This window comes from Paenisporosarcina sp. TG-14 (genome assembly GCF_000297555.1).
Taxonomy (GTDB): Bacteria; Bacillota; Bacilli; order Bacillales_A; family Planococcaceae; genus Paenisporosarcina; species Paenisporosarcina antarctica.
In genome coordinates, this window is the sequence record NZ_AMGD01000030.1 from 1 (window position 1) to 57,671 (window position 57,671).

Genomic DNA, 57,671 nt, shown 5'->3' on the forward strand with positions numbered 1-57,671 from the left:
AAAATCTCGTTTATCCGTCGCGTCTCAAAAGGATATGGTGCGAACATTCTTCGTATTTTACCCTTTGAAGACAAGTCGACTATGAATACTCGCAGTGTTGCTGAAAGTGTTACGCCTGTGAGCAATCCAGCGACTCAATTGGCGAAACAAACCTCTCTTTCTATTAATCTTATACAAGATACATATGATACAGAGGACGCGATTAAGAAGGGATTAATTACCAAGTTACCAGAAAGAATCGGACGTATTTTGGGTGCTTTTTTCGACATGAATACGATGTATAAAGTGTATGGCATCATGTTGAGGGCGAAGGCAAAAATAGACCGTTCCATGACGTTTGAGGAGTATGAAGAAGACTATATTAACGCGATTCTATCCGTTGTGAACGCCTATAAACGAGGACGAGTTAAGAATATATATGGAGTGCTTTATGCAGCAACTTTAAGTGCCACAAAGCGTTTATATGTGACAGCTTTATTTAATGATGCCATGGATCGGTAGATTTTCTTTATTGCAATTACATATTTTTGGATACGGTGTTTATTTGCAATTGCAGTAAAATAATTTTTTTTACAGCATACGAATTTTCAAATGTCTCATTCCATAATGGGTATTTTGAACATGCAGTCTATTCCCTTTATTAGCACACTCTAGGAACTGCGAATAATATAACCAATTCCATAAAAAATAACCCCCTTATGTGAGTTTTACACTAGGGGGGAATTGATAGAGAATTTAATTTAGCAATCCTATTTCTTTTAAATTTCCTATCATAATTTCCTCAAAAAAATCAAATCTCACCATGCGCAGTATATCGACGTCTACAGATTGCCCACTCCAGACAATTTGATGGCCTGAGCTAATTTCTAGTCCACGGTAGCTGTCATTTAGAACAAGTTCAATATTGTATATACGCTGGATTCTCTTCATAAAAAACTGTACATATTGTTTAGCATTGCAATTATTCAGCAACATGGCTGATGACCAGTTATATCCACCTGATACACGCTGATTTTTTAACCAATCACCTTGTGATAACATGAATTCCACTCCATCTCTGAATTAGATTCTTCAATTTAATTATGTCTGTTAACATGATTTTTGTCTGAATGTCATTAATCTTTGTAAATAAAAGTTTTCTGCTTCTTCTCGGTGTCCAATGAGATATTCATCTATAGAGATCCGTCGTGCAGACAAAATTCCCTTCGCTTTAACCCCTGGCATATTTTGTGCCTTGTGCATGACTTCCAGCAGCGTATATTCTACCGGCATGGTCAAATGCCGTGCAACACTTACTTCGTTGCGAATACCTACGTGACCGTATTTCAAAATCACTTTCCAGTATGACCATTCCATTGCTCTTCACGCCCCTTACAATCAGTGTTGTGAAACTTCTGGTGGTTTTATACTTTTTGACACTCAACTTCTTTGCTCACTCCCAAGCTTTGAGCACTTCCTAGGATTTCATTTACTAACAAATACTTATAGTAGTTAGATTCTACGTCAAGCTGTCCAAAACCTCTGCACTCGGTAACTATCCTGCAGAAAGATTCACACATTGGGTACCTAAATAACGGTATCACAAGATACGCCTACTTCTTGCGGTTGAAATTTCGAACCTTTTCAGCAAGACTAGGCAAATCTTCATGGTTATTTAGAATATTCGAAGGGTAGCCCCTTTTATGATATAAGTATCAATTGTTCACTTAAAAGAATTTAAGTTGTCGCCTTTCCCCCTCCCTCTTTCTATATATGTTATGAAAGGAGGTGGTAAACATGGCAATCATCGACTTTAAGCAAGCAGTGGTTCGTTTAACGTTTGAGACAGGCTATACGCTAGACGGCAAGGTAATTAAAAAATCGTCGTCGTACAGAAATGTCAATCAAGCTGCGACTGCGGATCAGTTAGGAGAAGTGGTTGGTATTTTGTCGGGATTCTCTTCCCGTCCATTACTCGCTGCTGAAAAGATTGAAACCGGCAACATCCAAAACTAATTTGAAAGGGGGAAATGACCAATGGCAAAGGTACTAGAAATGCTGTTTGATACAGCTCAAGGGAAAAAGTTCACGATTTCAGTGGACGAGCCCCGCGTGGACTTAACAGGTCTTGAAGTAGACAGTGGCATGCAGGCTTTACTTGCAAGCAACGTCTTCAACGCGGACGGTGCGAACCTTGTATCTGCTTACCAAGCGCGTATTGTTGAACGTAACGTAACTGAACTTTAATAAGAAAATGGCTGCCACAATTTACTTGTGTGCAGCCATTTTTGGAAAGGAGGAACGACTCATGAACGACTGGCTGACAATGATCCAAGAAGTAGGCTTCCCGATTTTCGTGTCATTTTATTTAATGCACCGCGTCGAAACGAAACTTCAAATGATACATGAAGCCTTGATTTCGTTGAAGGTAACTTAATAAAAAATAGACCTTTCTATAACGGGAAGGTCTATTTTTTATTACTATTTGAAAAATGATTGAACAAAATTGTGTGTTCCATAGTTATCAAATATTAATCATTTGTTTTTTATTTACCCACTTAATAGGCACCTCATTATTTTTCACCTTTACAATTTCCTTTGAACATTCTAAAGACATAACACTCATAGCTTCAGTAGTTAGTCCTGCTATGTGTGGTGTAACAATAATATTATCTAAACCCCATAAAGAATGATTTTTTAAAGTAGGCTCTTGTTCAAAAACATCAAGGGCAGCACCAGCAATCGTTTTGTTTTTTAATGCAATTGTTCATCAATCAAACCTCCTCTAGCAGCATTAATTAAAAAAGCAGTCGGTTTCATCAAATAATTTTCATAATAACTGAAGAATTAGGTGCTTCAATTTATGAATACAGCTGAAGGGATTCCGGTACACATTCGAAAGTAACCTGCACCATAGCCTAATTACATAAGAGTCGAGCTGGAGTCAATTGCCACAGCTCGACTCTTTTTATACAGGTAATCCAGTGGAGAATGTGCGTCCAACTCCACCTACAGTCGAAACTTACTGCTTAAAAAACCATCTACTATCAGGCCTTTCATATGGAGTTAAATTCAAAATGAAATAGCCAATAATTAGGATTAATATTACAATTGTATACAGTAAGGTATCTATAGGATTATTATGTTCAACAATAATCAGTCTTGTCATGGCGGTAATACTAACGTATATAAAATATCTAATAGGAAAGTGATAATCATCCTTAAAGTATTTAACTATCATTGTAATAAACTCAAAATACAAAAAGAAGATAAGTATACTCTCAAGGAATAATTTGTAGTCAATAGCCTTTCTTTCTATTATCAACTGACTGAACACTAGCAATTCGTTAACAAGTAAAAAGGAAAGAATTGTTGCAAGAAAAACGAGAGAAACATTCAAAAGTATTTGGAGCACCTTTGGAATCACTTGTAATAAAAAAGTGTACTTCTCTTTTACGTTAAACATGAACTCCCTCCTCCCACATCTAAAATTGCCTTATTATTAAATAAGACTATTCTAAAAATATTCACTATACCCAATTTTTATGCATATTAATTAATCTTAATTACTATTCAAACACTGAAAGGGCTTACATCTATACTGTGCATTCAAAAATATACGAGCCAAAAAACCACATTCTTATGCAGAATGTGGTTTTTGATTTATTCGCCATTTGAATGGTGACTTCCATATAGAATTTATCTCATTGCAAAGAACTCATTTGTCTCCCATCCATTTCGAAAGTGGGTATATGCCGATACTCTGGACGACTAAAGAAATAATTACTACTGGAAATGCAAGAGAAATCAAATTATCTACATTGCCGTCATTCATGGCACTCAAACTCAACAATAAAAACACTGACATCGATCCGCGAATGCCTGACCATGAAATGAGGAATGCTTTTTTCCAGTTGACCACTTTTCTCCATCCACTAAAAATTTGCATTGTACTGGACACGACAAGGAAGCGTATAACAATCGTGGCTATGAATATGACCACAGCCAACCCCCAGTGGGCCGACGTTAAATAATCTGTTGCCACGATACCGATTAGTAAAAACAACAATGACAGCAGCGTCGGCTCAACAACATCCCAAAAACCGGACAATGCTTCACTATAATGATCTTCTTTATTCGTATGCGTGAACTCCCATGACAACATGATCCCCGCAGCAACCGTTGCCAAAACACCTGAAAAACCGAGGTTTTCAGCCAGCTGAAAGGAGCCATAGGCGATGATGATACTGAGCATGACTTGGTAATCCCGATGATGTGTGTAGTGAACAGCTTTACTTAATAACCAGCCCACGACTATTCCAAGCCCTGCCCCTCCAATTGACACATAGCTAAACTCACCTAGAAATGACCAAATATTGAAGGATTGATGATTTATGTACATGCCGGAGATTACACTAAACAGAACAATGCTCGTTCCATCATTAATCATTGATTCGCCATCCACGATATCAGCAATCGTTTTATCTGGTGCAGCCTTTTTCAGTATCGCAATAACAGATACAGGATCAGTTGGTGTCAGGATAGAAGCAACCAACAAGGCTCCGATAAAGGATATCGAGAAAAACAATCCGCCTACATAATAAACGACCACGCCCATTAACCCAGCAGTGAGAATAATTCCAATAGTGCTGAGTGCCCCGATAATTCCTGCATTTTTTCGCAATGCCTTTGTGGAAAAGCGGTAAGCAGATGTAAACAATAAACCTGGAAGAAATATATTGTAAATGATATCTCCTGTTACCTGGACATCTGAAAAATAAGGAATAAACGATAACGCGATTCCAATTAATAGAAGTACGACGGGAACCGGGAAATTTTCTTGCTTTTTATCAATCGTAAAAATGATATAACCTATTGATAATAAAATAACAATGAGTGCTGTAGACAACATAATCTCCTCCGCATTGAAATAATTACACCTTTTCTCTATTACAGCAAAGGGCATTCATTCCTATTCTTCCTCTTACATTCAAATCTCTAGTTGAATTTCTAGCTTAGCGTAAAATTACCCTACCATCTATAATTGAAAACGATACCCCCTAACGTTTCATTGCCAGAGTGATTCTAATAACTTATTATATGATTAAAGCGTATAAGTAATATAGTTTTTAACAAAACCCTTTTTCATATTCCAAGTAACTTCCATCTATGAAAATATACTTTTACTATTAATGTTATGATAGGAAAAAACAGGAGCTAAAAAATATGAATCCATTATATTACGGACTACTAGTTTTCATTACCACTTTTCTGATGGGCTCTTCTTTTACGGTAGGTAAGATTGGCTTAACCTATGTTTCTCCCCTTTTACTCGTGGGTATCCGATTTACAATTGCAGGTATTTTGATGGCCCTATTAGTTCGGAAGAAACCTCTTCCACGACTACCACTTGATTGGGGAAGAATGTTTGTAGTGGGTCTCTTTCAGACAGCTGGCGTAATGGGCTGTATATTTTTGAGTTTAAGAACCATTACCGCAGGGGAATCTTCCATCTTAACATTTAGTAATCCTTTAATGGTTGTTATTTTAGGAACGATATTCCTTGGAATTAGATTCAACCTCATCCAATGGATCGGCGTAGTTACTGGTTTTATTGGTGTATTTATTACACTTGGATTTCATTTACAACTAAATATAGGAACCTTACTGGGACTTGGAGCCGCAGTTTCATGGTCAATTGCCACCATCTTAATAAAAAAGTGGGGAATTCGCTTCAATATATGGGTGTTAACCGCATATCAGATGCTTTTTGGCGGTATTATTCTATTAGTGATGGGTGTAACATTAGAGACACCCAAATTGATTATTAACATTACATCTGTTTCTATCATTTTATGGCTTGGGATTATGGCTTCCATTGTACAATTTGCCATATGGTTTTATTTATTACATAAAAGCGATCCAGGTAAGACGAGCGCATTCCTCTTTTTGGCTCCGGTATTCGGGGTTTTAACAGGATGGATATTTTTAAATGAAGTGGTAGATTGGTACGTTTATTTAGGCGGTTTACTCATTTTCATAGGCATATTCCTTGTAAACTGGACCTTTTCAAAGAAGAACAAATTACTATAAGAAGAAATTTTCTTTCAAATTAATTTCTCTGAAGGTAAACCTGTAACACCATAACCTAAAGAAAAAAGTGAAGCGATGACCATGGCGGCCGCTTCACTTTTTTAATGCAGGAATTCATGCAACTATTATGACAAACTAGAAACTACTTAATAATGCCATGTTCCCTTGCTACTAAAATAGACTGAATCCTTTTATTTACACCTAACTTTCCGACTTAAAACAAAATAAAGAACCTAACCACCTATTAAAAATAGTGTGATTAGGTTCAGCCTTTTTAAGCATTGACTTGTTTTTACAAAGGTATCCTTAACTAAGAGTTTATCTGGTTTCTTGAGGCACTTTTTCTTTCTCCTGTTGTTGTTTCACCTCTTCATTTTTCTCTGCATATACAGGGTTCGTATGTTCAGGGTTCTGTCCCATTTTTTCTGGACTTTTTTCATTTGATAACGATTTATATAGAGCTATACTCATTAAAATCAAAATGAATGTAAACGGCAGTGCAGAGACTAAGGAGGCTGTCTGCAAACCTTTTAAACCACTGCTGACGATTAGAACCGCTGTTATTGAAGCTATTAATACGCCCCAAATTACCTTTACTGAAGTTGAAGGATTCAAGTTGCCATCTGAAGACATCATTCCGAGTACGAATACTGCGGAGTCGGCGGATGTAACAAGAAAGATAACAATAAGTACAATCATAATGACCGATAATAAAATGTACAGTGGAAATTCCTGTAAGAGTACGAATATGGCCGTTGTCACATCTTGAGAGACAGCCTGAGAAATGGCTGTTCCTGTGTACAAGTCCAAGTATAATCCTGTACCTCCGAAAATTGCCATCCAAGCAAAACCAATGACCGGCGGAACAATCATGACTCCTAAGACAAATTCACGAATTGTTCTTCCTCTTGAAACACGAGCAACAAATGATCCAACAAATGGTGACCATGCGATCACCCATGCCCAATAAAATACGGTCCAATCATTCACCCATGTTTCTCCAGAATAAGGAGTTAAGAAAAAGCTCATTTCAACAAAGTGTTGAAGATAGTCCCCCAGTCCAACAACAAAACTTTCCATTATAAAGATAGTTGGTCCTCTGAAAAGGAAGAAAATCATCAACACTGCTACTAGCGACATATTTAGAAGACTCAATAGTTTAATACCTTTATTAATTCCAGTCGTCGATGAAATAAGATAAAGCACTAAGATAATTCCAACTATACCGATTTGTAGCCATGCATTATTTGGAACTTGAAATACGTAGTTCATACCACCGCTTATTTGTAAGACACCCATACCAATTGAAGTAGCAACACCAGTTACTGTTGCTATAATAGCAAGAATGCTTATAAATAATTTTATACGACTTCTACCTTTTTTCGGAAGCACCTCAGAAATCGTTTCGCTGATAAGCCCTTTTCTTTTATGACGGAATTGAAAGTATGCTAGAGCTAATCCAACAATCGCAAAAACAGACCACTGGTGAATTCCCCAGTTAAAAAATGAATAACGCATCGCTAAACGTGCAGCTTCGGCAGTTTGAGGTTCTACACCTGCAAGTGGAGGTGTGACAAAATGAGTCAATGGTTCCGCTACACCCCAAAATACGATTCCAACACCAAAACCTGCACTAAACAACATACTGATCCATGTGAAAAGTGAAAACTCTGCTTTTTCATCATCTTTGCCAAGTTTGATATTTCCATATTTACTGAACGCAAGGAATAGGCAGAAAAAAACAAAACCTGCAACACTAAGCAAGTAAAACCATCCAAAGCTTTTGCTAGTAAATGAGAAAACAGCTGAAGCATATTTCGCTAGCGTGTCAGGTGAAAATGCACCCCAAAGAGTGAATAGGGTAATAACAATAGCTGATACTTTAAACACTATATTATTATAAGATACGTGGTTTGGGTTTTTCTTCAACATATTGAGATATCCCCTTCATCGCTTCTATTTTTACTTTATAAAAGAATTCTAGAACTTAGTGACCTACTATATAATGAATTTTGTTAACATAATGATTGACAAACATTTTTTCAATAATCAGATAGTTTAAAACAAACAACTTTCGGCTCTGTCATTTCCTGAACTGAGAATTTAATTCCCTCGCGTCCTAATCCCGATTTTTTCACTCCGCCAAATGGCATGGAATCTATTCGGTAGTCGCTGCTGTCATTAATCATAATTCCACCAACATCCATCTTAGCAATGGCTCTATGTGCTTTATCGATACTTTTCGTAAAAATCCCCGCCTGTAAGCCATAATTCACTTCATTCGAAAGTCTGATCGCTTCATCAAGATCAGGAACAGAATACAGAAGTACTACTGGACCAAAGATTTCATCTGTAGCGATTGTACAGTTTTTAGGTACATTCGTTAAAACAGTTGGCAAATAAAATGCACCGTTTCGTTTTCCACCGGTAAGTAATAATGCACCTTTATCAATAGCTTCATTTACTAATTTTTCAACACGAATTGCTTCTTTTTCAGTTATAAGTGGTCCCATATCAGTTATCTCTAATTGTTTATCACCAACACAATATTGGTTCGTACGTTCGATAAATTTAGTTTGGAATGAATAAAGAATACTTTCTTGGATATAAATTCGTTGCACACTCAGGCAATTTTGTCCTGCTGCATAGAATGCACCTGAAACAGTTGATTCAACAGCATCATCAATATCACCATCTTCCAGTATGATAACTGGAGAATTCGAACCGAGCTCCATACTAATCTTTTTCAAACCCGCTTTTCTTGTAATTTCCTCACCAACTTCTACTCCTCCTGTAAAGCTAATCATACGTACCGCAGGATGTGTAACCAAAACATCACCAATTTCATTTCCGTAACCAGTAATTACTGATAACACTTTTGGAGGTAAACCTGCATAAGCAAATGCTTCTGCAAGCAACAATGCGCTTAATGGCGTTACTGTTGCCGGCTTAACGATAATGGCATTTCCAGATGCGATCGCTGGTCCTACTTTGTGGGCAACAAGGTTAAGTGGATCATTAAACGGTGTAATGGCACCAATAATTCCAATTGGAAAGCGATAATAATATCCTACTCGATTCTCACTCCCTGGCATTTGATCAAAAGGAATTGTCTCACCGTGAATTCTTCTTGCTTCTTCAGCACTTATGCGCAATGTCTGAACACATCTGAGCACTTCTTTCGATGCTTCACGAATTGTTTTACTACTTTCTGTCGCAATAGTTCGAGCGTACTTTTCTGAATTTTGCTCTATATAATCTGCGGCAGCATTGATTACTTTCATGCGTTCATGCACCGCCATAGAAGCAGCAATTTCAGCTCCGTCTTTCGCTTCCTCAATACAATTCACCATATCCTTCGCTGATGCTGCAGGAACTGTATCGATGATGCTGTTATCTTGAGGATCACGAACCTCAATGATTCGATCACCATTCACCCATTTGCCTGCAAGGAACATCTTTTGCCCTGTAAGTTGAGTTGTCATACTATTACCGCCTTTCCTCATTAAATTTTCACTAATTGTTTTTGACGATCAATAGTAATTAAATCTATTAAGAGGGAGAAGCCCGTTTCGACTTTCCCGGCACCCGCGCCGCTCAATGTCACTGCGCCTAAAAGATCACATTTATAGGTAATAGCGTTAGTAGCTCCGCTGATCGAGGCAAGCGAATCTGTGATATCTACTTTTTCTGGTGCAATTGATGCAATTACTTTGTTATCTTCTTTGCGTGCTTTAGCTAATAGTTTCCACCGTTTTCCTTCTGCTTTTGCTGTTTCAATATCTCTTAACGTAATTCCTGTGATTCCTTTGCACGATACTTCTTCCACTGTCAGAGGTGCTCTCATTACATAGTTTGATAAGATAACAATTTTGTATCTTGCATCATAGCCTTCTACATCACTGGTAGGGTCTGCTTCTGCATATCCGAGCTCCTGTGCCTCTTTTAAAGCTTCCTCGTAAGTTATACCTGCCATTTCCATTTGGGTTAAAATGTAGTTTGTCGTACCATTTAAAATACCGCGTATTTCAGTAATATCATTTCCAGCCAGTGTAGCGATTGGCATACGCAATGCTGGAGTTCCGCTCATTACAGTTCCCTCAAATCCCCAGTAAACGCCATGTTTGTTGGCAATTTCAGAAAGCTCTTTGTAAGCAAGAGCAACAGGACCTTTGTTCGTCATGACAACATTTTTCCCATTCTCAAACGCAGCTTTACAATGATTAATCGCTGGTTGACCTGTTTTTACGTCTGTGTACGAAACCTCAATAATCGTATCCGCATTTGTCTCACGAATTGTTTTTAAACTATCCCATCCCGTCACTAGCCCCTGAGTTGGTGGATAGTTTTCTAGGCTACCAGTTTCTCTTAACACTCGGAGAGCCGTATCAATATCAAGACCGTTTGGATGATAAATCGAGCCTTTTAATAAATCGGATATTGCCACAATATTAGCTTCAAAACCCTCATCTTGTTTTAGCGCTTCTTTTTTATCACGAATAATTTCTGCCAAACCTTGCCCCACTACACCAAATCCAATAAATGCTAATTTATGAGCCATGTGATTGCACCTCTACCTTCTGATTAATTGGTGACCTAAGCTCACCTTTTAAAAATTTTATTGCTGTTTGCGCTAGTATTGCTGTCCCTATTGGCAAGCAGGATTCGTCAATATCAAAGATTGGCGTGTGCAAATCCCGCTGAACTCCGTCTTGCGGTGAACAGCCTAGAAAAAACATGGAACCTGGAATCTGTTCCGTTACATAGGCGAAATCTTCTCCTCCCATTCCAAAAGGACCCTTAGTTATTTGAATATTAGGGTATATCTCAAGCATCGTTTCAGTAATCCATTCGTTGACTAGGGGACTATTATATAAGGCTGGTTCACCTCTTTGTACATTCAAGAAATAGCCTCCGCCTAAGTGTTCAGTAATTGAAAACGCTTTCTTTAACTCTAATTCCAATAAATTACGTATTTCAGCTGAATAGCTTCTAATCGTACCTTCTATTAAAACCTCTGTCGGGATTATATTACTGGCTGTTCCTGCATGGATTTGACCTATACTTATAACTGCAGCATCTAAAGCAGAAACTCTACGAGCAACAATTCCGTGTAACGCTTGCAGAACAGGTCCTAGCATCCAGGTAGGGTCTGTTCCCAGTTCTGGATAAGCCCCGTGGCCACCTGTACCGTATATTTTAGCTTCAAATACATCAACACTTGCCATGCTGTATCCATCGCTAATTTGTGCTTCACCTACAGGTAGCCAAGGACACATATGAAGAGCGATTGCAGCCTCTACATTATCGTAAGCGCCCGCTTTCACCATATAAGGAGATCCAGAAAGTCCATTTTCGTCCGTACATTCTTCAGCAGGTTGAAATATAAACTTAACCGTCCCTGTTACTTCCCCCTTTTTAAAGAGATCTGAAAGTATGGTAGCCACACCCAGTAAAATAGCTGTATGTGCATCATGGCCGCATGCATGCATAACACCATCATTTTTTGAGCAATAACTATTTGTATTTTCTTCTTGAATTGGTATAGCATCTATGTCAGCGCGAATCGCAAAAGTCGGACCATCACCTGAAGTTAATATGCCAATAACACTTGTTTCAACTCCTCTTCCAGTGTCTACTTTCATTCCGTCTATCTTTCTTAACGTTTCAGCAACAAATTTAGAGGTCCTGAACTCTTGAAAACTGAGTTCAGGAAATTGATGAAACGTGCGACGCCATTCAATTAGTTTAGTAAACAAGCAGTTTACTTGATCAACTATTGGATGAGTATTTGACATTTACCATTCGCCTCTGCTCCCTGTTAGAAAATTTTATTATTATTAAACTTTCAAAGCACTTTCAACGTGATTAAACGCTTGTTCAAAGTCTGCAAGGATATCTTCAATATCTTCAATTCCACAAGATACGCGAATTAATCCTTCTGGGATTCCCATTGCTGCGCGTTCTTCAGGAGTACATTCAACATGGCTTGTCGTACGAGCAGGACCTACTGTTGTTTCAACTGAACCTAGGTTTGCTGCACGGTGTGCGTATTGCAATTTAGGAAGAAGATCTCTTACTGTATCAACTCCGCCTTTTACTGCAAAGCTAAGCATGCCACCGAAATCTTTCATTTGTTTTTTTGCGATGTCGTGGTTTGGATGCGTTTCAAGCCCCGGGTAGAAAACATCTTCGACAATTTCTTTTGTTTGCAAGTATTTCGCAAGTTCCATTGCATTCTTACATTGTTCACGGACACGAATGTGAAGAGTTTTCATTCCTCGTAAAGTCAAGTAAGCTGCCATTGGATCCATTGTTGCTCCATTGATTTCACGGTAGTGGTAAACTTGCTCAACGAGTTGATGAGAACCCACTAACACTCCGCCAAGTGCATCCGCATGTCCACAAAGGAATTTTGTTGCACTATGGATAACCAAGTCAACGCCAAGTGCAAGCGGGTTTTGGTTGATCGGAGTTCCGAAAGTGTTATCAATGATGACAATAGCCCCCGCTGCATGACCAGCTTTTGCCATACGTTCGATATCCGTAATTTTAACTGTTGGATTTGTCGGTGTTTCCAAGTAGAGAATTTTACACCCTTTAGCAACTTCCGCTTCGATTGCTTCATGATTTCCTGTTTCAGCTAAAGCTACATCGATATTTAGACGCGGAAGGAACTCAGTAAAGATTTTGTTTGTGCCGCCGTACGTGTCTTTAACAGAAACAATGCGATCACCTGGCAATAAGAATGTAGCCAGAGTATTGCTGATTGCTGCCATCCCCGTAGAGAAACTTGTTGCCGCTTCTGCACCTTCTAGAACTTTCACTTTATCTTCAAATGCTTGGACAGTCGGGTTTGTGTTGCGTCCATAAATATGTCCCTTTTTCTTGCCAATTGCCACGTCATACCACTCATCCATATCGTCGTATGTGTAAGCTACGCTCAATACGACTGGTACTTGTGTGGCACCATGTACTAAATATTCTTTTTCTCCAGCCCATACTGCTTTTGTACCTATTTGAATGTCTTTGTGTGTCATATGACCACTCCTCTTGAGTTTTTTAGTGCTACCATTTCATTTCCAATCTTTAATCCTATATTCCGTTTGACCATTTCAGTGTAAGCAAATAACGCAATCGCTGTATCCTGAACACCCGTTCCGGTTAAATCACAAACTGTAATTTGTTCATCATTGTCACGACCGTCCAACTCTTTTGAAGTTAATTGACCGAGTTCGATAATGATCGATTCGTCTGTGAGGGCACCACTTTCTAATGCATGATGCAATTCTCCAAGTTTGGAACATTGTGCTTTTGTATCACACACAAGCTTATCCGTCCTTGCCAGCACATCAACTTCAAGCTCTTGCTTATGTTCAGCATCAGAACCCATTGCAGTAATATGAAGGCCAGGATGCAACCATTCAGCTTTGATAACTGGCTCTTTTGCCGGCGTTGTCGTGACGACTAAGTCACTGCAGCGAACGACCTGTTCAGCGTTTTCCGCCACTTGGACGTCTATTCCTAACTCAACCGCCATTTCTTCTGCGTACTTTTTAGCACGATCTGTTGAACGTGCATAAACAATTAGCTTTTTAAAATCCCGTACTAGAGCTATTGCTCTCACCTGGAACCTTGCTTGACTTCCCGCTCCGATTACGCCTACAGTTTCAATGTTTTCCCGAGAAAGGTATTTTGCAGCAACCGCTCCCGCTGCAGCAGTTCTAATCTCAGTTAAATAACCATTATCCAAAAGAAGCGCCTGTGGAATCCCCGTTTGTGTACTAATCAACATCATTAGCCCATTCCCACTTGGAAGACCCAGCTTATAATTATTAAAAAATCCAGAAGAAACCTTTATGGCAAACATTTCTTCACCTTTTATATATGCTGTTTTCACGTCTACTTCACCATTTTGATCGTGAATATCAACACGCATAATCGGTGGCATTTCCACTTCATTGTTTGCTAATTTTGTAAATCCATATTCAATAACGTCAATTGCTTCAAGATTTAATTCCACATATTGTTTAAGTTCCTGCTCCGTAAATATAAGCATAATCCTACTAATCTCCTTTTATGGAGTCTAGTTTTTCATTAACACTCCATCTTTAATAAACAACTCTCTTGGGAAATTTGCGAAAGTTTCACATCCAGTTTCTGTTACTCTAAAGGATTCACTCGCTTCAAATCCGTAGTGATCAAACCAAATACCAGGAATTAGATGGAATGTCATATTCGGCTGAAGAATTGTTTTGTCTCCTTTACGGATACTTGCTGTATGTTCGCCCCAGTCAGGAGGATAATTCAGCCCCATTGAATAACCAAGACGGGATTCTTTTATAATGCCACTTCTCTCTATTGATTTTCTCCAAGTTTCTTCAATTTCTTCACATGTGATACCTGGCTTAATCATGTCAAGACAACTGCTTAACCCTTCGACAACAACATCTGAAAGCGCTTTAATTTTATCGGAAGGCTGTCCGATATTAACTGTTCTTGCAAGTGGTGAGTGGTAGCGTTTATAACAGCCTGCTAATTCTAAAATAACTGTATCACCTTGTTTATAGCGTTCATCTGTCCATGTTAAATGAGGCGTTGAGGTTTTCTCGCCAGACGGGAGCATTGGCATAATTGCCGGATAATCGCCGCCGAACTCTGCTGTTCCAGTGACTTGCGTGTGTAATATTTTCGCTGCAACATCACATTCACGAACACCTACATTAATCAAATTAATTCCATCCATCATAGCTTTTTCTACGATTAACGCAGCACGCTTTATATACTCGATTTCTTGATTAGATTTCACAATACGAACCCAGTTTACTAAAAGAGATGCATCCTTAAACGTAGCATTTGGTAACCCTTTTTTTAGCTGTTCGTAACATTTTGCAGTGAAATAATAATTTTCCATTTCAACACCGACTGAACGGGTATCTAAACCAATTTGTTTTAAAATATCAGCTACAAAGTCCATAGGGTGCTTTGTATTAGATTGGACATAATCTTCTGGATAAGGAATGATGTTTTCATGGTATAGCCATGTTGTTAATTTTGCTCCGTTTGCATCCAGCGTTCTTCCAATCCATATAGGTTGATCTTCGTCATTAATTATCACTAACATTTGATGTACATAGAAGGACCAACCATCATAACCAGATAAATAGTTCATATTAGCTGGATCTGTAATAAGTAATACTTCAACCCCTTGTAATGCCATTCTTTCTTTCGTTTTACGAACTCTCTCTTTATACTCTATTGTTCCAAATGACATGGGTACCATCCTTCCTAATATATCAATGCTTATTAAATTTTCGGAATAATTAGTCCGTGAGTTTATTATAGTATAAGAGCTCGGAATCTATCATCCGTAATATTGTATGAATATTCAATAAGTTTATAGTCAAATTAGCTATTAGTTTTGCGATGCTTTTTAATTCATGAAGAGTTTTTCAATTCCTCTAGAATCAGCGAGCCGTCAGAATTATATTCTATATTTAGTAAAGTCCTTAATATTGTGTAAAGTCGTATACAATGAATTCGGAATGAAACTGTATAGAATATTTTTCAAGACCACATTTTATAAGTATCAATATATTTCATTGAAAACCTAATAACATCATCGTAGCTGCTGAAAAAGCATTTTTAGAACGTTGCCTTCCATAATATCCAATAATTACAACTGATCCATCGCTCAACATTAAATCCATATCTTTTTGACGATGCGAGAAGCGTTATAGTGTTGCAAAACCCTTCTTTTCAGGAGAAAACACTAAAATAAAGTAAAAAACGATTTGAAAACCTTAGTCGTTCAGAATGTGAAAAATGTTTTTACTTTTTAGACATTAAAATAAGACCGATATACAAATCCTCTAACTTAATGGATTTTATACCGGTCCTATTATTTTAATTATATCTTGCTTATGTTATTTTTTCAGAGACACCCATTTTCCAAGTTTTAATACTCAATTCCAATAAAAATAAATCATCAGGATCAATAAGCGATAGGCCTGTCAATGACTCAATTTTCCTAAGTCGATATAACAAGGACTGTCTGTGTAAATTTAATGACCTTGCCGTTTGACTAACATTTCCATGATACTGATTATATGCACTAAATGTACTAATTAAATCCATATTACTCTGGCCGTCATATTGAACGAGTGGTTCTAATGTCGACATAATGACTTCTTTCATCTCATTATTTTGAGCAAGATTTAAGAGCACACGGTCAACCCGCGTGTTTTCATACATCATACGATGACCTATTCCTTTTTTACGTCTTCCAATATTTAATGCAACGTTTGCATTTTGATAGCTTTCCGCAAATCCCTCAAAATCTTCGCAATAGCACCCTACACCCCAAGATATAATAACTTCAGGGAGTAAATTTCCTAAACGACGTTCTACTAAATCTAGGAAGTTCGTTGCGCCTTCATTTTCTGTTTTGGAAGGAACTTCAAGAAAAATAAGAAGCTGTTCTCCTTGATACGTCATCATTACTTCTCGTTTAATGGATTGTGATGCATAAAAAATCTCTTCTTCAATATAATGAATCATGCTTTCAAGCCAATGGACAAATGAATCATAATCTTTTTTTCTTTTCTCAAATAGCAACTGTAGGTTTTCAGGAAACCCTACAATAGAAATATATTTGCGTTTTAAATTATATCCGAGCAATTTCGCCCTTGAATTTGCCTGATCATAGGAAGCGAACTCTCCTTTTGCTAACTCTTGAACAAAATCACTTCGTAAACTTATTTTCGTCGCCTCAATGGCATTTTTCCTTGAAAGCCATAGAGCTACTGTTGTCGCTGCATGCTCCAATACATTCACGTGATACTGTGTTAAATAGGAGTCCACTGATGTATTAGGAGGTAACATCACAAAAATATAGCCTTGTGCGTCCCCTAAAACTTGCAGCACAGGTAGTTGAAGTATACACTTACCATCTATTTCAACCATTTGGAACTTCTGTATCATTGGATCATGACTTACCAAGGTTGTCTCCTTTCTTAAAGGAAGGATTCCCTGCAGAACATAGGTCTCCCACTTTTTAATAAAGGCTTGAGTCTGACCATTTTTTTCTTGAATAGATCCTAGTCGGTCAGTAATAACAATCGTACAATTAATGTGCCTTTGAATAAATTTCGAGATATGATTAAGATCTTTATCTTGTAGAATTAATTTTAACAACTCTTGCTGTACTTCCTCTGATTTTTCCCGTTCTTTGTACTGAATATCGTTAATATCTTTCATAACCTCTTCAACGATACTGGAAAATCGGATTTCCCATGGAATTTCAATAATCTTGAAATCATGCTTCTCAGCCAATTCAATGACCTCTCTAGGAATATCAAATATATGTCTTCCCATCGCGATCATAAGCGCTGTCGCTTCAGAGTCTATAATATCTTGTACAAACGTTACAAATATTTCAACGTCGTTGTTGCATCCAATAGCAGTTGTTAATACTACTTCATTTTTACGGACGAAATTTTCAACAGGCATCTCAATTACTGAAATCCATTGAATATTTCGCTCATTTTCAACATTTTTACCTGTTATAATTCTTGCGTTTTTAAGATTTTCGTAATGTAGAATATCCTCTAATGTTAATATCATGATTCCCCACTCCTACCACTTAAAGATTAACACGGTAAAAATCCTTATTAAAAACTTTATCGAGGTAGCGTTTAACTACTACCAATCAATAGTTATATTATTACAATGACTAGGAGTTGATCAAATGTAAAGTGTTTATTTTCTCACTATCAAAAAGAGCAGCACCAGAAATACCTGGCTCTGTCATTTCATATGGGTTTAAAATAAGATCAAGTTCTTCTTCTGTTAACACGTCGTAAAGCAAGCATAATTCACGAACAGATTTTCCATTTATGATTGCTTCTCTTGCAATCCTTGCTGCCACTTCATAGCCGATATGAGGATTAACTGCTGTAATAATTCCCACGCTTTTTTCCACATAACTCTTTAAATGTTCTTCATTTGCTTCTATACCCACAAGGCAGTATTCTGTAAAAACACTGAATGCATTATTCATGATGCTAATAGACTGTAACAAATTAAACACAAGTACAGGTTCCATCACATTTAACTCAAGCTGACCAGCTTCAGAGGCCAAACAAATTGTATGATCGTTACCTATTACTTGAAATGCAACCTGATTAATCATCTCGGGCATGACTGGGTTTACTTTTCCTGGCATAATCGACGAACCAGGCTGCCTAGCTGGCAAAAAGATCTCACCAAGTCCTGCTCTTGGACCTGATGCCATTAAACGAATATCATTTGCTATTTTGGACATGTTCATCATGCATACCTTTAGTGCAGCTGAAACTTCAGTATATGCATCCGTATTTTGTGTCGCATCCACTAAATGTTCCGCTCCCGTTAGTGGCAGACCACTAATATCAGACAAGTGATTGATTACCTTTTTGATATAATGTGGATCGGCATTTAGTCCGGTTCCAACAGCTGTTGCTCCCATATTCACTTCATATAAATGTTGACGTGATTGCTTAATACGCTTAATATCACGTCCTACTACACGGCTATATGCTTCAAATTCTTGCCCAAGACGAATAGGGACCGCATCTTGAAGATGTGTTCTCCCCATCTTTATCACATGATCGAATTGTTGTGCCTTTTTCTTAAACACTGCAAGCATCTGCTGCATTGTATAAAGTAGTTTTTCTAGTAGGTTAAGAGTTGCAATATGAATTGCAGTTGGAAAAACATCGTTAGTTGATTGTGACATATTTACATGATTGTTTGGACTCAGTAGCTTATAGTCCCCTTTCTCTTTACCAAGTAATTCAAGAGCACGATTAGCGATAACCTCATTCACATTCATATTCATTGAAGTACCAGCACCACCTTGGATGGGATCTACGATAAAATACTCGTGCAATTTTCCTCCAATGATTTCGTCTGCTGCTTTTACAATTGGATGACATAATCCTCCATTTAAAAGTTTCACATCCATATTCGCTAATGCTGCTGCTTTTTTCACGATCACTAAAGCTCTAATTAGTTCCTCATGAATCCGATAGCCTGTGATCGGGAAATTTTCAACAGCACGTATTGTTTAGATGCCATAATATGCTTGCATTGGCACTTCCTTCGACCCTAAAAAATCACTCTCAATTCTCACATTAAACATACCAACACCATTTGACATAATCTCACCCTTTCTTTTCCAGAGTATACTTTTGAATTAGCTTTAGCAGAGTAGAAATGTCAACGTTGTTTCCACTTATAATAACAGCGACATCCCCCTCTTGATGAGGAATATTATTACCTAAAACTGCCGCAATTCCTGTTGCTGCTGCACCTTCCATAACAATTCTATGTTTGTCGATCATATAGGCCATACTATAAGCAATCTCTTCTTCAGGAATAAGCACGACATCATCCATATATTGTTGCACCATTTTAAACGTGTATTGATTATCAAGACCAATTCCACCTAATAAACTATCTGCTAATGTCTCGCTTTCTTCAAGCTCTACTGGTTTACCAACGTTCAAACTTTCATACATGACCGCTGATTGTTCCATTGAAACACCAGTTACTCTAATAGCACGATCATTAGATTTTAATGCCAAGCTAATTCCGGAGAGTAGACCACCTCCTGAAAGAGGAACAATCACGTCTGTTAGATTAGGAAGATCCTCTAATAATTCCAAGCCAATTGTTCCTTGTCCTGCAATAACATGAGGATCATCAAATGGCTGAATAACCGTTAATCCCTTCTCTCTTTCCAACTTATAACAATACTCTCCTGCGGCATCTTGGCTATCACCAACTACCACAATTTGAGCTCCCAGCCTTTTTAATGAATCTACTTTTGCTTTTGGTACTCGATTTGAAATGCATACAACAGCATCAATTCCAAGTTTTTTCGCTACAAAAGCTACAGCCATACCATGGTTTCCAGTTGAATACGTTACAACCCCACGCCTTTTTTCTTCTTCACTCAGGCTAAGGATTTTATTGGCTGCTCCTCTTATTTTGAATGCTCCAACTTCATGAACATTTTCAAGCTTTAAATAAACAGGACGACCTATTTTTTCCGATAGAATATTAGACTGAATTAATGGTGTTTTATTTACAATAGCAGAAATTCGTTTTCTCGCTTCCCAAACATCACCAATTTCCATGTCTTTTCCTTCTTTTGATTGTTTTGTATTAGTCATATTATCCTCCCAACATTGATGGTTATTTTTTTGTAATTATTAGGTTTATACTAATCTCTTCTATAAGTTATATCTATTGTCAATCCTGACTACAAACAGTGTGAATTTTCATACAATTTAGAAATGTAGATCCCTTTAGACTAAATGCGGGAATGTATTAGTCTGCTATTTGTATTCATAAATGTAAAATCAAATCGAATTATTGTCTATTGATTGATATACATGAGTATCATTTATCAGAATTTGAGTGCAATAAAAAAGAGAATTCCAGGTCGTTTTCGGACAAAACTTTAACATAAATAACAAAAGAAACGAGTGGTAGCCAAAGGCTATCTCTCGTTTCTTTTTATGTTGGTGTTCCATTGTCGGGTGTGCGTCCATCTCTCCCCCGAAACCCATACGTATCAATTTTAAATTAATGAAAGATAGAATCTTCCATTAAAATGATTAGCATCACAAGGTTTTGAGAACTGATGGTTTTCTTATGAATCTCGAAATAACTTAAATGTGCCAATTGCTTTGGCTAAAGTTTTCCCTTGTTCATCGTATATCTCGCCTTCTGCAGTAACAATTCGGTACCCTTGTTGAACTATTTTAGCTGTGGCGAATATAGTTCCTTCTGTTGAAGGGGCAAGATAATTTATATTTAAATTAATAGTTGCACATTTAGCTTTTGTTGTAATTTGGGTCTTCATTCCCAAAACTTGATCCAACATAGCTCCATGAACACCGCCATGCAAAGTTTCATTTACATTTAGTAAATGATCATTTATTTCTAGCTTTATTAAAACCTTATCTTCTTGAAAATCAATAATTTCAAAACCCATATATGAAAAGAATGGACTTTTCTCAAAGCTAACACGTATATTTTGTAAGACTTTTTCCAAATGATTCACCCCTTACCTAATATCATCTCATGATTTTTAATTTTTTTGTACCAATTGTTCTTTATCATTAACAATTCTACTCGCCTTGAACCAATTAATATGGCTAAATACAGAGTACTGGCGACAATTTGATTATACAAATAAAGAAGAAATCAAGAAGACGCCGATTAATGTGACAAAACCACATTAGTCGGCGTCTTTTATTCGGTTTTGTAATTCAATACCACTTGAAACTTGAAAACCCAAGTCATACTACTTTTTTATAACTGTTGATACCATTTCTCTGCAGCTTCTACTTCACTCATTATTAATTGATGGCCTTGGTTTTCCCAATGGATGTTGACTGTTGCATGAGCAGCTTCTAGCAATTGTTTAAGATCCACTGACTCTTGTTGCGGACAAATGGGATCGTTTTTCCCAGCTGTAATAAATACGTGTTTTCCTGATAAATCAGGAAGCACTATTCCTCGTCTAGGCACCATTGGATGATGTAAAATGGCTCCTCTAATCGCATTGTCAAAATGGAATAGCAGGCTTGCTGCAATATTTGCGCCATTTGAATAGCCAATAGCAAGAATGTTTTCGCGATCAAATTCATACTTTGCGGCCGCTTCATCTAAAAAAGCATTTAATTCATTTGTGCGGAAAATTAAATCCTCCTCATCAAAAATACCTTCTGCTAATCTTCTAAAAAATCTAGGCATCCCATTTTCTAAAACATTGCCTCTAACACTTAATACGGAAGCCTCTTTATCGACAATATTAGCTAAAGGTAATAAATCTTGCTCATTTCCGCCCGTTCCGTGTAATAACAATAAAACAGGTTTTGTTGAATCTGCACCTTGTTTAAAAACATGTTCCATTTATTATTTCTCTCCTTTCAACCGTCTACTGCGGTCTATCAATCGAAAAAATGTCGCCAATCGTCGCATAATCTGTGCCAGCTAAGCGACTGACTGCATTTAAAGCTCTTGGATCAATTCGGCCATCTTTGTAAATCTCTTTATCAATATGAAATTGAAGAATTTCCCCTATGAATAAATCACAGCTCGGCTCGGCTTTCCCTCCTAAAGGGATCGCTTGTACGAGCTTACATTCCATACGGATCTTAGACTCTTTAATTCCGGGTACCGATACATGTGTACTTTGAATAGCTGTTAGCTTTGCCAATTCAATTTCACTTTCATCAGCCGGTAAGCTCGCTGATGTTTCGTTAATCTTTGCGACATTTTCATCATCTACTATATGCACAACAAATTCATGATTATTATTTATATTGTTAGCAGTATCTTTCATTCGTCCTTTAGGTCGCTGTACCGTTATTGAAATCATTGGAGGATTTGATGAAACAATATTAAAGTAACTAAACGGTGCACCATTCAAGACCCCATCGTCTGATTGCGTCGTGACGAATGCGATTGGTCTTGGAATGATAGAACCTATCATTAATTTATAATTATCCCGCTCACTATTTTGCTTTGGATCAATTGAAATCAATTTCATCAGTTCCTTCCTCTATCAGTCAAGTAGCGAATACACGGTTCTTTTAAGTTTAAGCTAGCAACATGAACTAACTACTAGGTTCAATTTCGAATAAAATTTACGGACGAAGCGTTTTTAATGCAGTTGTCCAAGGAATTACTTGGTCTAACATTTGGTTTACTGAATCTATTTGCACATCTGCTGGTTTAAATACTGAACCGTTTTCGAAGTCAGTGAATAATGATAAGGCTGGATGAACGCGCACATGTGCTACGCTTAATTCACTTAAAATACCTCTTAAATGTTCTGTTGCACGAGCTCCGCCTACTGAACCATATGATACAATACCCGCTGCTTTATTATTCCACTCAACGCGTAAGTAATCCAAAGCATTTTTTAAAGCTCCAGTGATCGAGTGGTTATATTCTTGGACGATAAATACAAATCCATCACAGCCATTAATTTGCGCTGACCAATCTGCCGCACCTGATGCATCTCCACCCACTTCACCTAATAGTGGTAATTTGAAATCCGCGATGTCGATAATTTGATAATCAGCGTCTCCGCGTTTGTCTGCTAGTTCTTTCACCCATGCACCTACTTGTGGACTAACTCTTCCTTCACGTGTACTGCCTAAAACAATCCCTATTTTCAACATATCATTTCCTCCTTTTTCTAGTGTTTTATTGTCTAATCCAAAAACTTTTTTTAATAAACTCATTTTAATCCCTCATTATTCATATTTTTTTGTTAGTTCTTTTGTGCTTCTTACCGTATCAATTGGTCGAACAAGCTTTTCAATTTGCACACGCTTCGGCTCTAAAAATGGTGGTAAAGATAGCTTTTCACCCATTGTTTCATATGGTTCATCACCCATAAACCCTGGACCATCCGTTGCAAATTCAAATAATATTTGTGGTGTCACGCGTGTATAAAGTGATTCAAAGAAGTGACGATTCACATAACCAGATGTTTGGAAACCAAAAGTCTCAAGTCTATTTGTCCACTCATCTAATACCGCTCTGTCTTCTACTCTGAAAGCAACATGGTGAACTGTGCCGAAGCCTTGTTGACCATTTGACATTGCTTCATTATGCTCAACGATAATCTGCGCTCCGTTTCCGCCCTCTCCCGCTTCAAATAAGTGATAAGATCCTTCTGCAGCAACTTCTTTAAACAACATGACTTTTTCTAACATTTGTTTAAAGTAATTCACATCAGCAATACGTATGAAAATCGGTCCTAAACCCGTAATGGCAAATTCTAATGGAATCGGTCCTTTTTGCCAAGGTGTACCAGAAGCGACACCTTTATTGAACTCATCAGAAATCATTTGATATTGTTGATCGTCAAAATCCACGAATGACAATGTCTTTTTACCAAACTGTTCTTCAATACCCGTATGTTTAACTTCTAATCGGTCAAAACGTTTTACCCAATAGGCAAGTGCTGTATCAGTTGGCACTCGAAATGATGTTTTTGAAATCTCATTTGTACCATGCGTCCCCTTTGGTGTGTTTGGGAAATCAAAGAACGTCATATCCGTTCCAGCGTTTCCTTTGTCATCTGCAAAGAATAAATGATACGTTTTAATATCATCTTGGTTGACTGTTTTCTTCACTAAACGCATACCCAATACATATGTGAAAAATTCGTAGTTCTTTTCTGCACTGCTTGTAATAGCTGTTACATGGTGAATTCCTTTTAAATGATTCATTAATTTTCCTCCTATAATTTATCCTCAATATCAATATCTCGAATTAAAGATATTACCTAAAAAAATTTATACCGTTTCTGCATGATGTCCAACTCGTTTAAGTAATTCAATCATGTCATTAATATCTTTATCTGCTAACTGTTCAAAGATTTCATTAATTTTCGTTTCATGCTGAGGGAAAATTCGATCCATAAATTCCTTCCCATCACTCGTTATAGCAGCAAATGTCACACGACGATCATCTGGACATGCTTTACGAATAGCAAAATTCTTGTGCTCAAGCTTATCTACTACATACGTAATGCTACCACTTGAAATAAGAATCTTCTTCCCAATACTTTGTATCGGTTGGTCTCCTTTATGGTACAGCAATTCTAATACAGCGAATTCGGTTTGATTTAATCCATATGTGGCTGCATCTTTTTTAATCACTTCTTGAATTGCTTGAGAGGCACGAAGTATAACTGTAACTGCTTTTAATTTATTAGTAGTTGATACCATTCGTTTCCCTTCTTCCAATTTATCTCGAATTCATTTATCTTTAATTCAAGATAAATTTAACATGTATTTTATCACTTGTCAAATGGTTTGGATTTATGTTGAAACTGCGATTATGATTTCCGGGTCAATTCATACCAATTCGTTTTGGATACAACCTAGAAGTCACAAAGAAAACCTTCACCCTAGTAAAGGTGATTTCCGTTTCAGGCGGACGCTTTCCGCGGGGCGAGCGTCGAGCCTCCTCGTCGCTTGCGCTTCCTGCGGGGTCTCGTCTGTCTCGCTTTTCCCGCCGGAGTCGCCGCCTTCCACTTCAATCATTCACCTGTTAATATATAATCAAGTGATAACAATATAGTTTTAATAATAAAGTTAAAAAAGCGTTTCAAATGAAAGCATCCACCCTAGAGAACGGTTTTTTAATGTACAATCCACTAATAAACAAAGATAGATCAATGAGCAAAATTCACTTCCACTGAGAGAAAAATTGCGGTTTTTAAAAAGGGGAAACTTTACATTAATCGAATTTACGAGAGTCACATCAAATAAATCCAATTTTAGAATGTTAATTTCCATATACTAAAAACACCAGGAACACCGGGTTCTTGGTACATTTTTTATCTACTTTCTTAAGTCACAAAAAACCCTTCACACTAATGTGAAAGGTTTTACTTACTTCTATTTTCAATATATTTCTGTTGAAAGTCCTTAATTGAGATGGGTTTCTCAAAATAATAGCCTTGAAAGAAGTTGCAGCCATGTTCCATTAAGAAAGTAATTTCATGGTCATTTTCCACACCTTCTGCAACTAAATCACATTGTAAGCTATTTGATAAATGTATGATGGATTTTAACACCGCTTCTGACTGTGGATCATTGCCAATACGCTGAATAAAATAGCGATCAATTTTTATTTTATCAATTGGAAAATTAGTTAAAGAAGAAAACATAGAAAAACCTGTGCCAAAATCATCAAGCGCTATACGAATTCCTTTTTCTCGACATTTATTTATGTGTTTTAACATTAAGGCAGAAGTGACTAAACGTGTGTCTTCTGTTATTTCCAGTTCTACTAAGTTATATGGAATTTGGTATTTTGCTAAGAGCTTATATAAGTCATCAAAAAATAACTCTTTTGATAATATTGACGAAGTCACATTAATGGATACTCGTTTATCGAAACCAAAATTATTAATCCAATTTGACACGGTTGAAAAAACTTCCTCCATTAAATAGCGTGTTAATTTCAGCATAGTCCCGCTTTCCTCAACAATTTCAATAAAGTAAAGTGGAGATAACATCCCAAGTTTAGAATGATTCCAGCGACTCAACACTTCAAAACTATACATTTCATTGGTTATTCCACTTATTTGAGGTTGTAAAACAAAATAAATGCCTTCTTTTGAGAGATCACCTTGCAAAGATTGTTCTATCGTCAATCTTTTCGATAATTCTTCTGTCATATTTACTTCGTAAAAACAAAAATCCCGTTCACTCGATTGTTTTGAATAATACATCGCCGTTTCTGTAGCGCTGAGCATTTGATTACAATTAAGCCCATCAAGAGGGAATTGGCTAATGCCTATACTGACTGCCACGGTAAATTCATGGTTCATATTAATTTCAATAGGGTTCTTCAGATGATTGACAATATCTTCAACAATCTGTTCAATTATATCCCGATCTGTTTCTTTGACTACAATAAGAAAATCATCACCACCAAGATGAGAAAGTTCCCCATATGGTAGTAAAAGTGTGTTTAGGCGTTCCGCTAAATGAATTAACAGCTCATCGCCCATTTGATGTCCATATAAATCATTAATATTTTTAAACCCATTGATATCTAAATACATGGTTGAAAAACCAGTTTCACTCTCAATTAGCTCTTCTATCTTTTCGGAAATCGCTTTTCGATTCGGTAATAACGTTAGACGGTCCGTATTTTCATATGCCTCTTTTTGCATTTCCGATTCTTTCTTCAAGTTAATATTTTTGAAGTAGATGGATACACCACCATCAACCCTCGGGTAGGAATGTATTTCAAACCAACTAGTTAGTGTATCGAAATAAGCTTCAAAAGATATGTATACTTTTTCCTTCATGGTCTTTGTATAGTGCATATGAAACTCAGAATTAACAGCTTCAGGATAAATTTCAAATATATTTTTCCCAATTACTTCCTCAGCGTTAATATTTAATACACGTTGCGCTATACCATTCAGATGAGTAATCTGCCAGTTCTCGTTTAATGACATAAAGGCATCTGTCATACTTTCCAACACATCCGCAACAACTTCATCCGACTGAACTTCTTTTGTTACATTTCGATGACGAATAAATGCGCCCTGATGTCCATTTAGTAATAAACATTTTTCAACATTCATGCGAAAAAACCGTTCATTGTAGGGTCCATGACAAGAATAAATAGTCGAAAACTCATGTCTCTTACTGTTTAAAACATCTTTAATTCCATTACGTTCTAGGATGAACTGATCATCCAGGAATTCTAAATAATTCACACCAACTGAGGTAGTATTTAAGTCCCCATCGTTTTCTAACGAAAACTGTTTCCATGCTTGGTTCGTATATTGTATGTAGCCCTTAAGGTCAATTATGGCAATATGATCTTCTAATGCATCTAACATGGATTGTATGACTTGTGGAAACTCATTCATTATACTCTCTCCTATAACTCAATAATAAAATATGATTCCCGTTTCTTTATACTACTATGAGGAGAATTGAAAATGCAAAAATCTTTTGGTATATATACCTACTCCCTCATTATAATCTCCCCATAACAAAATTTGTTTACTTTATGCAAAATATTACATAAAAAAATTAATCCATTTGTCCAATTTATGTTTAATTGGTTTCTTAAGTCTTACTGAAGGACAAATCAAACGGATCTTTTTGATGCGTTATAGTGTGGAAGACTTTGTTATTCAATTGAAAAGTGATGTAACTAGGCTCTGCTCATCTTGCATGTTAACTGCTATAGGAAAAAGAGAAGTGCAAGGAGACTTTTGTCACCTCGCACTTCTCTTTCCTTATAACGAATAAATTTCTATTAGTTCATGAATCGTTCCTACTACACTTCCCAAAACCTGGCCTTTAAGAGCATCTGGTACAGATTCATTGGTTGGATTTCTATAAATGAAATGATCTACGTCCGCGTTATAAGTAAACCCAAAACTCATTACTGTTTGTTTTAAAGAATCTGGAAACTGATTTGAACCCGTAATTTCTTTGAAATACGCTGTAGTTGCTAAATATAGCTCTACATCATCAAGGTTTGAAGAAACAATGAACAGATCAGTGTCACCTTGTAAAATCCATTGTCCTTTAGAATAAATAGAAATTCTTACATGTTCTAATCCAGAAATCCCATCTAAATTCACACCGAATATTTGATTGATTACTACTCTAGTATCCTCTCCAGTAAGAGAATAATTATGAGCTTCAATTGCACGATCCATGACTTCATTTTTTGTCATAGCCATTATTTGAGTATCCATTTCAGTAGAATCAGGATCAACGTTTAATGAAATACGAAGGCTCTGCATGACAGAAATAGGGTAAATAGACAGTTTGCTGCCGTAATTTTTTTCTGAGATGTAATTCAAATCAGCGCAAAAAACTTTTTTTACAACTTCACGTACTTCTTTGCCCTTTACCTTATGACCAAATGAGTCTAGGTAACTATCCATTACCTCTACTTTTGTCATAGTATCAATCAACTGATCTAATTGAGTTGAGTTACTTTCCACAAAAAGGCTTAATCTAACAGCTTCCATAACTGCTGTTGAATATTTGGTCGTTTGTTGAATTCCTGTTGAATCCTCAGCACGCATGAACAAATTCCTCCCACTACTTATATCTTCCTAATAGATGTACAAGATTACTATTTAGACTTTGGTAACCATACTTCAACGCAAGTTCCTTCATCTATTTCACTTGTGATATGTATAGACCCTTTATGTGCTTCTATAATGCTTAAGGTGACAGTCATTCCTAAGCCAATTCCATTATCTTTTAAGCTATAAAAAGGTTCACCAATATGTTTTAGCTGGGACTCTTCAATTCCGCACCCATTATCCTCAAATTTAACAGCTACATAGTCCTCGTTTTTATCATATAGTGTAATAGTAATTTCACCCTTTGTAGAAATTGCATCCAGAGCGTTTTTTATGATATTGATAAACACTTGCTTTAGTTTACTATCATTACAATACGTATTAAATTGATCTAGTTCAATCACGTTTATTTGAGTGCTTTGTCGCGACGCTTCTAACGATAACAATTGAACGACTTCTCTCACGATTGTATTCATGTTTTGGTCAGAAAAAATAACATCTGTTGGTTTTGCAATTAGTAGTAGTTCGTTCACAATGCTATTAATGCGATCAATTTCATCAACTAATACGTCAACATGATCATCCAGTTTAATTGTTTTCTCTTGGCTCATTTGCATAAAGCCTTTAATCGTTGTCAGCGGATTTCGAATTTCGTGTGCAACACCTGCAGCAAGTACGCCTAAAACAGCCATTTTTTCAGACTCTCTTAACAAACTCTCTGATTCTTTTAACGCGGTAATATCTCTCCCGATTACTACCAAACCTTTTCTAGAACCATCATCATTAAAAATAGGAACTTTATATGAATCGAAAGTTTTGAATGAGCCATCTCTTGTAGGGACTAATTCTTCACAGCGAGTTGCCTTTCCTGCCTTCCACGCATCTTCGTCTGTCTGTATACAGTAAATTAAAGCATCGTGATAAAAATCTGTATATTGCGCCAGATCTCTGTCCGTTTTACCTTTGCAATCGATGCCTTCTAGTTCAAATAACTGAGCACCAAATTTATTAATTTGGAGCCACTTTCCTTCTCCATCTTTAAATGAAACACAATCGGGCATTGTATCAATTAATAAAGTTAGCTTTTCTTTTTCTTCTTCTATTAGTTTTGAATCTCTTAAATTTCTTATAAAAATAAAGAAAAGAATAGCTGTAAAGAAAATGAATAACAAACCTTTGAATGTTTCCAAGAAGTGGATTTGTTCATCAGAATAGTTAGACATGCTTAATAAGTAATCTGTAACCATAATCCAAATTATACCAATAATTATATATATAAACGGTATCATTTGAATATATTTAGTGTGAATTTTCACTGTTTTACCCCTTAAAATAATTCTAAATTTAATTGAATTCACAATCAATTATATTGTCACATATAATCTACAATTCAGCAATATACTAAAGTTTTAATATACAGGAAAATAGTACCGCTGTTTATTGAGAAAAGAAAAGGTAATTCAGACCATAACCTGTATTCTACATAACGAAAAGAATTTAATGCCTATGAAAAAAAAGTTACAGCTCATTCAATTTGTAAGATTGACCCAGTTGAATTACACTTAAGGAGAGTTTTCTGAATACATGAAAATATTTAATGAGATTGCTAGACGGTACTATATTCTAAGGAGGTTTTATATTGAAAAGTAAACACCCTGTTCAATTGAACGAAAGAATCCACTTAATTGATGGATTTGATTTAGGCTGGGCCGAACGGACTGGCACATATGTAATCAACGAAGAACAACTGACCATTGTTGAATCTGGTCCGAGTCCTTCTGTTCAACATGTCAAAAAAGGCTTGGAAGCGTTAGGATTTTCGCTGGATGAAGTGAAATACATCATTGTCACACATGTTCACCTTGATCACGCAGGAGGCGCAGGATTACTTCTTCAAGATTGTCCGAATGCCAAAGTTGTCGTACATACGAAAGGTGCAAGGCATTTGGCTGACCCTACGAGATTAATAGCTGGCGCACAAATGGTCTACGGCGATAAATTTTTTGATTTATTCGATCCAATTGTTCCAATACCGCAAGAGCGGCTGCTTGTTAAAGATGAAGGTGATGTGTTAGAAATTAGTCCGACATGTACCTTGCAGTTTTTAGATACGCCGGGTCATGCGAAACATCACTTCAGTATTTATGATCCCGTCAGCAACGGCATATTTACTGGAGATACGGTAGGTATCCTTTATGATCAGCTAGTTCGTGATGGTGTGAATTTGTTTCTTCCATCTACTTCACCGAACCAATTTGATCCACAGGCGATGCAACATGCAATTGACCATATGCTCGGTATGAACCTGACTGCTATTTATTATGGGCATTACGGAATGACTAAAAATCCTAACGACGCTCTACAACAAGTAGCTGAATGGTTGAAAGTATTCCTGATAGAGGCACAGGCGGTTGTTGGCGAAGGAAAAGGCGCAGATGAACTTGCGAACAGGCTAATAAGCTTGATAACAAACCATCTTAGAGAATTGGGTATAAAAGACAACCATGATGTGTATAAAATTATTGAATTGGATATGCAGGTCAGCGCTTTAGGCATGATTGATTATTTATCGAAATAAGAGTTTCTTCTATATAATACGACCGCTAAATAACTTAAGTAATTCTTGAATGAATCGATCAAGTTCCGTATCTTTTTTGGACGTAACATAATTTATAGGACAAAAAGAAACGAGCGATGGCCAAGGCCATTGCTCGTTTCTTTTTCTGCAGACAATCCTGTGACTGGTTTTCGTCTTTCTCTCCCCTGCCATCCTTGTTCACAAGTTATATTCTTGCATATCGACTATAAACATCATTTAAAGTTTCGCAGCCTATTTGTTTAGCTTTATCTACATACATACTCCAAAGTTTTGCGGTCATTTTGGCATCACCTAGTGCGTGATGACGATCGATAATAGGGATGCCGTTATGTGTGCAGAGATCTTCTAATGTGACAAAATTCATTTTGGGCTCGACTACTTTAAAGAGGAAAGACGTATCTACAATGCGGTGCTTGAATGGCGTTCGAAACAATTTAGAACTGGCATGTTGCATGAAATTTCTTTCATGGGTAGCGTGATGTGCGACAAGTGTGCAGTCTTGGATAAACTTGATAAATTTAATAAAAACATCAGCTAATTGCTGTGCTTCTTTTACTTGCTCATTTGTGATACCAGTTAATTGTACAATTTCCAGTGGAATCTCTTGGTCATAGTGGACTAGAGAATAAAAAGTTTTCTCTTCTAGGATTGTTGTTCCACACATTTTTGTTGCACCAATAGAAAGTATGCTATCCCCTTTTTCTGGAGAAAAGCCTGTTGTTTCTATATCGAACACTACGACATTTAGCTCTTGTAATGAAATGCTCAGTTTATCCTCCTGATTCATTTCTTTTTGGAGATTTCGTAAAAATGCCATTTGTTGTGAGTTTTGAATATCGCCAATACTGGCGTTCGTTCGTTTTCCTTGAAGACCTCGTAATATTTGCATAAATGGTTCAAATGCCATCACTTACACCCTTTTCACGCAAATACACCTCAGCATATTTACGTCCAGATTTTGAATTATGCAAGCACGATTAACACCTTTCAAAAGCTGCGACACGCGAAGGATACTCCTTTATTTATTTGAGGATAAAGTTAAAGCGATCACTTCATCATGTAACCTTTTGCCATCTTTTAAAATTCGTTTAATTTCTTTTCGTTCATTTTTCGATAATTTTTCTATATTTAAATAATGTGTATCTGGATATGTTTCACCTCGAACTAATGACAAGCGATATTTTAATAAGTCCGAGAAATTTTTTTCACAATTTAGCAGTACTTTTTCATAACCATTTAGCTGAATTAATTGGCTCATTCGGACCAATGTTGAGGTTTCATAAATACCCTCTTTAATAGAAAGTAACCGAATGGCATTTACATATGGCAAAAAGGCGGCATATTTCAAGTCCACACATCCTTGATAAATACCATAGCGTTCCACTAATATTTGCCCAATTGGTCCAATAACATTTTTAACATGCATGACATTTGCAATACAACGATCCAGAAGGGATGGATGTACTAATTGATAGTCATAAATAAAGGATTTTAATTGATGGATATAGCCGATATTCCCATATAGAGCTCTTGCATCATAAAAAATGTGAAGGTGCCTGATGGATTCCCAGCTTTCATTTTCCATCCACTCTTGAAGCTGTGTTTGCCAATCATGCAATGACTTACACCATATTGGATTTGAGCTCATGATTTTTCCTTTACAATATGGGTAGCCAGTAATATGAAGTCCGTACGAAACTTCTTCACCTAACTCTTTAAAATAAGCATCATTTACTTCATTTGATATTTCATAAACGATGCCATGATCTTGGTCACTGATAAAACCTTGTTCAAATCGTCCGCCGCTCCCTGTAATAAACCATGTAAAATAGCAGGGAGGATTGTCTTTTTTCATTTTACTTTTGGCGACTGCCATTACTTTGTGCATTGCTTGATCATGAAAATGATTGAGAGAAACGGTGTCATCTAGGAAGGCGGTTATATGTTGATCCTTCCATTCTCTAATAGATTCATACGTTTCCAAGATTACACTTCCTTTTAAGCAAAAAGCCTCCTTATGAAGAGGCTTTTGACTATTTATTGAGTTTTAATTTTTTTTAGTTAGATTTTTGAATCTTCTACAATCATTTGTTCAGGATAGCCATAGCTTCCGTGTTCGCTCATATCTAACCCCATGATTTCTTCTTCTTCAGTAACACGAATGCCGCCCATTACTTTTTTCATAATGAACAAGATAGCATAGGATACAACGAAAGCAAATAAACCACAAGCGACAACACCCATTAGTTGTACGCCTAATTGATCGAATCCACCGCCATAAAATAATCCAGGTTTCCCAACTGACGCCAGTTCTGGTGTAGTAAAGAATCCTGTTGATAAAGTTCCCCAAACCCCTGCAGCCCCGTGTACGGATAAAGCGTAGATTGGATCATCTATTTTTTTCTTTTCAAAGAATCTAGCACTATAGAATACTAGTATTCCTGCGATGAAACCAATGACAACAGATGCCCAAACATCTACGAATGCACAAGATGCTGTAATGGCAACTAAACCTGCTAATGCACCATTTAAAACAGTCGGAATATCTGGTTTCCCTAATGCAACCCAAGAGATTAATGTTGCAGCTACAACACCTGCAGCTGCAGCAAGAGCTGTATTTAAAGCCACAAATCCGAAGAATGCAGCATCTACTGACACTGTACTACCTGCGTTAAATCCGAACCAACCAACCCAAAGGATTAAAACACCCAACGCTGTATACACTTGGTTATGACCAGCAAGATTATTCGATGAACCATCTTTATTAAATCTCCCAATTCTCGGTTTAAGCAACATGGTTGCAGCAAGTGCTGCCATTGCGCCAGTTAAATGAACTACAGTGGATCCAGCAAAGTCTTGTTTGCCATGTTCAGCTAACCAACCACCGCCCCATATCCAGTGAGCAATAACGGGGTAAACGATAATCCCGAATAGAATAGTGAAGATCACATATGCAGAAAATTTTGCGCGCTCTGCAAATCCACCAAGAGCGATTGTTACTGCAATCCCTGCGAATGCTAATTGGAAAACAAAAAATACAGATGTATCGACAGCCGCATCCAATGCTAACTTTCCAGAGTAGAAAAAGTCTGACATACCTACGAAGAAATTCGCATCACTACCAAAGATAAATCCGTAACCAACTGCCCAGAACACTAACGATGCTAAACCAAATGTGAAAATGGTTTTCCCAGCAACGTGTCCTGCATTTTTCATTCGTGTTGAACCAGCTTCAAGTAAGATAAATCCACCAATCATAAAAATAACTAGAATTGCAGCAACCATTGTCCATAAACTATTCATTAAAAACATGACATCTTCCATAAATAATTCCTCCCTTTTGTATCATGTTATGTTTTCTGTTTATTCTATGTGACGAAACATAACATGTTGTATATTATATTATTTTACCGGATGATTTATGTAAGTCAATTGAATTATCAGAATTTATTTTATTTTACAAAAGTAAAGGCGGCAATTCGTTTAGTTGATTGTACTAGTGAGGCGTTGAGCGAGTTGAGGTTTGAAATTATTTTTGCATCGAAATTAATTTGAACATTTTTTTCACAAGAGGAGAACTTTTTTAGATTGTATAGTTGATGAGAGGATTACTTTGCAAATTAAAGTAACACTTAGCCTATCCTAGGTCGCCTACTACATTGTCTCAATATTGAATATTTTTAAGGTTATATGAACTAAAGAGTCCTAAACTAAATAAATCAGATTTCTGGGACGAAGAAGACCGCATACCTGGTGCACCATAACCTAAAGAAAAAAATAATGAGAGGTGGCAATGGCCACCTCTCATTATTTTTATGCTGGTAACTCCAGTTACTCATCGCAGAGGAAACCTTGCACTTGCAGATTCATAAGAATTTGATACAAAAGATGATGCGCCTCGTTTACGAACAATAGCGGCCGAAGATACAATTTCGGCCGCTACAACATTATTAAAATTTAATTTTTATTTTTTGTGATTCGATGATTTTCTCTTCGTCTTTATCAAACACATCACTTGTTGTTATTTCAATCCATTCAAGATCATTTGAAGACTCTACAATAAACCCTATATTCCCTTTTTTTGTTTCATTGCCTTCTATTTCTCCGTTTAAATCTTCAAGATAAATATCACTTTCCCAATTAAATTTTTCGCCTGTGCTGGTTTCAATAAGAGCTATTGGTGCGAAATTCACTTTTTCTGGGTACTTATTCTCAATCTCTACAAATACTTTTACAAAATTAAAATCCTCTTCTTGTGTTAACACATGGAAATAATCAATCAAACTGTAGTCTGGTCTTAGATGGATTATTTTCATGTCTTTGACTGTGAGTTTTATTGGACCATCTTCATACGTCTTATTCACTTGATTAATGGCCTTTAACGTAGCTTCACCTTTTTCATCTGACACGGTTTGATCAACTTCTAGTAGTGTTCGATCGTCTGGGACCTGTGGATTTGAATTGTAGTCATTCAAATAATCAATATTTGCTGGTTTTTCTTTTACAGAGGCTACGGTATTATTGGAACAACCTGATATGACTAGAGTTAATAAAACCAATAGGGCAATATGTTTTTTCAAAAGTAACCCTCCTACTATGCATTCATTTTAAAAAAGAAGGACTGACTTTTTATGTAACAGTCAGATCCTTCTATCTATATTAATCATGTGGCAAGAAAAAGTTTATTTATCATCAATTTGTGTTTTATTTTTTCCTTTTTTCAAGATATCAAAAATAATTTTTGCGTTGTCTGTATTGTCAATTTGTCCTGCAAAACGCTCTGCACCAGGTCCGAAGGCATATACAGGAACGTCCTCGCCAGTATGACCACTAGTAGTCCAGCCTGTGTTTGATCGGCTATCAAATATTTTTTCTATCGCATTATCAATATCTACTGCTTTCTTAGTAGATACATCCTTCACAGATTGAATCTCCTCAGTAGTCAAATCAAGATCAATATATTTTTTCAGTGTTTCTTCTACACTTTCACCATTTACGATTTCTTTTGCCATGAAATCAGGTGTACGTTTGGCTGCTTTAATGGGCTCACCAAACCAGTTATAAATGCCATCTGAACCGATTGAATAACCACCTGTGGAGTGATCAGCAGTTGCGACAACTAATGTATGCTTGTCCTTTTTCGCAAATTCAATTGCTGCTTTAAATGCTTTATCAAAGTCTTCCATTTCACTCATCGCAGAAACGATGTCATTGTCATGCCCAGCCCAGTCAATTTGGCTTCCTTCAACCATTAAGAAGAAACCATCCTTGTCTTGATTTAAACGATCAATAGCCGAAGTGGTCATGTCACCTAAAGAAGGTGTTTCCTCTGAACGGTCAATCATTTTTGGCATTCCACGGTCAGAAAATAGGCCCAGAACTTGTTTATTTGTATCATTTAATAATTCATCCTTACTTGTTATATGGCTATAGCCATCCTTTTTGAATTCTTCAATAAGGTTACGATCTTTTCGATCAAATAAATCAGTCCCTCCACCAAGAAGGACATCTACTTTATGTTCACCATTAACTAGTTCATCATAATAATCATCCGCAATGGCATTCATGTTTTGTCGACTTTCATCATGTGCTCCAAATGATGCTGGAGTTGCATGAGTAATTTCAGATGTGGCAACAAGTCCAGTTGCTTTTCCTTGTTCTTTCGCGGCTTCCAATACCGTTTTCACTTCTGAACCATCATTATCCACAGCAATTGCACTATTGTATGTTTTAATTCCAGCAGACATTGCGGTTGCAGCTGAAGCAGAGTCTGTTATGTTCTGAAGTGGGTCTTCTGGATACGTCATTTGCAGACCTACAAGATATTTATCAAGCTCCGTGCGATCTGCGAATTTCGTTTCAGGCGTGTCTTGTAGGTAACGATATGCAGTTGTATATGAAACTCCCATTCCATCACCAATCAAGAAGATGACGTTTTTAATTTCTGGCGTATTCACCTTTTTTTCTTTTGCTTCAGCCATAGAGATAGATCCTCCTAAACTAGCAAATGCAACAGTCGACATCACAGCTAAAGGGATAAGTTTCTTTTTGAATTTCTTATTGAACATTCAACATTCCTCCTAATCCTTGATAGGACAAATATATACTAGTAGTGTTAATGCTCCATGAAGGTGAAGTAATGTTTTTGTAAACCCAGTTATTTCTAAATAAATTTTATTTGGATAAAACTTTTATTCTACTTTTAGTCCTGAGTACCTCGGCTAAAATAGGAACATACGGACATTTTTATTGTTCAAATATATTAAAAACGTGTCCTTTACAACGTATGCCTAAAGAAAAAAACGTACAGTGGCTGAGCCAATGCACGTTTTTTTACGATGAATAGCGGCCGAAAATACAATTTCGGCCGCCATTCGTATTATAATCTATTTTACATAACAAGTTGATGGTGCAATACTCTTTAATTCCCCATCATACCTTTAAAATTGTGGCTGTTAGCTGAACCTGCAGTTCCATGCATTCCTTTATAGAGTTCTAGCAATTCCTTATTGCTTAATTCACTTAATTCGGGGTGCATTTCCTTCATAAAACGCTTCATTTGACCAAAATTCACATTTCCATTTTCCATGAATTCTTGCATCTCCTCGAAGTTTTCAGAGTTCATCATGTCATGCATTTGTTCCATATCTATCCCCTGGTTTTGCATTAAGTTCCCTGAATTTTCGTTTGCAGATGCTGATGTCATATACATACCAGTACCACCTGCTGTGATAAGAGCTGCTGCTAGTATTCCAGTAACGATTGTTTTTCTCATTTTGATTTTTCTCTCCTTTTTATAAAATATTTTTTTTAATGTCTTCAAACTCTTCCGACGATATTTCACCTTTGGCAAGCCTGATTTTAGCAATTTCCATAGCGTCTGGACCCAGGACTTGCTGAGAACTATTTGACCCATTGGCATTTTTGTTTTTCGCGAAGTAGTAAACTACAAAACCGATGATTAACAATAATACGATCCACATTAAGACTCCGCCTCCCATTCCATAACCCATACCATAGCCCATTTTCTTTCTCCCCTTTCGTTTGACTCGTTGTTGTTCCTATAACTTAACTATAAAGGTTAACTATGAAGAAAGTATGGAGACCATATTGATTATTAAGAAAAACCGGGGAAAGTGTACGCCCGGTCCTTTAAGAAGGGTAACCATAGAAACCCGTTTATTTACCCTACAGTGGACGCTTTTCGCAGGCTTGGCTTCAGTCTCCTCGTCACTGCAAAAACATGTGCTCATGCACCTGCGTTTCAATCAACTAATATAGATGGCAACTACGATTATAGGTTGGTTCTATCTCTAGCTTAACTTAGAATCATTCGTGTCTTAGCAATAAGCTATTGATAGATTTTCTTGTTGGTTACTTACTCACCAACACTTAATTGATTGAAGCGGAAGGCGGCGACTCCTACGGGATTAGCGGGACAGGTGAGACCCCGCAGTGGAGCGCTAGCGACCGAGGAGGCTCTCCGCCCGCCCCGTGGAAAGCGTCCGCCTGTTTCTGCATCGCTACGCTAGCTTCGAAACATGAAAGGGCGTTGAAACGGAAATCAACACTATTAATAAATCATTTTTTTGTCTAAAACACCTTAAACACTGGATTTATGGAACTAAAATTATATACTATCTTATCTTTTTAAAAAAGTGTAGATGGCCGCTGTTACAATGCCATCTACACTTTCCACATGCTATTTTATTTGTTTCTTTTTTTCATATACATCATCCAGACCAACAGTATGATACCCAACAAAATTAACAAAAGCCAAAACATTTGGCCAAACCAGAAAGACATGTGATGGAACATCATTTTATGGTCCATCATCATTCCCATCGAACTTGGAGGAAACCAAATCATCCTAACTACAAATAATAGAAATGAAATTCCGATTATTACTAATAACATTAATATCGTCATCCATACGGTTTTTTTCATATGCTCACCTTATTCCACTTTATATCCAATACCCCACACTGTTTTGACGAGTGATTTCTCAATTTTAGCTTCTTGTAATTTTTCCCGTAGATTTTTAATATGCGAGTCAACCGTCCGCTCTTCTCCCATAAATTCTATTCCCCAAATGAGTTCCACAAGCTGTTCTCTTGAAAGTACTTTACCGCGGTGCACTATGAATGTTTGAAGAAGATCAAATTCAGTTTGGGTTAGGTCTAATACTTCTCCTTGATAGATGGCAACACGTGAGGTTAGGTTCAAGATAATGCCTTTGTATTTTAACACTTCATCATTTTTTCTATCATGGTGCTGAGTTCTACGTAATAAAGCTTGCACCCTTGCCATTAGCTCAGCTTCCTCAAAAGGCTTAACTAAGTAATCATCGGCACCTGTTGATAAGCCCTGTACCTTATCCTGAATCGAGCCTTTAGCCGTTAGCATCATAATGGGTATATCAGAGATTTTCCTTACTTGCTGTAATGTCTGCCACCCATCCATCAACGGCATCATGACGTCAAGAATCATTAAATCATAGTCATTTTTCAACATTTTATCATAAGCTTCTCTTCCATCCTCCGCTTCTTCTAGAAGATAGTTTTCTTGTTGCAAATATAGTCGTAACAGTTGTCTCATTTCAAATTCATCGTCAACAATCAATATTCTTTTCATTTTCTCACCCTACTTATATAAATTATCTATCTTATAATTTAAGGAAAATAGTAAATGTCGATCCTTCTTTCTCCTTACTGCTACCAATTATATTGCCATGATGTGATTCAATAATTTGTTTGACCACATATAAGCCGAGTCCAGTCCCTCCTGTTTTTCGTGTCCTAGATTGGTCCACACGGTAGAATCGTTCCCAAATTTTAGGTAACTCTTCAGAAGGGATTCCGATACCAGAGTCTATAATTTCAATGATCACAAAATCACTTTTTAAATAAGAGCGAACTGTAATCTGACCTTTAATGGTATATTTAATCGCATTTTCAATAAGATTATAAAAAACTTGCTCCATTCTTTCCAAGTCCACAGAAATCTCAGGTAAATCAGCCTGGTAGTCAGTTTTAATATCTAACCCCTTTTTTCTTGCTGCAGGCATCAGGTTTGAAACCACTTTTTCAATAAGTTCATTAATCATGGTTACTTCTTTATTTAATTCAAATTTTCCTACCTCAATCTTGCTCATTTCAAAAAGATCATTCACTAGAAAAGTAAGCCGACTAGCTTCTTTATTAATTATGTTCAAGTAATTCTCTTGATCCTCTTTATTGGAAACTTTACCCTTTGCAAGAATATCGCTATACCCCTTAATGTACGTTAATGGCGTACGGAGTTCATGAGAAACTTCTGCTAAGAATTCATTTCTACTGTTTTCAAAATACTGCAATTGTTCCCCAAGTAACTGTATCGAATTACCAAGTTGTGCGATTTCATCATTTCCTTTAACTGAAATTACTTGCTTGTATTTTCCTAATGCTATTTTATTTGTTGCCTCTTTCATGATAACAAGAGGTTTCGTCAATCTTTGTGAAATAAGCCCAATAAGCCCAAAAGCCAGTAACAAGATACCTAAACCTGAGACAATGAATAAAACATTCATGACATAAATAATTTCTCTTAAGATTTTAGATGGGTAGTACATATACACATAGCCAGCGTTATTTTTCATTGGGGATATCGTAATAATGTATTTGTGTTGTCTCCAATCGCTTTCTAAAACACGGGCAGTTTGTTTACTTCCTTTGTCCACCAAATGATTGTCCATATCTTGGTCAGGAGTTTCCGATGATGCGAGCACTTTCTGTTCAACATCTGTTATTAGTACACTCGTCGAAGCACCTTTTTCCATCTCGATTACATGTCCAATGGTTTCCTTGTTGGGGCTTTCGGCTACGATTCTAGCGTGATTATTCCCTCTAACTTGCAAATCCTGCGTAATGTAGTCAACAAATAAATTCGTAAATACACCGTACAATATGGAAGCCAGAATCAAAAACAACCCGATAAAGATTGTGCTAAACAATAGACCGATTTTTAACGTGATGCCTAAATAATTTTTCATTCATATGCTCCTTAAAGGTGAACGAGATAAGCCTTTTTTCGCTTTATCAATTGAGAATGATTTCCTACACTTTTATCATAATCTAAAAGTGTTGAGAAAGTATGAAGAAATTAGTAATAAGCTAATTTTTTACGATCGTTAGGTGCAAATAAATAGTAAGTCTGAAACTTAATTGATCAGGTTCCGGAATGCCTCGGATGCAACATGAAGCAACATAAGCTAAAGAACAAAATAAACGAACGGTGGGCAATCCCATCGCTCGTTTATTTTGTTTCGAATAATGCTACAGTTGGTGTGTCCATAACTCCCCTGGCAACCTGCGTAAACATATGGATTAATTTTTCGGTAATGAAAGAATAGTTCCTCTTTTACGATGAATAGTTCTACATATTAGAGGGGTTGTCCTGAATTAAGATCATTCTCTCGAACAGTCACTTCCACTAACAAACGTGAATACCGCCTCATTACAAAGCAATACTTTTTAGGGGTTCTATTTCTTCATTACGTTCTCCAATGCTGTCTTCAATACTCTTCAACCTTTTCCACATTTATGGTTAACGTATGTTGTTTACTTACGTAAATATGAATAATCCCTGCCAATGTAGCTACTGCGGCTAATTTAATTCCCCAAGTCATTATTTTACCTGCCAATATAGCAATACTTTCACCCGGAACTCCTCCAATAACTATTGTTACGGCAAACATCAAAGCAACAACTATACCTAATACCAATGTTAATAGCGCTAACCAAGTATAGACTTTCTCCAATAAGTTATTAAACATTGAAATACCCCTCCTTATTTTAGTCCGAATATAGGTAATAACCCTGCGAGCAATACCATGCTTAAGGCAATGTGGATTACAATCCACAAAACTGCCAGCTTGGAAGTTTCCCTAAATGATGAACCTGCAATACCCATAGCTACAAATAAGCCTAAAGCAAGAGGAGGAGTCATACCTTCTAGAGCTCCTGTCATTGCCGGAAGCATTGCAGCCAGTAAAACCGGGTTTCCTCCATGAGCTCCAAATACTGCTATCATGGCTCCTCCCAAAATAGCTACTTGAGCTGAACCTGGTAAAATCATACCGAGAACCATAAAAAACAGCGGTAAAATAAATATCAAAGCCGTAACACTAAAACCTAAAGATACAAACCATTCTTTCACAACCGATTCCATTCCTAAACCAATAAAAATTTGGGATGTGGCATAAGCCATATAGATTGTTACACCAATCGGTACAACTTTTATTAAAGAAGAACGAAACATAGTAAAAATATTATTGAAGTTTATACGACTTGCTGGAAGTGCTTTTCGCCCAATAGCAATGGCGTAAGCCCCTGCTAATCCTGGAGTGAACATTAAAACAGATGAAGAATATGCACGTGCACCATCTTCTCCGATTCGCCCTATGATGAAGTCTTTAAATTGGGAATCGATCAATAACGGAATAAAGATTAATGCTGGCAATAATAATGCAGGCCATCCCTTTTTAAAGCTCTTCTTAAACGTTGGTAAATCTTCTTTCAGAACTGGTTTCACTTTATAAATACGACATAATACCCATAAAGTAAGCAAACGTTGAGCGAAAAACCAAAAACCAATTCCGTATGCAACAACCATCCAACTGCTTAATGAAATACTGTCAGGGTACACTTCCTGTAGAATTCCAAATGATAAAATAACAATTCCAGAAGGAGGGATGATATTGCCCAACATACTCGCAGACATTTCAGTACTAGCTGCCAAAGCAGGAGAAAAATTCGAACGCTTCATCATGGGAATTGTAAATACACCAGTAGTTGCTACGTTACCAGGACCCGTTCCTGATAAAGATGCCATAAACGTACTTCCTAATAAGGCTACATATCCCGCACCGCCCTTAAATCTCCCCACCACAGATAACATTAACTGAATAATGCTGTTTACAACTTTAGTACTATCAAATATTATCGCTACAACCATAAAAGCAAAGATGGCATAAAATAAAGAACTAGTTGATGGAAATAAAAGTGAACCCCAAAACAATTCATATGACCCTGAAATTACAATAATAAAAACAAATGACAATGTCATAACTTCATACATTGGCCTCCGGAATACCACGAACAAAACAGCAACAAATACAAGTAAAGCTACTAAATACCATATCGGAACAGGCACGCCAAACATGTAAACTCCACCCCCGTTTTTGTTATAACCATTTATTCGGTGGTTATAACGTGTGATGAAATTATAACAAACTATTTAGAATTATCAAACATATTTTTATAAATGAGTGATTTTTCAAATGTAGTTTCTTGTAATTTTTCCCTAAACTTTTAATGTGTGAATCCAACGTTAGATGTTATGAGAACCATTATATAGAAAAAATCCGGTATTTTTATAGTCCAAAAAACCGATAATTTCTTATCGGTTTAGGGTGTTTTATGTTAAATCATTGAATCTTTGTTAATGGGTCCTTGGATCTTCTTTTTCTTTTTTCGTTTTTTCATTGATTTTACCCAGAAACCGCCTTTGAATGTCTTTGGTTCATACGCAATAATGAAAGCATTAGGTTCATACTCCTGTATTAATTCATACAAACCCTCTTCTTGATTACGCTTTGTTAATATCTCCAGTTTATAGCGGGCTTCATCTCTACCTTGACCAACAAATGTAGTAACCCCATATCCTTCGCTTCGAAGTTGTTCTATAAGTGTTTCATTTTTATTGGTAAGAATTACTTGTAGTGTAGTGTAACCTATCGCAAGTTCATGCTCGATTTTTGTACCAATTAATATCCCTACACCAAAACCTAGAGCATACACAAACATTGTCATAAAGCTCTGATCTCCACTGAACACTATTGACAAACCAAACACATAAATCAATGCTTCTGCAAAACCTAAAAGTGAAGCAGCTGCGGACCTTCCCTTTACCAGCATGATTGTTCTCAGTGTAAAAGTTGGAACATAAATCAATTGTAATACTAATATAAATAAAATATCTTTCATCTTTATCCTCCTATTACCTCAATAACTAAAAAGAAAGTGTATCACTATTCAAACCCTTCCGCACTTAATTCCTTATTAAAACCTATTATGTTTTTCACTTCACCTTTAATGAAAGTCTTTCCGTGCATTTTGTAAGTAATCACTGTCAGTTCAAATTCTAATGATAAGAAAAAAGTGTCCGGCATCTTTTAAAAACAAGAGGCCGAAGGTTTAGTTTAGTGCGAAAGGATCCAAACATGAAGCAACATACGCTAAAGAACAAAATAAACGAGCGGTAGGCAATCCCACCGCTCGTTTATTTTGTTTCGGGCATTCCTTCCGCTGGTGTGCTATCCGATTTATTTGATGCTTCCATTTTCGACCCAGAACCGCTAATAGTGTCCGCTTCTATGTAATAATGATCCGGATGTGGATGACTGAGAAAGTCATGATGGGAAATAGCCCAGCCGTATGCGCCTACATAGCTAAAAAGCAGGATATCTCCTGCTCTTAGACTAGGTACGTTGATATTTCTAGCCAATATGTCATTTGGTGTACATAACTCTCCTGCAACAGTTACGACCGCTTCATTTATTTCGGGACGGATAAAAGGGTATGACCATTTTTCTATTGGTATGATTGTAAAAGGGTGACTCTGCTTCCAGGCTGCCGGAAGTCTGAGCTGATGGCTTCCTCCCCGTACTATACAAAAGTATTCGCCATGATTTTGTTTGATATCTAATACCTCCACTGCATAGTGTCCGCACGAAGAGGTGATGTAGCGACCGCATTCAAACAGCACTTTCCAATTGGTTTCTTTGTGCTTTGCTAGTACTTTGTTTAAACGATCCATAAAGTCCATCCAGTTGAACTGATTTTCAATATCCTGATAATTGATACCGATGCCTCCTCCTACGTTTAAGTAGGAAATATCTAAAGCAAAGTTCTCCTCCCACGTTTTTGATAGTTCAAAACAACGGCCCACAAATTCAGCATGGGCTTTGGAATCAAGATTGTTGGACATAGCATGAAAATGAAAACCTCGCAGGGTAATATTCAACAGACTTTTAGCCAATAAAATCGCATTCCGTATGTTAAATTCATCAATCCCAAATTGTGTCGGAACGCCTGCCATCTTCAATCGAGCATTTGGTACTGAACTGCGTAAATTAACGCGCAGCAAAATATCCACAGTGGTCCCTTTTTGACTGGCGATGTAATTAACCAGCTGTAACTCATGTAAACTCTCGACATTTATGAGCGTCACTGTGTGATCAATAGCTCCTTCAATTTCATCCTGCGTTTTCCCAGGGCCACCGAAGAGAATAGGAATGTCTTTGTCTACAGCTCGAACTTTTTCTATTTCCCCTAGTGAAGCCACTTCAAATCCATGAACGATGGGAGCTAAGGTCCTTAGAAGTGTCTCATCTGAGTTAGCTTTTATCGCATAAAATAAACGACTTACTGAAGGAAGTGATGTGGTCAGCTTATGAACATGGTTGCGAAGCTTTGGTAAGTCATATAAATAAGCACAAAACGGTTTCTTTTGTTCCATTCTGAGGGATTTCACGGTATTTTCCATCATAAAAAATGAACACTCTCCTATAAATTCCATATTTGACGTCTTATCGTTAATATAATTGATGTAATCGCAATACAGCCTCCCCCCATCACAATACCCGCCCAAGAAGTCCCAGCCCATGTGGCAATAGCACCTAAAAGGATGGCCCCTAACGGAATAAACCCTCTATCCATTAACGCGATACTCAAAACCCTGCCACGAAGTTGGTCGGGAACATGCATTTGAAGTGTAATACGGCTCATCGTTCTGTACGTTTGGCTTGTTAAACCGACAAGAAACATAGCGAGTCCTGCTTGTAAGAAGCTTTGAGCAACGATAAAGAACAGCAAAGATAAACCAAATCCCATAATGGAACAAATCAACCACTTGCCTGCCCCCTTAATTTCTTTGCCAAGAGACAGCCAGGTTCCCCCTACCAAAGCACCAATTGATGAAATAGATAGAAGCAGTCCAAACCCTTCTGGTCCAAGATTGAGTAGGTCCCGGGCAAATAACGGCATCATTGTTGTGTAAGGAAAACCAAAGATCATGGGTACTATAGCCAACATGAGCAATGATTGAACGGAAGGCTGATTCTTCACATAATCTGCAGCCTCTCTGAACGTTGTTTTTTCTCTATTCTTTTTAGTAAATTGGGGGACAGCATGAGAACGAATCACGACTAAAGATATGAGTACACCTAACGTCCCCCATGCATTGATATAAAATATATTGGCAATATCCGTGACGGCAAGCAACATTCCTGCAAGCGCCGGTCCAATAATACGAGAAAGATTGATGACGAGCGTATTAATAGCAATTGCACTAGACATAGCGTTTGGCGTCACAAGGTTTGGCACTAAAGCATTGCGGATGGGTGAATCCATAGCTGCAAGCATCGACCGTAGCGTGACAATCAAGATAAAAGCCCAAAACAATACTGGACCTGAATCCAAAAGATATCCTAAGCAGAACGTCAAGAACATCATTCCTATTTGAATGAAGATTAATAGCTTTCGTCGATCATAACGATCTGCCAATACCCCAGCTGGTACGCTAAGTAAAAAAGTTGGAAGTAGGCGGCAAGCATTAACTACCCCTAACATCAGCGGAGAATTTGTTAATTGAAGCACCGCCCAATTCAATGCGACTAAATCCATCCAATCTCCTACCCGTGTCACCAAGCTGCCCGACATGAATATCTGAAAAACTCTTGAATTCAGGGCAAAACGTGACATCTGAGATTGAATATCTACGTTTGACATGTAAAGTTATACTTCCTTCCGATGACATTCAAAAAGAGGGTTAGGTACGCTTGTATACGAATAATCCTTTGCTTCCGGTTTTAACCGCATTTTTGTCAGTGCTTTATAATCTACTTTTTCTTGATAAAAAGCGGCTCTGTCTAAACGGGCATTTTCAGCATATGTTGTGGTCTCAAGCTGATTAAAAACCGTTTCACAAATCATATGAATTTCCTTCCACAACTCTTCTTCTTTCAGTCCGAATTGTTGGCAAACCTGCAATAACAACTCTCCACAGTGATTTTGCAATACCGTATAAAAAACTTTGTTATGCATTTCTTTTAAACAATTTGTAGCTGTTGCTGAATTCGGATAAAATTCGATTTGTAATCCTGCTTGTTCGAGCCTGTTTAAATAGATTCTGCTACCTCCCCAGTCTCTGAACAACATTCGAACAGGGCGACCATTTTTGAACACCATCACACTGTTTTGTAAATGACCTTCCAGACCAATTCCGTACTTTACCATTAGTGTCAGAAAGCCTGGCAGTGCAATAGATGCATATTCGGAAACGAATTGAAACGCAGCCTTGCAGATGGAAGGTTCCTTACGTTCTTCTGCATACTTCTCAATTAACTCAACAAGAATTGTTTTTTCGGTGATTGGTGATTGACCAAAAAGTGAGCTACCAACGATAGCTACTTCGTCCAAGTTAACGAATGTTTCTACATTCTCCCGTAAAACTGCAGATAAATTCCTGTTCTTTAATTTTTGATTATCTGAAAGATCTCCTATTTTGTTCAGTTTAAAATTAAAACCTGCGCATTCACATACTGGAACAAATGTTTTAGTCAACTCTTGTTCCCTCTCCATTACTAAACGAATAAGTCGTGTGATTACCGTAGCATTATTTGTCGTATTAGCGGATATAGAGCGGACAGTAGAGGTCATCTGACTGTTGATTGCTACTTTTATCGAGTGTTTAGTCCCTGCCTTCAGAGGCACTAAAGTTCTAAAAGAAGAGGTTGCACCACTTGGAATCTTTAGACCCTGTATAGGTATGACTATTCGTTGTTGAATTTCAGTTTCATAAATATCAGGTATCGCATGTTCCATTTGCCAAGGATGCACTGGGACAAACACATAATCATCTACTTGAAGTTGGCATTTCGAAAATTGTTTTTCGATTGTTCTTGGTAACTCTGGGTACTCGTTAAAAAGAAAAGCATTTGCATTCTTTTCATTCTCCTCTTCCTGTTTCCACTCTGCGTAATCTTTTCGAATCCCTACAAACTGTAAATCTGCTACTCCATCAAATTCAGGAGAATAACGAAACACATCTTCTGGGTCCATGCCTACTTTCGTCTTCGCGCCTGGGTGGAGGTTATGTCCTTCAATACTTAGTTGTTCAAAAAATAGACTCGAATCAAATCCAGGGTCTTGTTTCTTTCTGAACAAAACCCAATCAATCGTATTGGTGATTTCATGTTCACTTGCCTTTTGCTGAAGTTCTTTTTTCTTCAGTTCCCAGTAGGCATAGGAAAGTGACAGATTCGCACTACCATTCGTTAATTCTTCCTCCAGTTTCACCCATGAACTTTGCCCTTTTTCCTGGTAAATCTGTTCTTTCTCACTCATCAAATGAAGCAGTTCCACCACGTTATCAATTGGGTTAATTCCGACTTCAGAAACTTGTAAAATCTGTCCATCTACTTCTGCCCGGTTAAACGCATAGGTTTGACCGACCGGAATCATGAGGAAATTCTTCTCGGAAAGAGGATATAGTTTGTAAGTGTCACCATTATTCAAGCCATATGTATGGAGTTCCTTCATTACTTTTTTCCAATAATCATTAATGACTGGAACATTTATTGCATAAGTTGTGTCCATCACGAACAAATCATATGAGTCTGACGTCAGCCCCATAATATCTTCACGTACCATCGAGCCTGCCAGACGGTTTAATATTCCTTGGCGCCCTTTTTCAACGGACAATTCATAAGCAGGTGCTATGTCCGGGAAATTGTCCTTCAAGAAATGTAGAATGGTAAATTCATCACTGAATAAATGCTCCTCACTGAAATTCTTTTCTGCTGTCAGGATTCTATTTTTTTCAGGAAGTTCTATTGAAATTGTAGTCATGATTGAATCTCTCCATTCCATTTCATCAAGGGGTTCGGAACTTTGCTAAATGTGTAAGCTGTGATGTCCCCCTGCAGGCGCATAGTCGTCAATGCTTTTAAATGTATTGTTGGCTGAAAAAGTTCGTTCTCATCTGCCTCAGCTTGTTGTGCAATAGAAGAATCCTTCTTAAGCTCTTCAAATACAGCTTTACAAACAATCGCCACCTGCTCCCATAGCCTGTCCTCATCTATTTCTAAAGATCTAACCAGACATGTAATCAATTCGGCAAAATGGTTTTGAATAACGGAATACGAAATAATATTTCTTAACTGATCTACTTGATCCGTGACGATTGAAGAGCCAGGATAAAACTTCGCATCATATCCATGGTTCTCTAATCTTTCCGGCAAAATTCTGATACCACCGAAGTCCCTTAAAAGAATACGTACTAGCTCGCCATTTCGAAAAACACTCACACTATTTTGCATATGTCCTTCTAAACTAATTCCATATCGAACCATTAACGTCAGAAATCCTGGTAGTGATGCCTCAGCATATTTTCGGATAAATAAAGACGCTGCCTCTTTGTGATCAGACAATTGATAGTGCGTAGCCAATTCCTCAACCAGTTCAACGGCAATAAGCTTGCCGCTTATGGGTGACTCCGCAAGAAGCGCTGCAGCCGCCATCGGTATTTCATTTTCTTCTTTAATATGGTTCTCAGGATTCTCCCGTAAAAGGGACCCTAAATTCGCTTTAAATGTCCAACTTTCTTCTTCTGACAGCGATTGTGCAAGTGGGTTGTAATAAGCACCTGACCGTTCCTGTAATACAATAAAACGACCTTCAAAATCATTCTCTTTTTCTAATATGCTGGCCATTATTTTAGAAAGAATAGGTCCGTTCTCTACCGAATTGGGAGAAACGGTACGAACAGCACTGGTAGTTTGAATATTGACCGCTGTTTTAATATGGTGCCTTCCCTGTCCGCGATCTTGGATGGGGGCTAGCGAACGAAAAGAAACCAACGACTGAGTAGGAATATGAAAACTTAAAATAGGAACGATTCTCTTCATCTCGATTTCTACTTTGTACAAAGTGGGTAATGTATGTTCAAACTGCCAAGGGTGAACGGGAATTATTTCAAACTGATCAACTTTCAATCCCAAGCTATGTAAAGTTTTATCCACAACGGACTGTAATCCTTCATATTCTTGATATAAAAGGCTTGTAACGGATTGTTCATCGATTGACGTGGTGCGGCAATACTTTTTCGAAACAGCTACAAATGCAACTTTCGGATTACCGCCCCACTCTGGTGAGTACTTGATGACATCTGCAGTACTAACACCGAATTTTGTTTTGGTTCCTGGATGGAGTGGATGGCCTTCTACAACCCATTGTTCATAAAAAGCAAGGGGACTGAACCTTTTATCTACTTTTTTCTGATGCATAACCCACTCAAGTGAAGTCTGAATATGTAATAAATGAGCAGTAGCAGTTAAGTTTTTTTTTCTTCGATCGGCACCTGTTAAGGCTAATGTGAAGTTAGCTGCCCCATTTAGAATCTCCAGTTTAAAGCGAAGATACTGTTCTGCTGTTGCTTCTTTTAATAACCCTTCATTCTTTAACAACTCCAGAAGCTCCGCAGGATGTGCGAGAATCTTAGAAAACTGTTCACCTTGAACAAATAGATCACCATCTACATCGAATCGTCCCAGTGAATGGCGCTTTTTGATGTCAGTGTGAAGTACGTTTCCACTAGGTAGTTTTATTGAAATACTGTTTTTCATTCCTGTCAGCCATAAAATCCGCTTGTCATCAATTATCTGTTCTCTGATAAGTGCTTGAAAAAGCCGTTGAGAGATTCCTCTTCTTCCTGCTAGAATATTTTTTATATATGATTCCTCCAGATCAGATTCTTCCCGCTTAAGGTAATCTAACGTTTCGGATTCTTCTTCACTCAACAACTGTGTCCGTTTTGTATTTTCAATATGGATCATAGTCACTTCAACTCTCACTTTCAGCTATCCAGGAATTTTTATTAATCAGTACGAGATCACATTGATAATGATAATCGTTATCAATTACACTGGTAATGTTAAATGATTACAATACTCTTCGTCAACATGCAAAAGTACCATGATCTAAGACTGCAGAAGTGTAATTTATCCCATTTCGTTGACGCTCCTACATACTATGGGCAAGCCCCGACATAGCTAATAACAAGCATAAAAATCCCCCAGCAAACAGAGTTTGTTGGGGGATTTTTTCTAGAAATTATCGTTTTCAATCGTCCACTTTTCATAAAACTTCAACTTGTATCCAATAATTTAAAAAAATAAATTACTTTTACTACACTCCTCACTCTTTTAGGGAGGGACATTGTCTTTTTCTTATGTAAATATCTCTGGACATTATGATTCTTAATTTTTCTCAATCCGTTTTGTATGCAATCTCCCTTCACCTCATAGTCCATTACTCTTTTTTAATTCATTCAATTCACTTTTAACTACATCCATTTTTTGTTTGGCTTCTGTGACTTTACCTACATCTTTACTGTCATCAATTGTTTTTTGAAGATTAACTTTTTTTTCTTCTAAAGTGGCCATCTCTACTTGTTTTTTCTCGGCTGTTACTATACGATTCATCAATCCATCATTCTTTGATGCTTTTTCACTGACAAATGTCTTAGCTGCCTTAATGTCTCCTACTTGAAGAAAAGCTGTTACGATATGTGTTTTCCTATCTTCTGTTAGCTCAATACCCTCTCGATTCGCAAGGACTTGATCCCACTCTCTTTCCAAGACTCCGTTAGCAAAACCAATGTGTGGATTTGACACTTTCAAAATTTCTTGTAATTGATCTAATTCATCCCGTAGATTTTTCTTAGTCATGTATTCCGTTAATCGACTGACGGCAAGCTCATCTTTTTCGAGATATTTTTCATAGGATCCATGTTTTATCCAAAGTTGATGCAACAACTCTGTCTCGTCTTTATTTATATGGTCATAATCTTTTGCTTCGAGCACCTTCATAACACTTTCGGTATCCCCTAACAGTCCTTCCAGATATACTTGCTCTACATCTTTTTCTTCTTGATGTGCAGCTGGTTTTCCTTCAGGCGATTCTGCATTCTTGTTAGCACCCGTTAACAGGATATTCAGTAAAAGCGCCACTACTAAAATGGCAGCTGCTCCTATTAAGAAACGAATATTGTCTTCTTTTTTACTTTTCGCTTTCTTTGTTGGCTGAGAAGATGGTAAATCAGTTCGTATTTCAGGTTTTTTCTCGGAATTATGTTGGAGAAACCGAACTGGAACAAGTTTAGATATCGAAAAGCGCTTTTTGTTGGCTAGTTCTTGCCCTAGCTCTTCTTGTTCTATTTGTTTTCGCTCTTGTATTTCATCGAACAACGATTGGACGAAAGATGCCATTTGATCAAGCGAGTCTAACCGTAAATAAATCATTTCCGCAAAATTAATTACCTCTTCATTTTGTTCGAAAAAGTCACTACGTTTAGGTCGACCATACACTTGTTGTAAGTTCGTTAGCGAGATAACGATCAAATCTTTCACTGCACTGAGTGGAGATTTCTCGTTTTCAATAGCAAAAGCTTGGTGTTCCATAACGAGCGCTTTCACCGATGCTTCTTCTCCATCAATGACTAGATTTTCCGTCTCCCACAAAACCTCACCTTGTTTTTCTTTCGCCAGTTGAATCAATGACAGGTAGTAGGGTAATTTGTCTTCTAAATACATCGTTTTTAAGGCATTAAATGATTTGAGACCGGTCACATCATATGTATAACAGACTTGTCCAGATTGAAAACTGATGTCTCTTGCGGGTAGATACAGGGTAGATTCTTGCAGTGTGTACATTTTATCTTTATACCATTTCTGTACTTGATTCATCTCTTGTGTATTGAACGTCGATAGTGGTTGTAAATAGGAAATGGTATTCATTTCAATCTCAAATGTCCCCACCTTATTTGCAATCGTTCGAATGACCATCTTCTTATCATCCTTTCATCATATCTGTATCTGCAGGTTCCTTTTGAACCCCCTAGCATGAGCACTAAATAAAGTGGACGATATTATTAATTTCTTCAATTGACTACACTCACTTTATTATTTCACATACTTTGCTACGTATTTGACTGTCGAGCCTATTGCCTTCGCAGATCCTGTAGATGCACCAAATTGATTCAATAACGCAGGGATGGATAGTCCAATGATGAAAAATATCATCCCAATTAAAAAGTTCCCGTTTTGCATATTAACTAACGTTTTCACGCCCAAAACAAAGCACAACAATTGCAGCGTTAATGTTAAGACGTTACTAATGACGATTTTAAGCCATAAACTAAAGAAATTATATTGATCATTTACAATGGTTGGAATCGCCAATACTCCGGTAATATACAGAACGACAAACAGGACGGTTCGGTACAGGATGGATAAAAAGAAAACGAATAGAATGACTGACACAACCAACATCAAGATAATCCCATAACCGACGGAATTAACCGCCAGCACCTGCATCATCTTGTAGTGTGTAACCGGACTCGTTAACAGCATCTCGGTCAGAAGATGCGTCATTTCTAATATCCATTCAAACAATTCTCCATAAATGCCTAACAAAATGGAACCTGTGACTACGGCGATTAATTTTTCATACAGCGTATTCATCCCTTCATCCCCATTGGAGGAATAGAGGATGACTATTTTCACGGTCTGCCAAAGTAGAAAGATGGCCGTCATCGTCCATGCAAGTGATTTAAAGTTCAACATATATCCTTCATAGATTGGATTTCCTGTAATGATTGAAGAATCAATTTGAAATTTCCCAAAGCTATCAATTGCTCCAAATACAAAACCACTGACCGTCGTAAATAAGAAACCATTTGTTTGGCACATCACTTCATACCACTTACAGTCAAATTGATTCGTTTCATAATCGTATTTATCTAAAAACATTCCATTTTCCATGTAAGATTCGGCACGATTTACTTGCTCTGCAGTTACTTCTGCTGTGTTTTTATAATCTTCTAATGTATCATCCATAAATTCGCCTTCTGCAGCTTCTACACCATTCACCATAAACATAGATAGCAACAACACCCCAAAAACGAACATGACGTGTTTCTTCATGTGCTAACACCTCCATTCATAAGGGTCATGAACAGAATTAATAAAGGGATACATACGAAGAACCCTACTCTCAAGACCACGCCTTTTTTGATTTCGAGTATTTCATGCGCACTTAGTGCCTTATCATACTGCAATTCATACTGGCGACTCGCTTGCTCCAGTTGTTTTTTGGCGAGTCGATTGATGAGGTTCTCAAAGAGATCATTCACTCTTCGTTGCATCCTCATTACTTTTTGTAAGATGGTCATCTCTGTTCACATCCCTTTTTGAGTCTCCTGTCTATAAAGCTATCTCCGCAATCACCTGTTCCCCTGAAACGAGAGGTTCCAAGTCGTGATCATCTACCTTCAGTTCCCCACCTTCATGTATCCATGTAACCGTGGACATCAAGATTAAGAGAGGTTGATCCCCAGGTTTGACTAACTCTTCATCAATCCCGGTTAAGGTTGCTTTGTATAGCACATATACCTTGTAGGTGTCTTCTTGCTTTCGAACCGAAATGTTATAAATCTCTAGGTCCTTCATTTTACTGACATTCGTGTCTTGATTCGTTTCATTGTCTGACATAATTTGTTCCGCCTCTTTGCGGTAACGTTTTGTAAAATAGTCAATCGAGCCGCCTTGTAAGGTGTCAGTAATAAAACTTTCTGTTTTGGTGAATATTTCTTTTTCTTCGGTGTCAGATGATTTTATTTTTTCGACATCATGCGATAAATCTGTGTTTTTTTGTTTCAAGTCTTGATTGGCTGCACCTACATTAAAAAGAACGAGGGATAGCCCCACCAAGAGGACAATCAGTAACACGTTCACGAGTTTCAAGCGACTTTGCATAATCGCCCCTCCCTTTATTCAGGATCTTCTGACGTTAAATACGACATCGGATTGAGTCGGGTTCCGAACATCTCGTCCGTTTGGATTTCAAAATGAAGATGATCACCTGTCGAGTTTCCCGTTGTGCCACATTGCCCGATGACTTCTAACTGATCAATCTCTTGCCCCACCTCTACGCTAATGCGGCTTAAATGCGCATACGTCGTAAAGAGATTATTTGCATGCGCAATGACGACGATGTTGCCATATGTATTCGTTGGGTAACTACTTGGAAATTCCGCATACACAACTTTCCCATCCTTGGCTGCGTATATCGGGTCAGGATTACTACAGGCAAAATCTACACCTTGATGGTTATCAATCTCCCCTGTTATGGGATGAATGCGTACTCCATAATTGGAATTTACTTGAACATTCGGAATGGGTTGCGCAAATTCTCCTGACTCGACCGTGCAATTCATCGTTAATCCGCCGAGTGCACTGACTATCGCTGTAATCGTGGGTACCCAGTGGGCGTTCAAGTTGGTTGGGTCATTTTCTGCCCCAAGTGGAGCGTAGACCGAACCCAATTTGTTAATGCTAACCTTTCCATCTGTGATGATCCGGTTGTGTAGCGTTTTTCCCATTGAAGCAAGTCCTTCTTCTAATGTAGAAAACTGCATGAGTCCATCTGACCCCATCAATCCACCCGGGTTATTTTTGGTAACGACGGCTTTTGAGGTGCCACTAGCCGTTTCGTGCAGTGCAATCGCCGCCATGAGAACGGGGTCTATGCCTTGTTCACCCGCAATCTTTATGAAGAGGTTTCCTTTGCCTGAAAAGACACCAGCCGTGCTGATTTTGTCCTCCCACGCTTCCTGGTTAATTTCTCCATTCACTGCGCAATACGCGCCTCCTGCAGTGCCCGAAATGGCTTGTACATTTCCTTCTGGGTTTTCTAAATCCAATCCTTTGTCTTTGCCGTTCATGGACAGTACAACGGGAATCACCAGAAGGACGATGCCGATCCCGATCACCACTAACCCGATGGGATTGAAGAAAATCTTCATGAGAAGCAAGTGACCAAGTGTCTTCGCGGTCTCTTTCCCGTTCATCTCCTCATCCCTTCCTTCTACATCGTGATGTCATTAATGCTTTTCTGTTCAAACCACAACATTTTTGTCACGTCATTGAGTTGTACTTCTAGTTTGATTTTTTTCGAACCGGTATAGAAAATTCCTTTTCCAACTTGTTCTTTTTTCTTCCCATCTTTTAAAATGAGTGTTTCTCGTTCCCCTTTAGAAAACGTATTGCCGAGTTCTTCTTCTAAATATTTCAATTCTTCTTCACTCATCGGTAAATACAAACGCTGTACCGATTGAGTGATAATGGCTTTTCCGTAGTTTCGGTTCTCATCACGCGCGGATAAAAAATCCTCGACCGATTGAGAGGCGGTCGTAATCCCACAATTAAACGAACGCAGCACTTTCATCATGAAATAAATGAATTCCATTGCTTTTGGTACCTTGGGATCCGCAATGACATGAGCTTCATCAATAAAGATTTCACTAGGCTTGCGGTCGCCACTCATGATTTCATAGGTGGTATGCGACAGAATGTTATAGAACAAGATGCGTTGAATCTTCTCATTGTTGCTCATCTCTTTTAAGTCGTAACAGATGAGGTCATTATCGATGTTAATGTTTGTGTGTCCGTTAAATAGTTCCGAATACATCCCGGTTACATAGGTCTTCAATGTCGTATGGAAATCTCGAACTGTATCAAATAAATAAGGATCATTTGTTTTATCTTTTTCAATGATTTCATATAAGTCTTGCAAGATGGGATAGTCGGTTGCGGTTAATTCGCTGGTATTTGTGGTATCTGTGATATTTTTCTGTGCATAAATTTTTTGGATATAGTTACTTAAAATCTCTTCTTGCAAGTCTGTCATGCCGTTATACATGAGTCGAAACATGACCAATAAGTTGGAGATTTTCGTTAACAGGAGATTGCCGAACTCCGTTTCTTCGATGATCATTTTTCCACTGATTTTGGGGAGATCCAAGGGATTAATACGATTCCCACCTTTTAGTTGAAACTTCACCCATGCCCCACCGAGATCTGCGTAATTGCGCCCAAACTCACCCTTAGGGTCCACTGTAATAATTTTACGGCCGAGCATGTGCTTGTTCGTCATGTTCGCAAACAGGTAGGTGGATTTCCCAATCCCTGATATTCCAATGACAAATTCATGTCGGTTAAGTAACTTGGTATCGTCGACAATCACGACATTCCCGGTCGTCATATTTCGCCCTTTGATTAAGCCAGTTTGGGAAAACATTTCATTTTCATGAAACGGAAAGAAATACGAAATGGCTTCAGAGTTACTCATTTTATAGGTCAACTCATTGACCTTATTTTCATTTAAGGGGAGGAAAGAA

General features: G+C 37.4%; 53 protein-coding genes and 2 pseudogenes (1 of these 55 running past the window's edge). 8 read left to right on the plus strand and 47 right to left on the minus strand.

What is annotated here, in order from left to right; all coding sequences use genetic code 11:
• Positions 1–501: pseudogene (locus tag C406_RS20740) on the plus strand (hypothetical protein); the annotation flags it as partial.
• 234 nt (positions 502–735) lie between these two features.
• Here the strand turns inward: C406_RS20740 and C406_RS0110445 are convergent.
• Positions 736–1,041 (minus strand): hypothetical protein, encoded by a 306-nt coding sequence (locus C406_RS0110445; protein WP_017380566.1) that lies wholly within the window; start codon positions 1,039–1,041, stop codon positions 736–738.
• 48 nt (positions 1,042–1,089) lie between these two features.
• Entirely contained in the window at positions 1,090–1,356 is a 267-nt protein-coding gene (locus tag C406_RS0110450) for a hypothetical protein (RefSeq protein ID WP_017380567.1), read from the minus strand.
• A gap of 420 nt (positions 1,357–1,776) precedes the next feature.
• On the opposite strand from C406_RS0110450, the gene C406_RS0110455 reads away from it, so the two are divergent.
• The 3 genes from C406_RS0110455 (at position 1,777) to C406_RS20185 (ending at position 2,416) form a co-directional block, all read left to right on the plus strand.
• The gene (locus C406_RS0110455) at positions 1,777–1,995 is read left to right on the plus strand and encodes a DUF1659 domain-containing protein (protein WP_017380568.1); all 219 of its coding nucleotides are present in this window, start codon (positions 1,777–1,779) and stop codon (positions 1,993–1,995) included.
• A gap of 21 nt (positions 1,996–2,016) precedes the next feature.
• Positions 2,017–2,226: a DUF2922 domain-containing protein gene (locus C406_RS0110460; protein WP_017380569.1), complete on the plus strand. Its 210-nt coding sequence runs from the start codon at positions 2,017–2,019 to the stop codon at positions 2,224–2,226.
• Between the two features lie 61 nt (positions 2,227–2,287).
• Complete coding sequence (locus C406_RS20185; protein ID WP_017380570.1) at positions 2,288–2,416, plus strand: YvrJ family protein; 129 nt, start codon at positions 2,288–2,290, stop codon at positions 2,414–2,416.
• A gap of 87 nt (positions 2,417–2,503) precedes the next feature.
• Here the strand turns inward: C406_RS20185 and C406_RS21405 are convergent, their stop codons facing one another.
• The 3 genes from C406_RS21405 to C406_RS0110475 all read right to left on the minus strand — a co-directional run bounded on the left by C406_RS21405 (position 2,504) and on the right by C406_RS0110475 (position 4,888).
• A complete protein-coding gene (locus tag C406_RS21405; RefSeq protein WP_081503756.1) occupies positions 2,504–2,743 on the minus strand; it encodes an NAD(P)-dependent oxidoreductase in 240 nt (79 codons plus the stop codon).
• Between the two features lie 258 nt (positions 2,744–3,001).
• Positions 3,002–3,445, minus strand: coding sequence for a phosphate-starvation-inducible protein PsiE (psiE, locus tag C406_RS0110470; protein WP_017380571.1), 444 nt, complete (start codon positions 3,443–3,445; stop codon positions 3,002–3,004).
• Positions 3,446–3,697: 252 nt separating this feature from the next.
• Entirely contained in the window at positions 3,698–4,888 is a 1,191-nt protein-coding gene (locus C406_RS0110475) for a cation:proton antiporter (RefSeq protein ID WP_026045669.1), read from the minus strand.
• Between the two features lie 317 nt (positions 4,889–5,205).
• Here C406_RS0110475 and C406_RS0110480 point away from each other — a divergent pair, with 317 nt between their 5' ends.
• A complete protein-coding gene (locus C406_RS0110480; RefSeq protein ID WP_017380573.1) occupies positions 5,206–6,072 on the plus strand; it encodes a DMT family transporter in 867 nt (288 codons plus the stop codon).
• Positions 6,073–6,390: 318 nt separating this feature from the next.
• On the opposite strand, the gene C406_RS0110485 is transcribed toward C406_RS0110480, so the two are convergent.
• The 19 genes and pseudogenes from C406_RS0110485 to C406_RS0110585 all read right to left on the minus strand — a co-directional run bounded on the left by C406_RS0110485 (position 6,391) and on the right by C406_RS0110585 (position 30,048).
• Positions 6,391–8,004 carry a BCCT family transporter gene (locus tag C406_RS0110485; RefSeq protein ID WP_017380574.1) on the minus strand — a complete coding sequence of 538 codons (1,614 nt, stop codon included), beginning with the start codon at positions 8,002–8,004 and terminating at the stop codon, positions 6,391–6,393.
• A gap of 110 nt (positions 8,005–8,114) precedes the next feature.
• A complete protein-coding gene (locus C406_RS0110490) occupies positions 8,115–9,557 on the minus strand; it encodes an aldehyde dehydrogenase family protein (protein WP_017380575.1) in 1,443 nt (480 codons plus the stop codon).
• 20 nt (positions 9,558–9,577) lie between these two features.
• Entirely contained in the window at positions 9,578–10,633 is a 1,056-nt protein-coding gene (locus tag C406_RS0110495; protein ID WP_017380576.1) for a homoserine dehydrogenase, read from the minus strand.
• Entirely contained in the window at positions 10,623–11,870 is a 1,248-nt protein-coding gene (locus C406_RS0110500; RefSeq protein WP_017380577.1) for a M20 metallopeptidase family protein, read from the minus strand. The genes C406_RS0110495 and C406_RS0110500 overlap by 11 nt, the downstream gene beginning before the upstream one ends.
• 42 nt (positions 11,871–11,912) lie before the next feature.
• Positions 11,913–13,112, minus strand: coding sequence for a cystathionine gamma-synthase family protein (locus tag C406_RS0110505; RefSeq protein ID WP_017380578.1), 1,200 nt, complete (start codon positions 13,110–13,112; stop codon positions 11,913–11,915).
• A complete protein-coding gene (locus tag C406_RS0110510) occupies positions 13,109–14,131 on the minus strand; it encodes a cyclodeaminase (protein ID WP_017380579.1) in 1,023 nt (340 codons plus the stop codon). Before C406_RS0110510 ends, C406_RS0110505 begins: the two co-directional genes overlap by 4 nt.
• 27 nt (positions 14,132–14,158) lie before the next feature.
• Entirely contained in the window at positions 14,159–15,346 is a 1,188-nt protein-coding gene (locus C406_RS0110515) for a M24 family metallopeptidase (RefSeq protein WP_017380580.1), read from the minus strand.
• A 647-nt stretch (positions 15,347–15,993) separates the two neighbouring features.
• Positions 15,994–17,697, minus strand: a complete 1,704-nt coding sequence (locus C406_RS0110525) for a PucR family transcriptional regulator (protein ID WP_017380582.1) — start codon at positions 17,695–17,697, stop codon at positions 15,994–15,996.
• A gap of 109 nt (positions 17,698–17,806) precedes the next feature.
• Positions 17,807–19,255 (minus strand): annotated as a pseudogene (aspA, locus tag C406_RS19515) (aspartate ammonia-lyase).
• Between the two features lie 22 nt (positions 19,256–19,277).
• Entirely contained in the window at positions 19,278–20,291 is a 1,014-nt protein-coding gene (gene eutB, locus C406_RS0110535) for a hydroxyectoine utilization dehydratase EutB (RefSeq protein WP_017380585.1), read from the minus strand.
• A gap of 482 nt (positions 20,292–20,773) precedes the next feature.
• On the minus strand, positions 20,774–21,178 hold the full coding sequence (locus C406_RS0110540) for a PaaI family thioesterase (protein WP_017380586.1): 405 nt from the start codon (positions 21,176–21,178) through the stop codon (positions 20,774–20,776).
• Between the two features lie 260 nt (positions 21,179–21,438).
• Entirely contained in the window at positions 21,439–22,041 is a 603-nt protein-coding gene (locus C406_RS0110545) for an alpha/beta hydrolase (protein WP_017380587.1), read from the minus strand.
• A gap of 25 nt (positions 22,042–22,066) precedes the next feature.
• Positions 22,067–22,675 carry a flavin reductase family protein gene (locus C406_RS0110550; protein ID WP_026045670.1) on the minus strand — a complete coding sequence of 203 codons (609 nt, stop codon included), beginning with the start codon at positions 22,673–22,675 and terminating at the stop codon, positions 22,067–22,069.
• Between the two features lie 103 nt (positions 22,676–22,778).
• Entirely contained in the window at positions 22,779–23,318 is a 540-nt protein-coding gene (locus C406_RS0110555) for an NADPH-dependent FMN reductase (protein ID WP_237740545.1), read from the minus strand.
• A 75-nt stretch (positions 23,319–23,393) separates the two neighbouring features.
• The gene (locus tag C406_RS0110560) at positions 23,394–24,377 is read right to left on the minus strand and encodes a ring-cleaving dioxygenase (RefSeq protein ID WP_017380590.1); all 984 of its coding nucleotides are present in this window, start codon (positions 24,375–24,377) and stop codon (positions 23,394–23,396) included.
• A 66-nt stretch (positions 24,378–24,443) separates the two neighbouring features.
• Entirely contained in the window at positions 24,444–24,878 is a 435-nt protein-coding gene (locus tag C406_RS0110565; RefSeq protein ID WP_017380591.1) for a MarR family winged helix-turn-helix transcriptional regulator, read from the minus strand.
• Between the two features lie 665 nt (positions 24,879–25,543).
• Positions 25,544–27,550: an EAL domain-containing protein gene (locus C406_RS0110575; RefSeq protein WP_017380593.1), complete on the minus strand. Its 2,007-nt coding sequence runs from the start codon at positions 27,548–27,550 to the stop codon at positions 25,544–25,546.
• A gap of 375 nt (positions 27,551–27,925) precedes the next feature.
• On the minus strand, positions 27,926–28,729 hold the full coding sequence (locus tag C406_RS0110580) for a hypothetical protein (protein ID WP_017380594.1): 804 nt from the start codon (positions 28,727–28,729) through the stop codon (positions 27,926–27,928).
• Positions 28,730–28,779: 50 nt separating this feature from the next.
• Positions 28,780–30,048, minus strand: a complete 1,269-nt coding sequence (locus C406_RS0110585; RefSeq protein ID WP_017380595.1) for an ATP-binding protein — start codon at positions 30,046–30,048, stop codon at positions 28,780–28,782.
• Positions 30,049–30,371: 323 nt separating this feature from the next.
• Here C406_RS0110585 and C406_RS0110590 point away from each other — a divergent pair, with 323 nt between their 5' ends.
• Positions 30,372–31,310 (plus strand): MBL fold metallo-hydrolase, encoded by a 939-nt coding sequence (locus C406_RS0110590; RefSeq protein WP_017380596.1) that lies wholly within the window; start codon positions 30,372–30,374, stop codon positions 31,308–31,310.
• Positions 31,311–31,515: 205 nt separating this feature from the next.
• Here the strand turns inward: C406_RS0110590 and C406_RS0110595 are convergent, their stop codons facing one another.
• The 3 genes from C406_RS0110595 to C406_RS0110605 all read right to left on the minus strand — a co-directional run bounded on the left by C406_RS0110595 (position 31,516) and on the right by C406_RS0110605 (position 34,655).
• Entirely contained in the window at positions 31,516–32,238 is a 723-nt protein-coding gene (locus C406_RS0110595; protein WP_017380597.1) for an exonuclease domain-containing protein, read from the minus strand.
• Positions 32,239–32,349: 111 nt separating this feature from the next.
• Complete coding sequence (locus tag C406_RS0110600; RefSeq protein WP_017380598.1) at positions 32,350–33,315, minus strand: DUF294 nucleotidyltransferase-like domain-containing protein; 966 nt, start codon at positions 33,313–33,315, stop codon at positions 32,350–32,352.
• Positions 33,316–33,392: 77 nt separating this feature from the next.
• The gene (locus C406_RS0110605; RefSeq protein WP_017380599.1) at positions 33,393–34,655 is read right to left on the minus strand and encodes an ammonium transporter; all 1,263 of its coding nucleotides are present in this window, start codon (positions 34,653–34,655) and stop codon (positions 33,393–33,395) included.
• Positions 34,656–34,703: 48 nt separating this feature from the next.
• On the opposite strand from C406_RS0110605, the gene C406_RS20745 reads away from it, so the two are divergent.
• The gene (locus C406_RS20745) at positions 34,704–34,886 is read left to right on the plus strand and encodes a hypothetical protein (protein WP_192812598.1); all 183 of its coding nucleotides are present in this window, start codon (positions 34,704–34,706) and stop codon (positions 34,884–34,886) included.
• Between the two features lie 395 nt (positions 34,887–35,281).
• Here C406_RS20745 and C406_RS0110610 read toward each other — a convergent pair whose 3' ends face one another.
• The 19 genes from C406_RS0110610 to C406_RS0110700 form a co-directional block, all read right to left on the minus strand.
• Positions 35,282–35,911 carry a hypothetical protein gene (locus C406_RS0110610; protein ID WP_017380600.1) on the minus strand — a complete coding sequence of 210 codons (630 nt, stop codon included), beginning with the start codon at positions 35,909–35,911 and terminating at the stop codon, positions 35,282–35,284.
• A gap of 102 nt (positions 35,912–36,013) precedes the next feature.
• Positions 36,014–37,399, minus strand: a complete 1,386-nt coding sequence (locus C406_RS0110615) for an alkaline phosphatase (protein WP_017380601.1) — start codon at positions 37,397–37,399, stop codon at positions 36,014–36,016.
• A gap of 353 nt (positions 37,400–37,752) precedes the next feature.
• The gene (locus tag C406_RS0110620; protein ID WP_017380602.1) at positions 37,753–38,106 is read right to left on the minus strand and encodes a hypothetical protein; all 354 of its coding nucleotides are present in this window, start codon (positions 38,104–38,106) and stop codon (positions 37,753–37,755) included.
• 19 nt (positions 38,107–38,125) lie between these two features.
• Positions 38,126–38,356, minus strand: a complete 231-nt coding sequence (locus tag C406_RS0110625) for an SHOCT domain-containing protein (protein ID WP_017380603.1) — start codon at positions 38,354–38,356, stop codon at positions 38,126–38,128.
• Between the two features lie 682 nt (positions 38,357–39,038).
• Positions 39,039–39,278 carry a hypothetical protein gene (locus C406_RS0110630; protein WP_017380604.1) on the minus strand — a complete coding sequence of 80 codons (240 nt, stop codon included), beginning with the start codon at positions 39,276–39,278 and terminating at the stop codon, positions 39,039–39,041.
• A 9-nt stretch (positions 39,279–39,287) separates the two neighbouring features.
• The gene (locus C406_RS0110635; RefSeq protein WP_017380605.1) at positions 39,288–39,965 is read right to left on the minus strand and encodes a response regulator transcription factor; all 678 of its coding nucleotides are present in this window, start codon (positions 39,963–39,965) and stop codon (positions 39,288–39,290) included.
• A 31-nt stretch (positions 39,966–39,996) separates the two neighbouring features.
• Complete coding sequence (locus tag C406_RS0110640) at positions 39,997–41,361, minus strand: sensor histidine kinase (RefSeq protein ID WP_017380606.1); 1,365 nt, start codon at positions 41,359–41,361, stop codon at positions 39,997–39,999.
• A 522-nt stretch (positions 41,362–41,883) separates the two neighbouring features.
• Positions 41,884–42,144: a hypothetical protein gene (locus C406_RS0110645; RefSeq protein WP_017380607.1), complete on the minus strand. Its 261-nt coding sequence runs from the start codon at positions 42,142–42,144 to the stop codon at positions 41,884–41,886.
• A gap of 14 nt (positions 42,145–42,158) precedes the next feature.
• Positions 42,159–43,532, minus strand: coding sequence for a TRAP transporter large permease subunit (locus C406_RS0110650; RefSeq protein ID WP_017380608.1), 1,374 nt, complete (start codon positions 43,530–43,532; stop codon positions 42,159–42,161).
• Positions 43,533–43,792: 260 nt separating this feature from the next.
• On the minus strand, positions 43,793–44,356 hold the full coding sequence (locus tag C406_RS0110655; protein ID WP_017380609.1) for a DUF2179 domain-containing protein: 564 nt from the start codon (positions 44,354–44,356) through the stop codon (positions 43,793–43,795).
• A gap of 295 nt (positions 44,357–44,651) precedes the next feature.
• Positions 44,652–45,950: a type III PLP-dependent enzyme gene (locus C406_RS0110660; protein WP_017380610.1), complete on the minus strand. Its 1,299-nt coding sequence runs from the start codon at positions 45,948–45,950 to the stop codon at positions 44,652–44,654.
• On the minus strand, positions 45,938–47,161 hold the full coding sequence (locus C406_RS0110665; RefSeq protein ID WP_026045672.1) for an MFS transporter: 1,224 nt from the start codon (positions 47,159–47,161) through the stop codon (positions 45,938–45,940). Before C406_RS0110665 ends, C406_RS0110660 begins: the two co-directional genes overlap by 13 nt.
• A 6-nt stretch (positions 47,162–47,167) precedes the next feature.
• A complete protein-coding gene (locus C406_RS0110670; protein WP_017380612.1) occupies positions 47,168–49,282 on the minus strand; it encodes an IucA/IucC family protein in 2,115 nt (704 codons plus the stop codon).
• Positions 49,279–51,285, minus strand: a complete 2,007-nt coding sequence (locus tag C406_RS0110675) for an IucA/IucC family protein (RefSeq protein ID WP_017380613.1) — start codon at positions 51,283–51,285, stop codon at positions 49,279–49,281. The genes C406_RS0110670 and C406_RS0110675 overlap by 4 nt, the downstream gene beginning before the upstream one ends.
• Positions 51,286–51,732: 447 nt before the next feature.
• Complete coding sequence (locus C406_RS0110680) at positions 51,733–53,277, minus strand: hypothetical protein (RefSeq protein ID WP_017380614.1); 1,545 nt, start codon at positions 53,275–53,277, stop codon at positions 51,733–51,735.
• A 117-nt stretch (positions 53,278–53,394) separates the two neighbouring features.
• Positions 53,395–54,417, minus strand: coding sequence for a conjugal transfer protein TrbL family protein (locus C406_RS0110685; RefSeq protein WP_017380615.1), 1,023 nt, complete (start codon positions 54,415–54,417; stop codon positions 53,395–53,397).
• Positions 54,414–54,638 (minus strand): hypothetical protein, encoded by a 225-nt coding sequence (locus C406_RS0110690; RefSeq protein ID WP_192812599.1) that lies wholly within the window; start codon positions 54,636–54,638, stop codon positions 54,414–54,416. Before C406_RS0110690 ends, C406_RS0110685 begins: the two co-directional genes overlap by 4 nt.
• A 58-nt stretch (positions 54,639–54,696) precedes the next feature.
• Positions 54,697–55,248: a hypothetical protein gene (locus C406_RS0110695; protein ID WP_017380617.1), complete on the minus strand. Its 552-nt coding sequence runs from the start codon at positions 55,246–55,248 to the stop codon at positions 54,697–54,699.
• A gap of 14 nt (positions 55,249–55,262) precedes the next feature.
• Positions 55,263–56,006, minus strand: coding sequence for a M23 family metallopeptidase (locus tag C406_RS0110700; protein ID WP_237740543.1), 744 nt, complete (start codon positions 56,004–56,006; stop codon positions 55,263–55,265).
• A 52-nt stretch (positions 56,007–56,058) separates the two neighbouring features.
• Here C406_RS0110700 and C406_RS21050 point away from each other — a divergent pair, with 52 nt between their 5' ends.
• The gene (locus C406_RS21050; RefSeq protein ID WP_237740544.1) at positions 56,059–56,310 is read left to right on the plus strand and encodes a hypothetical protein; all 252 of its coding nucleotides are present in this window, start codon (positions 56,059–56,061) and stop codon (positions 56,308–56,310) included.
• 49 nt (positions 56,311–56,359) lie between these two features.
• On the opposite strand, the gene C406_RS0110705 is transcribed toward C406_RS21050, so the two are convergent.
• A protein-coding gene (locus tag C406_RS0110705) for a VirB4 family type IV secretion system protein (protein ID WP_017380619.1) crosses the window boundary here: on the minus strand, positions 56,360–57,671 show its 3' portion. The gene runs 560 nt beyond the window's last position; 1,312 of the gene's 1,872 nt are visible here — the last part of the coding sequence; its start codon lies beyond the right edge, outside the window; the stop codon is at positions 56,360–56,362.

Coding starts and splice junctions, on each gene's coding strand:
- C406_RS20185 (WP_017380570.1), top strand. CDS start 2,288: ATGAACGACTGGCTGACAATGATCCAAGAAGTAGGCTTCCCGATTTTC.
- C406_RS0110510 (WP_017380579.1), bottom strand. CDS start 14,131: ATGCTTATATTTACGGAGCAGGAACTTAAACAATATGTGGAATTAAAT.
- C406_RS0110700 (WP_237740543.1), bottom strand. CDS start 56,006: ATGGCGGCGATTGCACTGCACGAAACGGCTAGTGGCACCTCAAAAGCC.
- C406_RS0110445 (WP_017380566.1), bottom strand. CDS start 1,041: ATGTTATCACAAGGTGATTGGTTAAAAAATCAGCGTGTATCAGGTGGA.
- C406_RS0110605 (WP_017380599.1), bottom strand. CDS start 34,655: ATGGAAGATGTCATGTTTTTAATGAATAGTTTATGGACAATGGTTGCT.
- C406_RS0110685 (WP_017380615.1), bottom strand. CDS start 54,417: ATGAAGAAACACGTCATGTTCGTTTTTGGGGTGTTGTTGCTATCTATG.
- C406_RS0110495 (WP_017380576.1), bottom strand. CDS start 10,633: ATGGCTCATAAATTAGCATTTATTGGATTTGGTGTAGTGGGGCAAGGT.
- C406_RS0110565 (WP_017380591.1), bottom strand. CDS start 24,878: ATGGTATCAACTACTAATAAATTAAAAGCAGTTACAGTTATACTTCGT.
- C406_RS0110515 (WP_017380580.1), bottom strand. CDS start 15,346: ATGTCATTTGGAACAATAGAGTATAAAGAGAGAGTTCGTAAAACGAAA.
- C406_RS0110460 (WP_017380569.1), top strand. CDS start 2,017: ATGGCAAAGGTACTAGAAATGCTGTTTGATACAGCTCAAGGGAAAAAG.
- C406_RS0110660 (WP_017380610.1), bottom strand. CDS start 45,950: ATGGAATTTATAGGAGAGTGTTCATTTTTTATGATGGAAAATACCGTG.
- C406_RS0110625 (WP_017380603.1), bottom strand. CDS start 38,356: ATGGGCTATGGTATGGGTTATGGAATGGGAGGCGGAGTCTTAATGTGG.
- C406_RS0110545 (WP_017380587.1), bottom strand. CDS start 22,041: ATGGAACATGTTTTTAAACAAGGTGCAGATTCAACAAAACCTGTTTTA.
- C406_RS0110655 (WP_017380609.1), bottom strand. CDS start 44,356: ATGAAAGATATTTTATTTATATTAGTATTACAATTGATTTATGTTCCA.
- C406_RS0110640 (WP_017380606.1), bottom strand. CDS start 41,361: ATGAAAAATTATTTAGGCATCACGTTAAAAATCGGTCTATTGTTTAGC.
- C406_RS0110615 (WP_017380601.1), bottom strand. CDS start 37,399: ATGTTCAATAAGAAATTCAAAAAGAAACTTATCCCTTTAGCTGTGATG.
- C406_RS0110485 (WP_017380574.1), bottom strand. CDS start 8,004: ATGTTGAAGAAAAACCCAAACCACGTATCTTATAATAATATAGTGTTT.
- eutB (WP_017380585.1), bottom strand. CDS start 20,291: ATGACTAATACAAAACAATCAAAAGAAGGAAAAGACATGGAAATTGGT.
- C406_RS0110500 (WP_017380577.1), bottom strand. CDS start 11,870: ATGTCAAATACTCATCCAATAGTTGATCAAGTAAACTGCTTGTTTACT.
- C406_RS0110575 (WP_017380593.1), bottom strand. CDS start 27,550: ATGAATGAGTTTCCACAAGTCATACAATCCATGTTAGATGCATTAGAA.
- C406_RS0110690 (WP_192812599.1), bottom strand. CDS start 54,638: ATGCAACGAAGAGTGAATGATCTCTTTGAGAACCTCATCAATCGACTC.
- C406_RS0110490 (WP_017380575.1), bottom strand. CDS start 9,557: ATGACAACTCAACTTACAGGGCAAAAGATGTTCCTTGCAGGCAAATGG.
- C406_RS0110455 (WP_017380568.1), top strand. CDS start 1,777: ATGGCAATCATCGACTTTAAGCAAGCAGTGGTTCGTTTAACGTTTGAG.
- C406_RS0110450 (WP_017380567.1), bottom strand. CDS start 1,356: ATGGAATGGTCATACTGGAAAGTGATTTTGAAATACGGTCACGTAGGT.
- C406_RS0110555 (WP_237740545.1), bottom strand. CDS start 23,318: ATGTTGAAAATAGGGATTGTTTTAGGCAGTACACGTGAAGGAAGAGTT.
- C406_RS0110630 (WP_017380604.1), bottom strand. CDS start 39,278: ATGAAAAAAACCGTATGGATGACGATATTAATGTTATTAGTAATAATC.
- psiE (WP_017380571.1), bottom strand. CDS start 3,445: ATGTTTAACGTAAAAGAGAAGTACACTTTTTTATTACAAGTGATTCCA.
- C406_RS0110670 (WP_017380612.1), bottom strand. CDS start 49,282: ATGACTACAATTTCAATAGAACTTCCTGAAAAAAATAGAATCCTGACA.
- C406_RS0110560 (WP_017380590.1), bottom strand. CDS start 24,377: ATGAATCATTTAAAAGGAATTCACCATGTAACAGCTATTACAAGCAGT.
- C406_RS0110505 (WP_017380578.1), bottom strand. CDS start 13,112: ATGACACACAAAGACATTCAAATAGGTACAAAAGCAGTATGGGCTGGA.
- C406_RS0110525 (WP_017380582.1), bottom strand. CDS start 17,697: ATGATATTAACATTAGAGGATATTCTACATTACGAAAATCTTAAAAAC.
- C406_RS0110665 (WP_026045672.1), bottom strand. CDS start 47,161: ATGTCAAACGTAGATATTCAATCTCAGATGTCACGTTTTGCCCTGAAT.
- C406_RS0110580 (WP_017380594.1), bottom strand. CDS start 28,729: ATGCGTGCTGAGGATTCAACAGGAATTCAACAAACGACCAAATATTCA.
- C406_RS0110480 (WP_017380573.1), top strand. CDS start 5,206: ATGAATCCATTATATTACGGACTACTAGTTTTCATTACCACTTTTCTG.
- C406_RS0110695 (WP_017380617.1), bottom strand. CDS start 55,248: ATGCAAAGTCGCTTGAAACTCGTGAACGTGTTACTGATTGTCCTCTTG.
- C406_RS0110680 (WP_017380614.1), bottom strand. CDS start 53,277: ATGGTCATTCGAACGATTGCAAATAAGGTGGGGACATTTGAGATTGAA.
- C406_RS0110645 (WP_017380607.1), bottom strand. CDS start 42,144: ATGTTTAATAACTTATTGGAGAAAGTCTATACTTGGTTAGCGCTATTA.
- C406_RS0110595 (WP_017380597.1), bottom strand. CDS start 32,238: ATGGCATTTGAACCATTTATGCAAATATTACGAGGTCTTCAAGGAAAA.
- C406_RS0110635 (WP_017380605.1), bottom strand. CDS start 39,965: ATGAAAAGAATATTGATTGTTGACGATGAATTTGAAATGAGACAACTG.
- C406_RS0110620 (WP_017380602.1), bottom strand. CDS start 38,106: ATGAGAAAAACAATCGTTACTGGAATACTAGCAGCAGCTCTTATCACA.
- C406_RS0110650 (WP_017380608.1), bottom strand. CDS start 43,532: ATGTTTGGCGTGCCTGTTCCGATATGGTATTTAGTAGCTTTACTTGTA.